A 42,588-nucleotide genomic window follows, 5' to 3' on the forward strand; every position below is an offset into this window, starting at 1 on the left:
CCCCCACCCACGCCTCGGGCCGCTTCCCCTTGCCCACCTCCACCAGCGTCCCCACGAGGTTGCGCACCATGTGCTTCAAGAAGGCCGTGCCCTCGACCACAATCGAGATGGCGCCTCCGGCCTCTCCCTCCACCGTGACGCTGCGCACCTCGCGCACTGCGTGCTTCGCCTGGCAGTCCGCCGCCCGGAACGCGGAGAAGTCATGCCGGCCCACCAGGTGCGCCGCCGCCCTGCGCATCGCCGCGACATCCAGCGGCGCGAAGACCTCCCAGTGCGTCGTGCGGTGCAGCGGAGAGCGCGTGCGGCGATTGTTCAGCCGGTAACGGTAGCGCTTGCCGCGAGACCAGCGGCGCGGGTCGAACCCCTCGGGCGCCTCCACCGCGTCCACCACCGCCACGTCGTGCGGCAGGATGCCGTTGAGCCCCATGACGTACGCCTTCATGGGCAGCACCCGCTCCGTGTCGAAGCAAATCACCTGCCCCGTGGCGTGCACGCCGGAGTCCGTGCGCCCGGCGGAACGGACGGACACCGGCTCACTCAAGAGCCGGGACAGCGCCTCCTCCATCACCGCCTGGAGCGAGCGTCCATTGGGCTGTACCTGCCAGCCCACGTAGCGAGTGCCCTCGTATTCGAGCGTCAGCTTCAGCCGAGGCATGTCAGCGGTACTTGAGCCAGGACTCGAGGAGCTCCGCCACCATGCGTCCCGGGGCAACGTCGTTGCGACGGGCCACCTTCTCCACCGCCTCCAGCACCTCCGCGGAGAGGGGCACGGCCAGCATGCGCGGCTCGGTACGCTCGTCGGGGCCACCCGGCGCCAGCGCGGCGATGCCCGGGGGAATGGTGAGCGGCGCGGTGACGGCGGGAGCGGGCTCGGACACCGGGGTCGGGACAGGAGGCGCCGCCGGAGCTGGAGGCGTCACGGGGTCCAACGTGGCGACGACCTCCGACAGCTCCAGCGCCTCCTCGGAGGTGGGCGCGGCGGCGACGCGGTTGCGCTGCCGGCGCTGCTCCTCCTGGAGCTCCTCCTCGAAGAGCTGCTTGATGAAGTTGGCCAGGTGCAGCGGCGTGGGCGTGAAGTCGTACGCGTCCAGGAACGCGTCCAAGTCCTTCTGCATCTCCGCGGCCGTCTGGTAGCGCCTGTCCCTGTCGCGTTCCAGGGCCTTCATCAGGATGACTTCCACGCGCTCGGGCAGGTCCTCGCGGAAGTACGAGGGCGCGTAGATCTTCCCCTCGGTGATGCTGCGCATCACGGCGACCTCGGACTCGCCCGTGAAGAGCTTGAAGCCCGTGAGCCACTCGTAGAGCACCACGCCGAGCGAGAACACGTCGCTGCGGCAGTCCAGCGCCTTGCCCAGACACTGCTCCGGGCTCATGTAGCTGAGCTTGCCCTTGATTTCGCCCGTGCGCGTCTGGCCCACCTGGTTGGCGGCCTTGGCGATGCCGAAGTCGAGAATCTTCACCGAGCCGTCGAAGGCGACGACGATGTTCTCCGGCGACACGTCCCGGTGGACGATGTTGAGCGGGCTGTCGTACAGGTCCGCCTTCGTGTGCGCGTGGTGCAGGCCCGCGCAGACGCACGAGGCAATCTTCACCGCGTACACCAGCGGGAAGGGAATCCCGAGCGCCTCCGCCTTGGGCACGACGCGGCGCATGTCCCGGCCGGCCACGTACTCCATGGCGATGAAGTAGCTCTCCGCGATTTTGCCCAGGTCGTGAATCTGCACGACGTTGGGGTGGTTCAACTGGGAAGCGAGCCGGGCCTCGTTGAGGAACATCTTCACGAAGGCCGCGTGCTTGGACAGGTGCGGACGGATGCGCTTGATGACGACGGGCGACTCGCGGCCGTCCTCGCCTTCCTGATGCGCGAGGAAGATCTCCGCCATCCCTCCGACGGCGATGCGGTCGATGAGCCGGTACTTTCCAAAGCGACCGGTTTCGCGCTGCTGCGGTGCGACGGGAGACATGGCGTCCCGACCTTACCCGCGCCAGGGGGCTCGGCGCTAACGAAGTTGGACGACGTGGACCTTCAGGGCCGGCTCCTGGCCCGGAGGGCTCGGAAAGTCGAGGGAAGAAGGGCCCGAGGAGTTCACCGCCCTGCCCTGTCGTCCGGCCAGCGAGAGGCCCTCCGACACCATGGCCTCGAAGCGCTTCGCTGGCAGGCCCGCATGGTTGCAGCAGGCGACCAGCCGGCCTCCGGGCGAGACGACGCGCGCGGTGGCCTCGGCCAGGCGGGCGTAGTCGCGAGCGGCGGAGAAGCGGGCCTCCTTCGTATTGGAGAATGACGGCGGGTCCGCGATGACGAGGTCGAACGTCTCGCCCTTCTTCGCCAGGCGCTTGAGCCAGTCGAAGACATCCCCGGCCACGTAGTCATAGCGGTCCACGGGCTGGCCGTTGAGTCTGGCGTTCTCCTCGCCCCACTCCAGCACGCGGCGGCTCGCGTCCAGGTTGAGCGCCCGCTTCGCGCCTCCCGCCATCGCCACCACGCCGAACGCGCAGGTATAGGCGAAGAGGTTGAGCACGGTGAGGCCGCGCGACTCCTTCAACAGCCACGCGCGCGTGTCGCGCATGTCCAGGTACAGCCCCACCGAGAGGCCCTGGCCGGGGCGGATGAGGAAGGACAGGCCGTTCTCCAGGGCCGTGAGGGACTCCACTGGCTCGCCCCGGGTTGCGGTCTCCGGGGCCAGCGTCTCCTTCGCCACGTTGGCGAGGACTCGCGCCTCGCGGGGACGGCGCTTGAGATAGAGGCTCGTCGGCGCCCAGGCCGTCATGGCGGCGTCGAGCAGCGCCTCTTCCTCCGAGGGCGTGAAGTCGCGGTAGAGGCTGAGGACATACAGGCCGCCGAAGCGGTCCACCGTCACGTCGGGGACGCCGTCGGCCTCGCCGTGGAGGACGCGGAAGGCGGTGGTGCGAGCGTCGGTCAACAGGGGGCCGCGCCGGGCTTGCGCGGTCCGAAGCGTGTCCACGAGGGTGGGCATGGGCCCTCCCTGTATCAGCTTCCCAGTCGGGCGCGAGACCAGACGCGCTCGAGCGCCTCGGTCGCGGCGCGGGAGAGGTCCACGTAGTCGGTGCCCAGGAGCTGCCCTTCGCGCACGCGGACGCGTCCGTCGACGATGGTCCAGGCCACGGGCGAGCGGGCGAGCTGCCCGATGAGATACGGCGAGTAGCCCGTCTCGGGGTCGGCCGCGGGGATGGAGTCGTAGACGACGAGGTCCGCGAGGCTGCCTTCCTCCACGGTGCCCGAGGGCAGGCCGAACAGGCGCGTGCACAGCTCCGCGGGGCCGTTGACGAGCAGGTGCGCGAGCGTGCTGTCCACGTCCGGCAGGTGTCCCGCGCGGGAGATGCGCAGCACGCCGACGAGGGCCGCGAGCAGCTCGTCCTGGAGGGTGCCGTGGCCGCCCGTGCCCAGTCCAAGCAGGTGCAGCCGCAGGAGGATGGCCTCCATCGGGTCCGTGCCGCGCTCCAGCGTGCGCACGCCACGCGCCGCGAGCGAGACGAACGTCTCCGTCTGCTCCAGGCGCGCGGCCTCGGAGCTGTCCAACGCGCGCGCGTAGCCAGCGATGGCGCGACGACCGAGCAGGCCGAGCGCGTCGAGCCGGGGCACCACGCGCTGACCGTGGCGGGCGTAGGTGGTGCTGAGGTCGTCCTCGTTCTCCGCGAGGTGGAAGACGGTGGGGACCTCAAGCTCCGCGCTGAGGCGGGAGATGCGCGAGAGGAGCGTGTCCTCGCAGGTGTACGAGGCGTGGAAGCCCAGGGCCCCGCGCACCAGGTGGTGCTTCGCGTAGCGGCGGGCGAAGTCCGCGTTGGCGTCCAGCCACGCATCGGCCTGCGCGGCGCCGTCCATGCTGTGGGTGGCGTGGCTGGTCACCAGTCGGAGGCCCACGCTCTCGGCGGCGCGGGCCTGGGCATCGAGCCCTCCGGCGACGTCGGAACAGGCGAGGTGCTCCACGACGAGGGTGACACCGTCGCGCAGCGCGCGGGCGGCGGCGAAACGCGTGAGGGCCTCGATGTCCTCGGAGGACACGAGGCGGGCCACGCGGCGCATGCGCTCCAGCCGCTCGCGGGGGGGCAGCAGGAGGAACTGGCCATTGGGTGGCAACAGCTGGCCATTGACGAGGTGCGAGTGGCTGTCCACCAGCCCGGGGGCGACGAGGCGGCCTCGGCAGGCCACTTCCCAGTCACCCGGAAGGACAGGCACCTGGGCATCCGGCGCGACACGGCGGATGACCCCGCCTTCGACGACTACGGCCATACCGCGCCGGACCCGGCCATCCGCCCGGAACACAGCGCAGTTTTTCAGCAGCAGGCGACCTTCCATGTCCGGCAACTGTCATAGCACGGGTCCACGAAGACGAGCGCGGGGTAAGTCCCGGAATCCGGGGTCCGAAACGAAGACTTGCCAGAGGAGGCGACTCAGGGCAGGGCGCCGCGCCGCCAGGTCAAGGGGTCCCTGGACCGGACAGCCCACCGCCTCGGAGTCGTCCCCTCTCTGACGAGCGGGGCATGTCACCCGCCAACGAATCAGGAAGGCACTGCGCGCGGGGCCGGGAGGAGGCAGCGGAGCACGGCGAATCAACCGCGGGAGAGGCTCGGGACTGGTGGGCATGGCCAGTGGCTTGAGCAGCCTGGCCCCAGCCTCGGCTCCTTCTGTGATTGCGACGGCGCACCGAACAGTGGTGAGCCTGGGATTCGAATCCGCATTCAAGGCGATAGGAAACCTCAGGCAGGACGCGCGTTACCCACTGTCGCAGCAGGCTCACGTCGGTTCTTTGTCTCGCCCTGGCCCGTCTTTCCTCGCCTTGGCCCGCTCTCATCCCCGCGTGCGGGACTCACCGAGGGGCACCTGCCGCCCCGCAGGGACAGCCCGCTCGCCCCGGCCGGGAGCATCGCTCGGGCAGCCCTCCTCGCTCCCGGCGGCCCCTTCCCTTCAACAGGCGTCCATCTGGCCGATACGCTGTATTGGTGAACAATGAGGCTCAATGAGGCTCATTGTCCGGAGGGACAGGGTCGAGGTCTTTTGGTGCGGAAGAACGGAGGGCGATGTTACGAGTTGAGCCGATATGTCTGGGGGATCCTGAATGAAATTCCGCATCGCGCTGATTGCTCACGACACGAAAAAAGACGAGATGATCGCCCTGGCCGCCGAATACAAGGGCTTCCTCTCGACCTGCACGCTGACCGCCACTGGCACCACCGGCCACCGACTGATCAACGAGCTGGGGCTCGAAGTGGACCGCAAGCACTCTGGCCCCTTTGGCGGAGACCTGCAGATCGGCTCGCTGCTGGTGGAAGGAGAGATCGACTGCGTGATCTTCCTGCGCGACCCGATGACTCCGCAGGGGCACGAACCGGACATCAACGCCCTGCTCCGCGCCTGCGAAGTGCACAATACGCCGTGCGCGACCAACATAGCGTCCGCACATCTGGTGTTGTCTCAACTCCAGCAACGCGCAGCAGGAATGAGCGACGGAGGAAGGGAATCGGCATGAGCCGCGCAGGCGGTCCTGAAGTGATGGAGCTGGTTTGTGTTCCCTGGGCCCTACCCGAGCGGCGGCGGGTCTGGCTATAGTTGCGGCATGAACCGTGCGCCCTGGGACGCGGAGCTTCGAGGGCGAGACTGAGAGGTCGAGGTCGTCTTGCTCGTCCGACATCTCGCCAGTCCCACGGCGCAGCAGGGGGGAGATTGAGCGTGACGAAGAGAGCACTCTTGCTGGCGGCGGTCCTGGCTACGGGTTGCGGCAGTGAGGTCAAGAAGGCAATCGAGCAGCGCCGCATGGCCGTGGCCCCAAAGCTCGCCAAAGTGACGTCGATCGCGGACCAGGCTCGGGCGTTGCCGCCGGTGAAGGAGGGCTCGCTCACGCTCGGCGCGTCACCCCTCGTCATGGCCTTCCTCACGACCACGCCGCTGCGCACCGGCACCGTGGTCTACGCCGAGGACCTCGACGATCTATCGGTCTTCAAGGACGAGCCTCCGCACTACAAGATGCGCGTGCGTCAGGCCAATCTGGTTCAAGCCTGCGGCCAGCTCCTCGCCAAGGGCACCTACGGCCAGCAGACCGCCGCCAACGTGCACGCCAACGTCGCCATCGAGTACCTCGATGCCTGCGCCAACCTCGCCTACGTCTTCGTGCTGCGCACCCGCGAAGTGAAGGGGCGCTCCTTCGAGGGAGACGTCGTCGCCTTCGACCTTGCCGACGGAAAGCCCATCGGTGGCTTTCCGATCTCGTTCACCAGCGAAGGTCGCCGCGACCAGGTGAGCAACACCACGAAGAGCGTGAGCACGCGACGGATGGGCAACCGCAACCGCACCACGGTCACGGAGACGACCACGACCTCCACGGTGGACGCCGATCGCGATCAACTGACCAGCGACCTCGATGGAGAGATCGAGGCCGCTATCGTGAAGCTCGCCCCGGCGGGCAAGTGGCTCGACTGACCGAAATGCCCCGTAGACTGGTAGCGGGCCTGGAGCGTGATGGTCAAGCCGCCCCCTGCCCGCCCCCTGCACTTCCCTGCAGGCATGCCTTCGCAGGGGCCCCAGGAGCGAAGTAGCCTGCGGCCCACATGAGAACGCGGTCCCTCCTCCTTCCCGGTCCAGCGGCCCTGGCGGCACTGGTGCTCACCGTGCGGCTCGGGATGTCGCCGCTCAAGAACTTCGACCTGTTCTTCCACCTCGCCGGTGGACAGTTCGTCTTGAAGAACGGCTTCACTCGCATCGACCCCTTCAGCGTCACCGGCACCGCGGGCTGGGTCCCCCACGAGTGGGGCTTCGGTGTCCTCTGCGTCGCCCTGGTCCGATGGCTGGGTGCCGCCGGGCCCGCCCTGCTGGTCGCGGGCCTCGTCGCCCTCAACCTCATGCTCCTGTGGACCGTCCTGGAGCGCTCGGCCTCGGGGCGACGTGGGTTGCTCGCCGTGGCGACGCTCGCGGCCCTCCTCATCGTCTACGCCCCCACGTGGCCGCAAGAGCGCCCCTACCATCTGGGGCACCTGCTCTTCACCCTCGCGGTGCTCGCCATCCAGTCCTGGCGCGCCGGCAATGACCGCAGCCTCTGGGTGTTCCCCTTGCTCGGCGCCGTCTGGGCCAACGTCCACGGGAGTTGGCTGCTCGGCCCGGCACTGCTCGGCGCCACCGCCGTCGGCCAGGCCCTCGATGAAGGCACTCCGGAGGCGCGCCGTCGCGCGCTGCGCGCCATCGGCTTTAGTGTCGCGGCGTTCCTGATGGCGGGACTGGGGCCGGACGGGCTCAACATCTACCTGTACCCGCTCCACCATTCGCTGCTGCCGTCCACTCAGACCATCGTCGAGTGGCGACCGCTCAACCTGGACCTCGCGTCGAGCTGGGCCTACCTCGCGCTCGGTGGCGCGGCCTGCTTCGCAGTGGGACAGGCCCGCGTGCGCAAGGTCGCCATCCTCCTTCCCGCCTTCGTGCTCGGGCTCGCCGCCATCAAGGTGCAGCGCCACGCGCCCTTCGCCGCCGTGCTGCTGGCGCTCGCTCTCCTGGAGCACGTCGCCTTGAGCCGGGACATCGCCGTGGCAGCGGATGCGCCAGTCGGCGCGTGGAGGCGCTTCTGGGCGCGGTTCGATGCACTGACAGCCGGATGGAGTGACAAGGCCGGAGGCGCGCTCTGGCCGACGCTCGCCCTGGCGGGGCTCGTCCTGATTCATGCGCAGAACCCGATGCCATTCGAGCAGGGCGTGAAGCGCTCCGTCATCCCCATCCCGGTCTTCGAGGCGCTGCGCAAGCACCCTCCGGGCAAGGTGCTCAACCCCTTCGTCATCGGCGGGCCGATCTCATTCTTCGCGGGCGCGGACTACAAGGTGTTCATCGACAGCCGGAACGACCCGTTCCCCATGTCGGTCCACGAGGACTACGACAAGCTCGTCTGGGGCGAGCCCGGCTGGGAAGATGCCCTGACCCGATATGATCCGGACTACCTGCTCTGGGACATCGAGAACCCCGGCAACATCCTGCTCGACAACCTGAAGGTGCTCGGTGGCTGGCGCGAGGAGGCACGGGACGGCAACTACGTGCTGTGGATTCGCGAGCGCGCCACTGCGACGGGCCACCCATGACGGGGCGGCAGAGGGACGCACGGAAGGCGGTGCTCGCCGTCGTGGGCCTCGTGGCGATGCTCGCCTTCGCCTACAGCCCGGTGCTGCGAGGAGAGCTGCTCGCCGGGCGCGACGTGTTCCGCATCTTCTTTCCCGACTCCGCCTTCCTGCTGGAGTCCCTGCGCGCGGGCGAGCTGCCGCTATGGACGCCCTACCTCCGACTGGGGCAACCCTTCGCGGCCACGCTCTACTCGCAGGTGTTCTATCCGCCGCGCTGGGTGGCGGTGCTCATCTCCGGCCCCATCGCCTCGATGACGGTGATGCACGTCGCGCACGCGGCGCTCGCGGCGGTGGGGGTGTTCCTGCTCGTCAGGAAGCTGCGTGCCTCGTGGCCCGCGTCACTCGTCGCGGGAGCCATGTTCGGCCTGTCGCCGATGATGACGGACCTGGGCATCCAGCAGAACGTCGTGGACGCGGCGGCGTGGAGCGGGTTCATCCTCCTCGCCGCGCATGACCTTTCGCACCGGCCTGGTCCCGGTCCGCTGGCGCGCCTCGCCATCTTCTCCGCGCTGTCTCTCTTCGCCGGCTCGCCGGAGACCACGCTGTGGCAGGGAATCGTCGCGGTGCTGGTGGCGCTCCTCACGGATGCATCGGGGCGTCGGGCTCACGAAGCCCCCCCGGCGACGCGTGGACTGACCGACCCTGGTGCCCTTGCCGCGGTTGCAACGAATCGCGGCGAAGTCGCGCAGTCGAGCCTGCCTCCGTTCGGCTCCACCTCGGAGCTGCCGAAGGAGGGCCATCGGCCACTCGGTGGGGACCAGCTGGCTGCCTCCGGCACCGCGAGGCTCCCGAGCACGGGACTTGAGCAAGCGCAGGCCACCGACCTTCTCGAAGAGCACGGTACGGCAGCGGGGCATCCATCGACGAGCAGCGAAGCGCTCTCCCGCGATGCTCAGCTCCACAGCGTCCCCAAGAGGGAAGCCCCTTCCAACTCGCGCGACACACGGACCGGTCTCCGGGCCCGAGGGCTCGCCGTGGCACGTGTCACCGGTGGCTTCGTCCTGTCCGCCGTGCTCGCTTCGGTGGCCTTGTTCCCGACGGCCGAGTTCGCTCGAAACTCCCTGCGCTCCCAGCGCGGCTGGGCCGAGCAGCTCGCCTGGTCCGTGTCCTGGCCCCAGGTGTTGTCCTCGGTGTGGCCGCTCGCGGACTGGCCTCGCGACAGGTACTGGGGCGAGGACCAGTGGTTCATCCTCAACCTCTTTCTCGGCACCCTGCCCTGCGCGCTCGCCATCGTCGGCGGACTGCATGGCCCTCGTCGCGCACGGCCCTTCCTGGTGGGCGCACTCGCGCTGGTGATGCTCAGCCTGGGCCGCCACTTCCCGCCCTCGGCCTGGGTCCTCCAGTCCGTGCCGCCCTTCTCCCTCTTCCGCTATCCAGCGAAGTACTTCGTGGGCGCGGCCTTCTGTCTCTCGGTGCTCTCCGCCTTCGGCCTGGATGCCCTGGGCCGACTCGCACGAAAGCTACCTCCCTCCCGACTGAAGGCCGCCATCGCCTTCGTCGCCATGGGTGCCGCCATCGCCGCCATCGGCCCCGTGGTGCGCATGCTCCCCATGCGCGCCTCCGCCGAGGCCGGTGCGCCCTGGGTGCCCTTCGCACTCGGGCTCGCCACCCTCATCCTGTTCCTGCTGCCGTGGTCCTTCGCGCGCCCCCGTCGCGTCCGCCATGGACTCGCGGCGCTCGCCGTCCTCGAGCTCGCCGCGGCGCACTCACTGCTGGGCATTCCCAAGTACACGTCCTGGGACTCGCTGCGGCAGCCCTTTTCCTTGCGCGCCCTGCTGCCCCAGCCCTTCCAGGGGCGCATCAGCGCGGACATCGAAGGCCCCGAGGACCCCACTCGCGCCGTGGTGACGAACACCATCGAGCGCAGCCTCGACCGCCTCATGCCGAACCGCTTCGTCGAGGAGCGCCTGCCCGCCCTCGAAGGCTACGGCGCCCCCGAGCCCATGCGCTCGGACCGCTTCCACCTCGCAGGAGAGCGCAGCGTCTATGACCTGGCCGGCGTCACCCACTACCTCCGCCAGGGCCCGCCCCCATTCGAGGACCTGGAGCTGCTCCACCGCGCCGAGGACGGCACCACCCTGTCCCGCTCGCGCACCGCCCTGCCCCGAGCGTTCCTCGTCCAGCGCGCCCGCGTCGTCACGGATGACGAGGCCCTGGAGGCGGTGCTGGATGCGGACCAGCCCTTCCGGGAGATTGCCTTCCTCGCCTCGGGCGAACCCATCGAACGTCCCGAATGCGAAGGCACCGTGCGCACTTCCAGCACCGGAGCCCAGCACCTGGCGCTGGACGTGAGGGCCTGCGACGACAGCTACCTCATCGTCTCCGACAGCTACTACCCGGGCTGGCGCGCGACGGTCGACGGCAAGGACACCCCCATCCACCGCGCGGACCACTCGCTGCGAGCCGTGCGCCTCTCCCCCGGCGAGCACCACGTCCGCTTCGACTACACCCCGCTCAGCTTCCGCGCGGGACTCCTGCTGTCCCTGCTCGGCTGGGCGGGGCTCGGCTTCGTATGGCTCAAGGCGAGACGGCGTCCGCTCGCCCGTGCGTGACGGACCTCACGACTCCACGTCGTTGCGTTCGGCGTTCGCCACGAACGCATCTCGCAGGTACCTCGAGAGCCCGGGCCTCACGCTGTCGATGTTCTCCGTGAAGCGCGAGTCACTCACGTACATCTCCCCGAGCCCCCGGTGGATGACGTACGAGCACGGGTAGAACCACTTCGAGATGTACTGGCGATGCGCCTCCGCGAGCGCCAGCACCTCGGGCTCCGTCGGCGCATGTCCGGCGCCCAGGTGCTCCGCGAGCGTCTTCATGAGCTGGTCCCCCTCCGCCTTGAGCGTGCTCCAGTCCTCCTTCTTGTAGCGCGAGGTCCGCCGGGCGGATTCCTTGTAGGCCTCCGTGTCGCCCCAGCGCTCCTTCACCTCGGCCTCGTACTTCGAGGGGTCGAAGTCCCCAAACGCCTCGAACATCGCCTCACGGTCCATCGTCGTCCCCTGGTCCAGTGCGTCCAACGCCGCGTCCACGGCGCGGCGGAGTGCGTCCAGCCGCGAGGCCCGCTCGGTCAGCAACTGCCGCTGCATGAGCAAGGCCGCGCGAAGGTCGAAGCGAGAGTCCGTCAGGATGCGGCGGATCTCCTCCAGCGGGAAGGCCAGCTCCCGGAAGAAGAGCACCTGTTGCAACCGCTCCAGGTCCGCCTGCGTGTACAGCCGATAGCCCGCATCGCTGCGCCCGGAAGGACACAGCAGGCCGAGCTCGTCGTAGTGATGCAGCGCCCGAACGCTGACCTTCGCCAATCGGGCCACCTGGCTGACCGTCAGAGCCATCTCTCTTCACCTCGGAGGAGATGTCTAAGGCCTCACGTCGCGTGAGGGTCAACCCCTCCCGACATCGAGACGCCGCGCGGGAGCGGGCGGCCTGTCACGGGCTCACTCGCCTCGTGCCACGTCCGGAGGAGCGTCCACGGGAGGGCGGAAGACATACAGCATCAACGAGGCCCCCTCCGCCACGCGCACTGTCGCATCGCGCCGCAGCACCCAGAGCTGGCCCGGCTTCACCGGCCGCTCCTCCGCGGCAGTCAGCGAGCCCGCGCCCTCCGCCACATAGGCGATGACGGGCTCCGCGCGCGTGGCCGTCAGGACATGCTCCCCCTTGGCGAGCACCACGCTCGACATCTTCCCCTCCAGCGCTGGCAACGTCTCCACCGCCACGCCACCGGCCTGCTCCGCCAACAGCACCAGCGCGCGGGTGGGCGCATAGGTGAAGGGCTCCGGCCCTTGAGCAAGGCGCGCATCCGTCGGCTCGACGTACAGGTTGCCGTCGAAGCGCGGCGTCGCGAACACGAGGTTGCCCAACATCCGGTCCTCGGCGCGGTTGAACCACGCGTGGCCGGTGAAGGGCTCGGAGGCAATCAGCGCGCCGGGATGATGCGTCCCGCGACGCTCCGCCAGCACACCGTCCCTCCCCCAGATTTGATGCACCTCCGCCTGCCCCGCGACGATGACGGTGGCCTCATGCGTGCGGCGGTGGATGTGCAGCGGACACGCCTGCCCGCGCCCCATGACGTGCAGGTGCACCGTGGCGGTGTCCGAGAAGAAGAAGGTGTCGGAGACATCGGCGGCGTCGGGGTTCTTCTTCGCCAGCGACTCGAAGACGGCGGGCACGTCGAAGACCTCCACCTCCGGGTCCTCGGGCACCGTCATCGCGCGCTTCACGGCGAACAGCACCGCCAGCAGGAACACCGTCAGCACCAGCGACAGCGTCCGGTACAGCACCACCCGGCGACGCAGCATGGCGGAGTCCGCGGAGGTGGAGTCACTCAAGGGGGCCATCCTGGACTTCGCGTCGCGCTCCCGGCCACCTGCAGGGCCGCCAAGCACGAGCGCACAAAGAAACATGGCGGGGCCCTCGATGAAGAGGACTCCCGCCACGTGAGCAGAGGCACCGCCGAGAGGCGACGCCTCCGAGACATGAAAGCTTAGTAGGCGTTGTTCTCGCCGAAGCTCTTCATGGTCTTCTTGTTCAGGGCGACGTTGGAGCTCTGGCCGTCGTTGGCGACGTTGGAGTTACCCGCCAGGGCCGCCGCGGAGGCGCCGAACAGCTTGCGAATGTTGTCGCCGAACAGCGTCACGACGCCGATGGCGGCGATCGCGATGAGGGCAACGATGATGATGTACTCGGTCATGCCCTGACCACGAGCCTTGCGGAGCTGGTTCTTCTTCGAGATCGCCTTCATGGAAGTCTCCTGGGGGTTCAGAACGGGAAAGACACCCTGTTACTCGGGGTTGAAAAGCACAGTACGGGAGATCCCACCTGCACCTCCATCCGTCATCGGGAGGATGGGGCTAATCCCCTGTAATTCCCGGCGGATAGGCCTTTTTCTCACCGTTTGGAAGGCCGCTCAGGGGCCAACCGGGGCCGCGACGGGCGTTTTCGGGGGGGCGCACGCCGAGGCGGGGAGAGCATCGCACAGGTTGCGCACGGCGCGTGCGAGCTCCGCGTCGGCCGGGAACTCCGCGGCCACCTGCCGGCCCAGGGCCAGCGCGGGCATGGCGTCCACCGGGGTCCACACCGTCCGCGTCGCCCACGCCCGCTCGGCGACGAGCTTCAGGTACGCGGCGACGAGCCCTGGCTCGCGGCCGCCCTTGGCCACCTCCGGCTCCAGGAGCTGCGCGGCCAGCGTCAAATCCTTCTGGGCCAGTGCGGCCTTGCCCACCGCCACCGTCGCCTCGCGGTTGTCCGGGTCCACCGAGCGCCACAGCGTGGCCACGCCGCGCACCAGTGGATCATTCGCCGCGTGGTAGCGCTCCATGTTGCGGTACAGCCGGGCGGCTTCCTCGGCCGTGGGCGGGTGCTTGCGCAGGTAGTCCTCCAGGAACAGGCGCGAGCCCCCTTCCGGAGAGCGGCGCTCGTCCTTCACGCGCACGTCGATGTTCGCCACGAAGAAGGCGATGGGGGACGCGTACTCCAGCAGGTTGTGGTCGTCCGTGTTGATGGGGCCCGGGCCCGCGAAGGCGAGCTGCCCGTCCTCGCTGTGCACCTGCTTGGACAGGAGCGCGAAGACATCCGTCAGGCCCACGCGCGCCATGTCCGCGCGCACGTCCGGCACCGCCATCCGCCGGGCCAGGCGCTCCGCGTCGAAGGCCAGCGGCTTGCGACTGGCCACCAGCACCAGGTCATGCGGCCCCAGCCACGTCGTCGCATGCGGGAAGGTGTCGCGCAGCGTGCGCACCACCAGCCGGATGAGCTCGTCGTTGCTCTCGTAGGTGTGGATCCACTGCACCAGCACGCCGTCGTCCGCGAGGTGCCGGTCCACCGTCTGGAAGAAGTCCCGCGTGAAGAGGCCGGACACGCCCGCCACCCACGGGTTGGAGGGCACGCTCACCACCAGGTCGTACTTGCGGTCGGCCAGCGCCATGAACGTCTTCGCGTCGTCGATGTGCACCCGCGTGCGGGGGTCGTCCACCGCGTTGCGGTTGTCATCCTTGAACAGGCGCGCCGCGTCGATGACCGCCGGGGCGATCTCCACCATGTCCAGGCGCTCCACCGGGTGCGCCAGCACGCTGCCCGCGGTAATCGCCGCGCCCGCGCCGACGAGGAGCACGTTCTTCGGCTCGCGCGGATGCAGCAGCGCGCCCAGGTGTCCCGCAATCACCTGCGTCTCCACGTCACTGCCGTTGGAGGCGTCAATCTTCCCGTTGAGCTTCATGAAGCGCAGGTGGTCCTGCGGGTAGTCGGCCACCATCACCGTGGCGAAGGTGTCGTCCCGGTAGAAGATGGGGTGGATGTTCTTCTCCGTCTCCTCCACCAGCTTCGCGTAGCTCTCCGGCGGCTTCTGGTGCGAGCGGATGGAGGCGATGCCCGACAACCGGACGGACCAGCCGCTCATCCCACCCAGGACCACCGCCGCCAGGAGGGCCGCGGCACCCACCGGCCACAGCGCGCGCACGGGGCTCGCGGGGCGATTCGGCAGCGCGTGGAAGGCCAGCGCCGCGGCGGCGAGGTTCGCCACCACTCCCGCCACGAAGTTGCCCTCCATGCCCCACCACGGCATCAGCACCAGCCCGCCCAGCGCGGAGCCGGTAATCGTGCCGACCGTGTTCCAGAGATAGACGCCGCCCAGCTCCCGGCCGACCTCGGACACCTTCGCCGTGGCCACGCGCGCCGCCGCCGGGAAGGCCGCGCCCATGAAGAAGGTGGGCACCAGCAGCACGAGGCAGCAGAAGCCAAACGTCAACAACTGGAACAAAGGCCAGGTATCCACCGAGCGCGTCATCATCCACTGCGCCGAGCGGAACAGGTGCGGCAGCCGCACGTAGAGCGGCAGGGCCACGCAGAGGCTGGCCACCAGCGCCACCTGCATCTGCGCGTACAGCTTCAGCGAGTCTGACTTCCGCGCGCGCGTCATCAGCCAGAAGCTGCCCAGGCCGATGCCCAGGATGAACGCGGTGAGGATGAGCGTGAAGGCGTACGTGGACGCGCCCAGGACGATGGACAGGAGGCGAATCCAGGTCACCTGGTACAGCATGGACGTGAAGCCCGACAGCGCCACGCCCACCAGCGCCGCGCGCACCGCCACCCGGGGATAGGCCAGGTTCGCCGCGCTCTCCGACACCGGCGCGGCCTGCCCTGGCGCCAACGCGGGAGGATGCCTGCGCGCGAGCAGGAGCGCCGCCACCGCCAGGAGCAGGTTCAGCCCCGCCGCCAGCTTCGCCGAGGCCGACAGCCCCAGCACCGGCACCAGCTTCGTGCCCGCGATGAAGACGCCCAGCGCCGCGCCCAGGCTGTTGACGGCATACAGCCGCGCCAGCTCCCGTTGCACTCCGGACAGGCTGTCCGCGAAGTGCCGCACCAGCGCCGGCAGCGTGCCGCCCATCAAGAGCGTGGGCACCACCAGCGACACCGCGGCCACCAGGAGCCGGGGCCCCACGCGCCACCCGTCCGGCACGCCAGGCGCCACCGCCAGCCACAGGGCGCCCAGGGCGTCCAGGACGTACGGGAAGGCCAGCGCGTACAGCGCCACGCCCAGCTCCAGCAGGCCGTACAAGGCCAACGGGCTCTTCACCCGGTCCGCTGTCCGCCCGAAGACAGATGCGCCGAGCGCCAGGCCGCCCATGAAGGTGGCGAGCACCACGGCATGCGCCTGACCACTGTTGCCCAGGACGTTCCCGAGATACTTGGACCAAACCAACTCGTAGACCAGCGCCGTACCTCCTGAAAGGAAGAGGAGGACGGACACAAGGTTCTTCGGGAAACGCGCGATGAGGGACATAAGGGGACAGCGCGGAACCTTACTCGTTATGTTCGGGACCCACCAATGAACGCCCATCTCCTGCAAGCCGCATTGCTCGCCTGGTCTCCTGGCCTGCGGGTGACCCGCGCGCAGGGAGACTGCGCCGCCGTGCTCCACCGCCCCGCGGAGGAGCTGCTCGACAGACCTCTCCACCTGGCCCTTGGCATCTCCCCCGAGCGGACCCGTGAGCTGGACGCACGGGCTCGTGAGGACCGCCGCGCCGTGGAGTTCATCTCCTCGGAGCTGGGGAGCGAGGACGCCACACCGCTGCGACTGGCGCTCGGCATGGACGAGGGCGAGGCCAGCGCCTGCGTCCAGAACCTCAACGTCCTCCTGGAAGGCGCCCCTCCGGTACAGATTTCCCGGCTGTCCAGCTCGCTCAGCCACGAGATTCGCAACCCCTTGTCCTCCGTGAAGATGGCGGTGCAGACGCTGGCCCGGAACACCGGCCTGTCGGACCGGGACAGGCGGCGGCTGACCATCGCCAACCGCGAGATTCGGACCATGGAGCGCATGTTGTGGCTCCTGTCCGAGTACGGCCGCGACACCACGCCCAACATCGACGCGCACGTGCTGCGCTCGGTGATTCAGGAGGCCACGGGCATGGTGGCGCCGGAACTGGCCGAGCGGCGAATCGAGGTGCGCGTGGACGAGGAGGCCGAGCTGCCGCGCGTGCGCGTGGACCCCAACCGGCTGCGCCCCGTGCTCGCCCAGGTGTTGCTTAACGTGGCCATGGGTCGGCCCGAGGACAGTCCGGTGGAGGTGACCCTCCGCCGGGGCTCGCCGGGCCGCGTGCTGATGGTACTCAAGGACCCGGCCGCCGCCCTTCCTCCGGAAGAGAACGGCACCCTCTTCGAGCCCTTCGGCTCGAGGCTGGCGCGCGGCGCGGGGCTGTCACTCGCGGCGCTGCGGCGGGTGATGATGGGACAAGGAGGGGACGTCGCCGCCGAAGGCAGCGCCGAGCCCGGAATGGTCTTCACGCTCACATTCGCCACCTGAGAAGGAAGCCATGATGGAGACCCTTCTCATCGTCGATGACGACGTGTCTCTCCTCGAGACGCTGAAGATGCACTTCGAGGAGATTGAGCACGACGGCCAGCCGCGCTACCAGGTGGCCACGGCCACCAGCGCCGCCGCGGGTCTGCGCGCCGCGCAGGACTCCATGCCCAGCGTGGTCATCCTCGACATGATGCTGCCGGACCGCACCGGTCTGGAGATCATCGAGGAGATGAAGGGCCTGTGCGGCGACGCGCGCATCATCCTCGTCACCGCCTACCACGACATGGAGACCACCATCCGGGCGATGAAGGCGGGGGCCTTCGACTACATCCACAAGCCCTTCGCCGACCCGGCCGCGTTGGACCTCGTCGTCGAGCGCGCGCTGGAGTACCGCCAGCTGTCGCGCCGCGCGGACGAGGTGAACCGCGAGAACGCCGCGGTGCGCCTGGGCGACATCGTCGGCACCAGCCCCTCCATGCAGCAGTTGGTGAAGGAGATTGGCAAGGTGACGGGCAGCCACGCCACCGTGCTGATTACCGGCGAGAGCGGCACCGGCAAGGAGCTCATCGCCCGCGTCATCCACAACTACTCGTACGACGAGCCCCGGCCCTTCATCGGCATCAACTGCTCGGCCATCGTCGACACGCTGCTGGAGAGCGAGCTGTTCGGCCACGAGAAGGGCGCCTTCACCGGCGCGACGGCGGGCAAGCCCGGCAAGTTCGAGCTGGCCGAGGACGGCACCGTCTTCCTCGACGAGATTGGCGACATGTCGATGATGCTCCAGGCGAAGCTCCTGCGCGTGCTCCAGGAGCGCGAGTTCGAGCGCGTGGGCGGCGTCAAGCGAATCAAACTGCGCGCCCGCGTCATCGCCGCCACCCACCGCAACCTCTCCGAGGAGGTGGAGCACACCCGCTTCCGCGAGGACCTCTACCAGCGCCTCAAGGTGATCACCCTCCTGATTCCCCCGCTGCGAGAGCGGCGCGAGGATATCCAGCTGCTCGTCAAACACCTGCTCGAGCGCATCAACGAGAAGGTGCACAAGCGCGTCACCCGCGTGCCCACCGAAATCATGGAGCGCCTGACGCGCCTGCCCTGGCGGGGCAACGTGCGCGAACTGGAGAACGTGCTCACCCGCGCCGTGGTGCTTGCGCCGGGCGATGTGTTGCGCGGGGACGACCTGCCCACACTGGACGTCCCGCCCTCCCCGGAGTCGGGCCGCGCCGCCAACAACACCCTCATGTTCACCGCCCCCTCGGTGGATGACGCCAGCCTCATCCCCACGCTCGATGAGGCCGAACGGATGCTGATCGCCCGTGCCATGGCCGTCACAAAGGGGCACAAGGGTCGCACCTGCCAGATTCTTGGAATCAGTCGCCCCACCCTTGAGCGCAAACTGCAGAAGTACAATCTTTCACAGGGACAGAACCCTTTAGGGCACGGGTTCACCGTGAAGGACGACCCGTGAACATTGTCCGGGTCGCGACAATGGGCCCTGCCCTTTGAACGTTTCGTTCAACATGATCAGACTGTTTGAACGTTTTGTTTCAGGTTTCGGACACAGACAGGTGGGTGCTACGGGCCTCTAGCGCTAAGTACCCGGCATTCCTGGATGTGTTCCTTCCGGAGCACTTCATTCCCGGCTGGCACGTTCCTTGGAAAAGGTAAGTCCCGTTGCCGCTGAAGCAGGCGGCCGGTCCTACCCCCGATTGCTTTCCACGGAGTGAATGCCATGCACGGTTTCAATCGCCCCCTCGGCCCTATCGGTTCCAACGTCGTGGCGCCGCTCCAGGCAACCAGCTCCGGGATGATGGTCACCGCGAACAAGCTGGTTCCGGGCCAGGAAGCGATCGACTTCAAGGGCTACTTCAAGGTCGAGTCCTTCCCGCACAACTCGACCATCTACCGCCCTGGCGACAGCACGGACCGCGTCTATCTGCTCAAGTCCGGCCGCGTGCGGCTGATGCGCATTGGCAAGAACGGCACCCGCTCGGTGGTGTCCATCCTCCGCCCGGGTGACCTGTTCGGCGAGCTGTTCCGCCCCGAGGGGACGCCGATTGAAGAGATGGCCATCGCCGCGGGCGAGGCCGAGGTGTGGAGCATCGAGGGCCGCGACTTCCGCGCGCAGCTCGAGGCCCGGCCCGCGCTGGCGGTGGACGTGGTGCGCGCCTACGCCGAGCGCGTGCGTGCCCTGCGCAAGCGCGTGCTGGGGCTGACCTTCAAGGAAGTGCCCGCGCGGCTGGCGGATACCCTGCTGACGCTGGTGGAGGCGCACGGTGAGCGCTGCCCCCACGGCGGTGAGACGGACCTGCGCGGAATCACGCAGCAGGACCTGGCGGACCTGGTGGGCGCGTCGCGCTCGTTCGTGTCCACGCTCATCAACGAGATGAAGCGCGAGGGCGTGCTCGGCAATGTCGGCCGCATCCTCTGCGTGAGGGACCAGAAGGCGTTGCGGAAGATTGCCTCCAAGGAGAAGTGAGCACCGACAGTCCTCCGCGCGCATCGCGGGAGACCTGACGTCAACGACGGGCCTGACCACGGGATGTCCACGTGGCCGGGCCCGCGTCGTTTGCGGGGGACGGCACACCCTGAGCGAGGCACGCGCCCGCGCGCCCCAGGTGCCGGGCGCCTGCCTCCGCGACATGGAGGCATGACGCTCGACAGCGCTCACGCCCGGCGGCCGGAAGCTGGAACGCCTCCCGACGTGACATTCGACGGAACGTACACCCGCCGAGCAGCGACTTCAGGCCCGGACCTTCAGCTCCTCGACCTCGGTGCGCAAGAGCCAGTCGTCCTGGAAGTCCGTCGCGGCGGCGGCGATCTGCGAGAGCCGCTCCTGCTTCGCCTGCCCGGAGTCGCGCAAGGTGCGCACCTCCCGGTAGAGCGCCGCGAGCGACGGGTGCAGGGCCAGCGCCTTGCGCTCCCGGGCCTTCGACTCGCCGTCACCTTCCGCGAAGGCCTCCAGCTCACCGAACCACTTGTCCCACGTCGCCGGGTCGGCCGGCCCACCCGCCACCGAGGGCAGGTGCGTGGTGACGAAGAGCTTCGTCACCGCGGGCACGTCGAGCGCGCGGCCCGCGAGTCGAGCCCGCAGCGCCAGCACCTCGCCTCCGCCCGCCGCGAAGCCCTCCAACTCCAGTCCGCTGGCCAACGACAACTTGAACGTTCCGCGCTCCGGGAGCTGGCCCGCACCGAAGGCCACCAGCGCCGGACCGTTCCATGGCCGACTCCCGTCCCCCTTGCCACCGCGCGAGGTGAGGACCGGACCCTCCATCCGAACCAGCGCGGTGGTGAGCCCCGGGGCCACCTCGGCGGGCGCGGCCACCGTGTCCAGCACGAGACCCGTCACCTCACGGCCATCCGCCAGCACCAGGTGATTCACCGTGCGCGCCTGACGGGCCACCTCCAGCCCGAAGTCGCCGCCGCGCTTCCACGCCAGCGTGGACTCGAACTCGGACAGCACCTCGAACAGGTGCTCGAAGTCCCGCGCCACGAAGAGCTGCGGCTGCATCCGGGTGATATCGAAGTCCGTGTCCACGCACGCCACGCCGAGCGGCAGCTTGCGCACGGCCGGCGTCAGACACTGTGCCGCCTCGCCGATGCTCGACAGCAACCCCGCGCCGTAGATGCGAGGCGACTCCAGGCCCCCGACGAGGCCGTACTCCGCCGTCCACCAGTACAGCCGCGTCGCCCGCGTGCTCTCACTCACATACCGACGACTGGCGCTCGCCGCCTCCAGCCGCGCCTCGGCGTGGGAGACTTCGTCCGCGCTCGCGTCCGGGTCCTCCTTCACCACCGACAGGTTGCGGATGGCGTTGAAGACGGCCTGGTCCTCCGCGCTCGCGATGGACTTGAAGCCCACCAGGCCGCACGCCTTCAGGTACTCCGAGTACCGCCGGTTGGCGATGATGGGCGCGTGGCCCGCGCTCTCATGGACGATGTCCGGCGCGGGCGTGTACTCGATGTGCTCGTGCGTGCGGATGTCCGAGGCGATGGCCAGCACGCCCAGGGACTGGAGCTCCGTGAAGACGGCCGGCGGGATGAAGCCGCGCACGCCCACGCACGCCCAGCCCAGTCGCGACAGCCGCTCGTTCATCTCGTCCAGGCTGGGGATGGACTCCAGGTTGATGCCCGTCGCCGCCAGCCCCTCCAGATAGACGGAGTGCGCCCGCTGCGAGAGATGACCGCGCAGCTTGCCCAGGATGTGGCGCCAGACGGCGTGGTCTCTCGGCGTATACGCGTCGTAGTCCTGGCTCACCACGTAGCGCCGCAGATGCGGCGGCAGGCGCGATATCGTCAGTTCCGTTGGCGTCATATCCGGGCACTCCTGGTGAAAACTTTCAGTCAGGAGAGGATACAGACGGGCTCTGCTCCGGAAAACCGGCAGAATTCGACATCTTCGTCGATTTAACGACGAGCATTCACACGCGCTGACGCAGTCCGTCCAAGACGGTGGCGGCGCCCGGGCTGAGGGAGCCGGAGGGCCAGAGGGCCACGACTTCCACGGCCTGGGGCTCGTCTTCCTTCAAGGGCCAGGCGTGGATGTCGGGGGGAAACGGGTGCATGGGGCGCAGGTCCGGCGTAATCGCGCAGGCCTTGAAGGCGCGCAGCAGTTCGTAGAGGAGAAGGAAGCTCTCCACGCGGGCCACCTCCGCCACCTTGACGCCGTGCGCGGTGAAGCGCGCGCTGTTCGCGCCGCCATAGGGGTCGTCCCGCAGCCAGTCCACGAAGGGCTGTCCGTTCAAATCCCTCACGTGCAGCGCCCGTCGGGACGAGGCCGCGCTCGCCAGGGCGCTGTCCGGGCCGGCGAGCACGACGAAGGACATGCGCAGCAGGGACTCGGACTCCACGCCCTCGTGCGGCGGCAGCGGGGTGAAGTCCAACGCCAGGTCCAACTGGCGCGTCTGCACCTGTCGTGTCAGCTCGTGCGGTCCGCCGAAGCTGAGCACCAGTTTGAGGCCGGTGGCCGCCGCGTCGCGCGCGACCTTGCCCAGCAGTGAGAGCGACAGGGTGGGGTTGAGGCCCAGGCGCACCACGGGCTCCGCGCTGGCCAAATCACGCAGCCGCTTCATGTCGAGCTGGTGCAGGGGCGTCTGCGTGCCGGCGAAGAGGCGCTCACCCCGGGCGGTGAGCTGGAGGCGTCGGCCGGGGCCACGCTCCAGCAGCGTGGCGCCTTCGGCCAGCGCCATCTCCAGCGCGCGGATGTGCTCGCTCACCACGGAGCGCGCCACGCCCAGGTGCTCCGCGGCGGATTCGATGCTGCCCGCCTCCACGGCCGCGGTGAAGGACTCCAGCCAGACGAGGTGTCGCACCAGCTTGCGTGGCGGCATGCGCCCCATCCTGGCACCGGCGAGCCGCCGGACACGAGGCATGAGAAAAGACCCACCCGAGGACTCGCGTCGCCCCGGCGCGCCTCCACTGCGAGGGGGCGGCCGGGCGGCCCTGTCTTCCTTGAACATCCGCCCCTGGCGGGCTAGCAGGGTGCGCGATGTCTCGGATGCCTCCCGCCACCGTCACTCCCGCAGAGAGGCTCCGCCAGCGGTGGGCCGGGGCCCTGCCCCTGTTGGGCCCCGCGCTGCTCTGGTGCACGTTGCACGGGTTGCTCGCGCTGCTGTTCTTCGGGGCTCCCCTGCTCGACTCCGTGGGGCGGTTGGCCAGCACCTTGCGGCCCGTGCTGCTGGTGGGCGGCGTCATCCAGGCGCTGTTCCTGGGACTGCTCACCTTCGTGGCCACCCTGCCCCTGGTGTTGCTCGGGCGGCGTTATGCGCTGGCCCTGCCCATCGTCGTGGCGCTGGGCGTGGCGCTGCTCGGGGTAGACGCGCTGGTGCTGTCGTCGCTGGGATTCCACATCAACGGGCTGGTGCTCGCCGTTGCGCTACAGCCGCGCGCGCTCGCGGAGACGGGGCTCGCGCCGCATGAACTGGCGCTCCTGGGCGCGGCGACGCTGGGCGTGCTCGCGCTGGATGCCTGGGCGGGCGTGCACTTCCTTCGGCGAATCCCCGGTCCACGTCACCTGGGTCGGCTCATCGCCATCCTCGTCGTGGTCGCCGGGGTGGAGCGCCTGACGAGCGCGTGGCTCGTCTTCGCCCACGGGGGCGCCGTGCTGCACGCGGCCACCACCCTGCCCCTGCAGCCCCCCGTGAGGATGAACACGCTGCTCATGCGGCTGACGAACCGGCCTCCCGCGTCCGGGCTGCGGCTGGGCGTGAGCCCCGAAGCCGGCATCCCCGCGTCGACCATCGACCCCGCTTCAGTGCGCTTCACCCGCCGGCCCGACATCGTCCTCATCCTGGTGGAGAGCCTGCGCGACGACTTCTTCCGCGCGGACGTCATGCCCCACCTCTGGCGCAGGGCGGAGCACGGCACGCGCTTCCTGCACCACCACAGCGCGGCCAGCTCCACGGACTACTCCCTCTTCAGCCTCTTCTTCGGACTGGAGGCGCAGCGTCGCGACGCGGTGGTGGGCGCGGGGCGCGCGCCGCTGCTCTTCCCCGCGCTCCGGGAGAATGGCTACCGCCAGGCCTTCTTCGCCGCGTCCTCGGTGGACTGGATGGGCCTGAAGGACACCGTGTTCCGCGACGTGCAGGGCGGCCTGCGCACGGACTACGAGGGCCGCAGCCACCTGCGGGACACCGCCATGGTGAAGGACGCGCTGGACCTGGCGCGCAAGACGCCCAGGGACACGCCGCTGTTCACCTTCGTGTTCTTCGCGGGCACGCACTTCGACTACGACTACCCGGAGCGCTCCGCGGTGTTCACCCCCGCCTGGGACGGCAAGGGAGGCCTTGCCACCGCGCGTGTCCCCGCCGAGCACCTCAAGGCCCGCGCCTGGAACTCCGCCTACGAGGTGGACACCAAGGTGGAGGAGCTCCTGAGCCAGTGGGAGGCCGTGCGAGGAGTTCGCCCCCTGGTCGTCTTCACTGGAGACCATGGTGAGGAGTTCCGCGAGCACGGCCGCGTCGGCCACGCCAGCGACGTCACCGAGCTGCAGCTCCATGTCCCCATGCTCGTGTTCGACGAGCAGCTCCCGACGGGTCAGATTGACGCCGTCACCGGCCACATCGACCTGGTGCCCACCCTGTTCGATTTGCTGGGCGATACCCACACACCCGAGCAACTGGGTGACGGGATTCCGATGAGCCGACCGGACCCTCGGCGCTACCTGCTCACCACCATCGGCTGGGAGGCTCGCTATGCGCTCATCGGTCGGGACTTGAAGGTGCGCTTCGGAGCGGGGCTCCCCGGCACGGAGCTCAGCGACTTGTGGGACCGCCCGCTGACAGACGCGCGGGAGCGCTTCGCCGCCGAGGCCCCTCGCATCCTCCGTCGACTCCGGGGCGGCGGCGCGCAGGGTGAGGCCGAGCCTCGCACCAGCCCCGCGACGGCGACCGAGCCTCCGCGCTGAACGCCGCTCAGAAGCGGACCCGCGCTCCGAGCGCGAGCGTGAACAGGCCCGTCTTCACGGTGCTCGGGTTCTGGAGGAACTGGACGATGCGGTAGTCCGTGGCCACCAGTTCGTAGTAGCCCTCCAGGTGCCGCAGGCCGAGCGATGGCACGGACCGGCCCGCGCTCCCGCCTAGCAGCAGCGCGGGCCTCAACGCCGTCTTGAACCAGTAGTAGCCGGAGACGTAGCGGTCCGGCAGCGTCAGGTAGTAGTCATCGCCGAAGGTGTAGCTGAAGGCCGCGCCCACGGTGAACGGACGGAAGCTCCACTCGCGATGGGTGAGGTGGAACGGGTGCCACTGGCCCTTGAGCGTGAGGGTGACGAAGTCCGCGCCCACCACCGCCTTGGGCGCCCAGCCCACGAGCACCTCCAGCTCCAGTTGCTCATCCAGGAAGGCCCACCCCGGCCCCGCCGCCAGCATGCCGATGGAGCCGGCGAACTGGAGCGCCGCGTGGTCCGGCACGTACCACGGTGCCGCCGCCTGCTCCGGTGACTCCGCTCGCGCCGAGCGCCCCGTGAGCAGCAGCGATGCCAGCAATCCTCCCACGAGCCAGGGGCGCGCCATCAGAAGGAGACCTGCTCGACGTTCACCGAGTCGCCCTCGACGGTGACCACCAGGTAGCTGTGGATCTCGAGCGCATCGGTGCAGAAGTAGCGCACGCCCCGCCGCGCGTCGGTGCTGAAGCGGTGGGAGTGACCATGGAAGGAGATGGAGACTCCGCGCTCCGCCTGGAGCTGCTCGATGGGCTCCGTCAGTGACGCGTCGAAGTCCGCGTGCCCGGGCGGCACATGCGAGAAGGTGAACAGATGCCCGCCGCCGGGCACCTCACCGAGCGCCGAGCGCAGTTGCTCCAGGTCCGGCACGTTGCCTGGGAATCCGTACTCGCGGGAGTTGGAGTCGAAGAGGATGAACCGGCTCCCTCCGTGCTCGAAGCTCAGGAACGTCGGGCCGAAGTGGTGAAGGAAGAGCTCCTTCCCCTGGCCGAGCAGGTCATGGTTGCCGATGACGGCCAGCGTCGGCACCGCCGACTCACCGAGCAGGTCCGCCACCCAGTGGTACTCCTGGGCCGAGCTGAACTCCGTCAGGTCCCCCATCTGCACGACGAAGTCGACGTCCCGCCGCGCGATGTCCCTCACCGCGTCGACGGTGTCGTCCTGGTAGACGCCGATGTCCCCCAGCACCGCGAAGCGGAACGCCCCGCCACTGACGTTGCGCTCGAGTCGTTCGACCGCCCGCGCATTCGTGTCACGCACACCCCCTCGGACTTCATAGGGGTGCAGTTCGAAGACGTCACAGCCGGCGCAGAGCACCAGCAGCCATGGGACCCAGGACCTCACCGTCGTCCCAGGTAACGATGGGCTGCTCCCTCTTCAACCCTTGGCGCAGGGCCGCCCCAGTGGATGAAACATCCACTCATGAGAAACATCACGTGCTCGACAGTCACCGCTCACGCAGCAAGCACTCCCGTGCGTTGACGCTGTTCTCTGCTTCATCCCTGATGCCCGTGGCGCGTGGGAGTCACACACGTGTCATGAGGCCACGACCTGTCCGGGATATGCTCCAGGCGGGAGGTCATGCCCGGAGGGACGCGACGAAGCCCGGGTGGTGAAGCCGTGGGACGACTGCTCTCCTTCGCCCTGGTGGCGGCAAGCCCGGTGGGTGGCGTCCTCGCGGCCGTGCCGCTGGGCATCTTCGGCCTGGGCTATCCAGCGTGGGCGGTGGTCCTCGCTTGCGTGCCCCTGGGCTACCTCCAGGTCCTCGTCGTGGACCTGGGCTGGGATGGACTGGAGCGACTGGCGGCGTGGCGACGCCTGATGTCCCGCCCCCGGAGTCCTTTGGTGCAAAGGTTGCTGTCGCACTGCGGCGGCTTCTGGTCCACCGCCGCCCTCGTCCCCTTGATGGGACCGTGGGCGGTCATGGGCCTGATGAGGACCGCGGGCGTGTCCCAGCGGCGCGTGGTCGCGCCCATCCTGTTCGCGCTGGCCGTGATATCGGCCGGCCTCGGCCTGCTGTGCGTCGTGGTCCCCGAGTGGGTGCGCTGAACCAGAGGCCCACTCAGGCCGCGAGCGCCTTCGCGCCGTCCCAGTCCTCCACTTCGTAGAGGAACTTGGAGCCCTTCACGAGCTTGCGGTTGGCCGAGGTGCTCTGCACGAACACGACGTACTTCTCCAGGCTGGCGGGGCGGATGCGCACCGTCTCTCCCGGCGGCAACCCGAGCATCTCCCGCGCCCGGTCTCCGCTGTAGAAGTCGCCCGTCTTGCGGTCCATCAGCACCACTTCCTTGTGGCCCTGGATGGTCTCCGTCTTGGTGAACTCGTAGAAGCCCCGGCCCGTCTTGAAGCTCAGCCCGTTCTCCTGGACGAAGGCCTTGATGGGCATGTCGCCGTCCACCTCCAGCGACTGGAAGCGGCCGGGCGGCACGGCGCGCAGGTCCGTCTCTCCGTAGAGCGACTCCGTCTTGCGCTGGAGCATGGTGCTGAACATGGCGTTCAGCCCGCGGCTCATGCGCCCCTCCTTCGCAACCTCCGTCTCGTAGGCCTGGAGCCGCGCGTCGGACGACTGCTTGTAACAGACGGCCAGCAGCATGTCGGTGACGTGCGCGAACTGGTCCAGGCTCAGGTGGAAGCCGCCCGACTTCTCCGCCAGCTCCTTGTAGAACGGCGTCGCATGGCGCCGCGCCAGCGCCTGCACCCCGTACACCGGGACGCCCATCCTACCCAGCGCGTCCACTTCCTTGCGCCAGTCCAGCCGCTTCGGGTTGTCCGACGGCCCGTGCGGCACGTCATCGCCAATCAGCACGAAGGCCCGCTGGTAGCCCGTCGTCCACGACAGGGATTGCGCTTCGCGCAGCACCAGCTCGTAGCACTCCGGCGCGTCACCACCGCCCGTCTGCCCCACCTTGTCCACGAAGCGCACCACGGCGTTCGCATCGTCCGTGAGGTCCAGAATCTTGGTGACGTACGTCGAGCCCGCGTCGCAGTAGTCGCCGTGCGCGATGACTCCGATGCGGATGCCGGGAATCTCCTTCATCAGCCGGGACACGGTGCCATGCAGCTTCTTTCGCACCTGCGCGAGGCACGGGTACATGCTGCCGGTGGTGTCGAAGCTGAAGACAATCTCGACGCGATTATCAATGACTGACGCGGCCATTTTTCGCTCCCCTCGTGTGCTGCGATGGGATGAAGAATACGCGGTGGGTCTGACATTTCCGGGCCTCCGGGCGGGCCTACGCGTGGGGTGGTTCCGGGGGCGAAACGGGCCCCTCCTGACAGGGGGCCGAGATGACCTTGCGGGCCTGTCGGGGGCGTGCTGAATAGCCTCGCCACTGCCCCAGACCGGGGCGCGGGGAGGACCTTGGTGGAGATCCAGAAGCCCTACCTGTTGTTCCTGGGGGACGTACCCGACCAGCTCGCGGCGAAGACGGCGCACGGCATCGTCGACTGGCGCCCCGAGTGGTGCGTGGGCCAGCTCCGGCTCCCCGGCTGTCAGGCGGACTGTGGCCTGACGGACCTGGACATCGCCCAGGCGAAGGCGAAGGGCGCCCAGACGCTCATCGTCGGCGTGGCCAACGCGGGGGGCGTGCTCCCCGAGCATTGGGTGAGCAAGCTGGTGGAGGCCCTGGACGCGGGGATGGACGTGGCCACGGGGCTGCACAAGCGGCTGGCCTCCTTCCCCGCCATCGCCGAGGCCGCGGCGCGCAATGGCCGGAAGCTGCACGACGTGCGCATCCCCGACATGGACTTCGCCACGGGCAAGGGCACGAAGCGGCAGGGCCTGCGGCTGCTGACAGTGGGCACGGATTGCTCGGTGGGAAAGAAGTACACGGCGCTCGCGCTGGAGAAGGCGATGCGCGCCCGGGGCCTCAAGGCGGACTTCCGCGCCACGGGCCAGACGGGCATCTTCATCTCCGGCCGGGGCGTGGCGATTGACGCGGTGGTGTCCGACTTCGTCGCGGGCGCGGCGGAGTGGCTGTCACCCGCCAACGACGAGGACCACTGGGACCTGGTGGAAGGCCAGGGCTCGCTGTTCCATCCCTCGTTCGCGGGCGTGACGCTGGGGCTGATGCACGGCGCTCAACCCGATGCATTCATCGTCTGCCACGAGCCCACGCGGACGAAGATGCGCGGCGTCCAGCACGCCCTGCCCTCCATCCAGGCCGTCATCGACCGCACGGTGCTGGAGGGGCAGCTCACCAACCCGGCCATCCAGTGCACGGGGCTCGCCATCAACACCGAGCACCTGTCCGAGCAGGATGCCCTGGCGCTGCTGGAGCGGACCGGACGCGAGTACGGCCTGCCCTGCGTGGACCCCATCCGCACCGGAGTCGGCCCGCTGGTCGACGAGCTGGTGCGCCGCTACCCCGCGAAGGGCTGACCCGAGCCATGCGCAAGCTCACCATCAGGCACGAGAGCTGGCCCATCGCGGGCAGCTTCACCATCTCCCGGGGCTCGAAGACGACGGCCGAGGTGGTGGTCGTCACGCTCGAAGAGGACGGCGCGGTGGGGCGCGGCGAGTGCGTCCCCTACGGGCGTTATGGAGAGACGGTGGACGGCGTGCTGCGCGCGCTGGAGATCGCCCGGCCGAGCATCGAGGGCGGCGTGGGCCGCGACGGTGTCCCGGAGGTGCTGGAGCCCCGGGCCGCGCGCAACGCGCTGGACTGCGCGCTGTGGGATTTGGAGGCGAAGAAGTGCGGCAAGCCCATCTGGGAGCTGCTCGGAATGTCGAAGCCCCAGCCGCTCGTCACCGCGTACACACTGAGCCTGGACACAGCCGAGGCCATGGGGCGGGCCGCCGAGAAGTCCGCGCACCGTCCGCTGTTGAAGGTGAAGCTGGGCCGCGGGGGCGAAGGGGACATCGAGCGACTGCGCGCCATCCGTCTCGGTGCTCCCGCAAGTCGCCTCATCGTGGATGCCAACGAGGGCTGGGCGCCCCGCGAACTCCCCACGTTGCTCGCCGCCTGCGCCGAGATGGGCGTGGTGATGGTGGAGCAACCGCTGCCCGCGTCCGACGACGAGGGCCTGCGAGGACTGCGACGTCCCGTGGCCGTCTGCGCCGACGAGTCCGCGCATGACCGGCACGGACTGGCCACGCTCGTGGGCAAGTACGACGCGGTGAATATCAAGCTCGACAAGACGGGAGGGCTCACCGAGGCCCTGGCCATGGCGAGCGAGGCACGCGGGCACGGACTCCAGCTCATGGTGGGTTGCATGGTGGCGACTTCGCTGTCCATGGCTCCCGCCGTCCTGGTGGCCCAGGGCGCCGAGGTGGTGGACCTGGACGGCCCGCTGCTGCTCGCGAAGGACCGCGAGCCGGGCATCCGCTTCGAGGGCAACACCCTCTTCTGGCCGCCCCGGGAGCTGTGGGGCTGAGCCAACCGAGCCCCGGGCCTCCTCGCGAAGGGCCATCTCCGTCGTCCCGACACCATCCGGGGAAAGCCAGCCCTTGCCCCGCGCGGGCTGGAAGCACAGCATGCGCGGCCACAGTGTCCCCGAACGCCCCGAGCCCGAGCCCCCACCACACGTACACCGAGCGCCGTGCCGCCGCGGAGGCGGAGCTGGCCGCCCTGGACCGCGTCAGTGCCCGCTACGCGAACCTGCGCACCCTGGCCTTCCTCGTCGCGGCCATCATCTCGGGCCTCATCGTCACCGGGCGGCTGCCCAAGACGTGGTGGTGGGGCACGGTGAGCGCCGTCGTCGTCTACGGCCTCCTCGCGGTCCTCCACCATCAAATCTTCCGCCGCGAGGCCCGCCAACGGCTGTACGTCACCCTCAACGAGCGGGGCCTCGCGCGCCTGGGCCACGGCTGGCACGAGTTCACCGAGCGCGGTGAGCGCTTCGCCTCCCCTGCCCACCTCTACACGCCGGACCTGGACGTCTTCGGGCAGGGCAGCCTCTTCCAGCTCCTGAACGAGACGGCCACGCGCGCGGGCGAAGAGCGACTCGCGGCCTGGCTGTCGGCCCCTGCTCCGGTGGACGTGGTGCAAGCGCGTCAGGGCGCGGCTCGGGAGCTTTCGCCGCTCGTGGACTTCCGACAGGACCTCTGCGTGGAGGCACGCACGGTGGCGAAGGAGAAGGCCGACCCGAGCCTCTTCATCCAGTGGTCCGAGGCCGGGCCCTCGCTGGACTCCATCCGCTGGTCCCGCCCGCTCGCCATCCTCCTGCCGCCAGTGACGCTGACGCTCTTCATCCTGGGCGAAGTCGGCGTGCTTCCCGGCTCCTCCGTGTGGGCGGGGCTCGCCGCGCAGCTCGCGGTCGCCGTGGCCACCCGCCGCACCCTGCGGAAGATGGACGAAGGCGTGGAGAAGGGCGAACAGGGCTTCGTCCGCTACGCCCCCATCTTCGAGCGCGTCGAAGGTCAGCGCTTCGAGCATCCCCTCCTGCGCCAGCTCCAGTCCGGACTCCAGCAGCAGGGCGAGCCGCCCGTCTCCAAGCACTTCCAGCGCTTCAGCCGGCTGTTCTCGCTCATCGAATTCAAGCGGCACCAGTTCCACCCCATCATCCACTGGCTCACGCTCTGGGACATCCACGCGCTGTTCGCCCTGGAGAGCTGGCGCACGAAGCACGGCGCGCGGGTGCGGCACTGGTTCGAGGCGCTCGCGGAGCTGGAGGCGCTCTCCTGCGTGGCGGGACTCGCGCATGACCGGCCCGCCTTCGCGTGGCCCACGCTGGAAGCCGCCGGGCCGCTCGTCGAGGCGAAGGTCATGGGCCATCCGCTGCTGGATGCCCCCGTGCCCAATGACGTGTCCCTGCCGGGCCCCCGGCAGGCCCTGCTCATCACCGGCTCCAACATGAGCGGCAAGACGACGCTGATGCGGGCCCTGGGCACCAACACGGTGCTGGCGCTCGCTGGAGCACCGGTGTCCGCCGCGTCGTTCCGACTGTCGCCGCTCCACGTGCTCACCAGCATGCGGGTGAAGGACTCGCTGGAGCGCGGCGTGTCGTACTTCTACGCGGAGGTGCAGCGCATCAAGGCCGTGCTGGACGCGGCGCGCGCGGCGAACGGGCAGGCGCTGTTCCTGCTCGACGAAATCCTCCTGGGCACCAACACCCGGGAGCGACAGCTCGCCTCACGCGAGGTGCTCCGGCTGCTCTTGTCCACCGGGGCATCGGGCGCGGTGACGACGCACGATTTGTCGCTGACGTCGCTGGCCGAAGAGACGCGTGACGCCCACGTCCGCAACGTCCACTTCAGGGACCACCTGGAGGAAGGGGAGATGGTGTTCGACTACCTGCTGCGCGATGGCGTGGTGGACACCACCAACGCGCTGCGAGTCCTCCGCCTCGCCGGCGTCCCCGTGGACGACCCCGAGGCCCCCGTCTCCTGACTTCGAGCATGGAGAGGCGTCACCAGCCTCCGAGCCCCGCAACGACACGGGCCCCGGGAAGCACTTCCCCGGGGCCCGCGAACTTTCAGTCGGCGAAGCGGGCGACTACTTCGCCAGCTCGATGAGCGCCGCGGCGCCCATGCCGCCACCGATGCACATGGTGACGACGCCGTAGCGGCCGTTGCGGCGCTTCAGCTCGCGCAGAATCGTCGCGACCAGCCGCGCACCGGACACGCCCAGCGGGTGGCCCAGGGCGATGGCGCCGCCGTTCGGGTTCACCTTGTCCATGGGGATGCCCAGCTCACGGATGCAGTACAGCGCCTGAGGAGCGAAGGCCTCGTTCAGCTCGAAGACGTCGATGTCCTTCACCTCGAGCTTGTTCTTCGCCAGCAGCTTGCGCACCGCCGGCACCGGGCCGATGCCCATGACTTCCGGAGGCACACCGGCGACGGCGAAGTCCACGAAGTAGCCCAGCGGCTTGACGCCCAGCTCCTTCGCCTTCTCCTCGCTCATCACCACCGCCGCCGCCGCGCCGTCCGTCAGCGGCGACGCGTTGCCGGCCGTCACCACGCCCTTGGCGTTGAACGCCGGGCGCAGCTTGCCCAGGCCCTCGGCCGTCGTCTCCGGACGCAGGATGGTGTCCACGGACACCGTCACCGTCTGCGCCTTGCCCTCCTCGTCGTAGACGGTGGTGGTGACGGGGACGATCTCCTCGGCGAACTTGCCCGTCTCCCGCGCGGAAGCAGCGCGGCGCTGGCTCTCCGCGGCGAACTTGTCGGAGTCCTCACGCGACACGTTGTGACGGGAGGCGATGTTCTCCGCCGTCACACCCATGGACGAGTAGATCTCCGGGTGGTTCGCCATGATGTCCGGGTTGGCGCTGACCTTGTTGCCGCCCATGGGCACCATCGTCATCGACTCGGTACCACCGCCGATTCCGATTTGGATGTGCCCCGCCTGGATGGCCGCGGCAATCTGGGCAATCGCCTGCGTCCCCGAGGAACAGAAGCGGTTGATGGTCATCGCCGGTACTTCCACCGGCAGCCCCGCCAGGAGCGTGGCCTGACGGGCCACGTTCATCCCCTGCTCGGCCTCCGGCATGGCACAGCCCAGGACGACGTCCTCCACGTCCGACGGCTTGAGGCCGGGGACCTGGGCAACGGCTTCCTTGATGGCGATGGCGGCCAGCGTATCCGGCCGGGTGTCCTTGAACTCTCCCTTGTGCGCGCGGGTGAACGGCGTGCGGACCGCGCTGGCAATCACGACTCGACCAGGCATCTTGATGTCTCCTTGCCCGGGGAGTACCCGGGCATGCAGCGAAATTTATGTCGTAGCCAATGGATACCGGCCGGCCGTCAATTCCGCAGCGGCTTGCCCTTCTCGATCATGAACGTCAGGCGGTCCTGGGTCTTCTCCTCGCCGCACAGGCTCAGGAAGGCCTCGGCCTCCAGCTCCAGCAGCTTCTCCTCGGTGACGAGCGCCGAGGTGCTGGTGTCGCCGCCGGTGAGCACGCGAGCGAGCTTCTGACCAATCTTGCGGTCGTGCGCGCTGACCTGCCCGTTCATCTCCATGTCGTACAGCATCATGTCGATGGTGGCGTAGCCGCTGGGGCCGCCCAGCCGGAAGCGCGTGGGACGCGGCGCGCGGAAGCCCGCGTCCGCCATGCCCAGCACCCGAGCCTTCGCATCCGACAAGAGGAAGTCCCGGTTGGCGCTGATGCCGTCCGTCAGGGACAGGAAGCCCAGCTCCCGCGCCTCTTCCGCGCTGGTGGCGACCTTCGCGGTGCCAATGGCCAGGAACACCTTCTTGAGGAAGGGCAGCGGATCGAAGTCCTTGTCCGTGGAGTACGCGCCGTAGACGTTGCGGAGCAGCTGCATGTTGCCGCCACCGCCGGGGATGAGGCCCACGCCGACCTCGACGAGGCCCATGTACAGCTCCGCGCTCGCCTGCACCGCGTTGCCGCCCATCGTCACCTCGGAGCCGCCGCCCAGGGTGAGGTTGAAGGGCGCCGTCACCACCGGCACCGGGCTGTAGCGCATGCGCTGGTTCACCGCCTGGAAGCCGGTGACGAGCTTGCGGATGTCCTCGTACTGGCCGCTCTTCGCCGCCCACACCAGCGCGACGATGTTGGCGCCCGCGGAGAAGTTGGAGCCGTCGTTGCCGATGACGAGGCCCTTGAAGTTCTTCTCCGTCTCGTCCAGCGCCGTGTTCATCATCTCGATGATCTGGTCATCGATGGAGTTCATCTTCGTGTGGAACTCCAGCAGCGTGGCGCCGTCGCCCAAGTCCCACAGGGTGGCGGAGTCGTTGCCGGCCACCTTCTTGTTGCCGCGCTTGAGGTACTCCACGCGCTGCGTGCGGGCGTTCTCCGGCACCACCTTCACGGACTTCGTGGGGATGTCCCAGTACGTGTCCTTGCCGCCCTCCACGCCATAGAAGGACTCGCGGCCCGTGGCCACCATGTCCTCCACCCACTTCGCCGGCTTGAGGCCCAGCTCCTTCATCCGCGCCAGGCCCTTCTTCACGCCGTACGCGTCCCAGACCTCGAAGGGGCCCAGGTCCCAACCGAAGCCCCAGCGCACGCCACGGTCCACGTTGACCACGTCGTCGGCGATCTCCGGGATGCGGCGGCTGGTGTACGCCAGCACGTCCAGCGTCACCTGCTCGGCGAACTTCGCGGCCTTGTCCGTGCCGTTCATGACGACGGCGACGCGCTCCTTGACGTTTTCGACTTCGCGGGCGGCGCCCAGCGACTCGAAGCGCACCTTGCCCTGCGGCCGGTACTCCAGCGTCTTCAGGTCCAGCGCGAGGATTTCCTTCCCGCCGCTGCTCTTGTCCTTCTTGTAGAAGCCGCCGCCGCTCTTGTCGCCGAGCATGCCCTTCTCCACCATCTTCTGGAGGAAGCCGGGGATGGCGAAGACCTCACGCTCCTCGTCCTGCGTCAGCGTGTCGTAACAGTTCTTCGACACGTGGACGAAGGTGTCCAGACCGACGATGTCCGCGGTGCGGAACACGGCGGACTTGGGACGGCCCATGGCCGGGCCGAAAATCTTGTCCACCTCTTCGATGGACAGCTCCGCGGGGCCCATGGCGGCGATGGTCCGCATCATCCCGTACACGCCGATGCGGTTCGCGATGAAGTTGGTGGTGTCCTTGCCGTAGACGATGCCCTTGCCGAGCACCTCTTCACCAAAGCGGTGGATGGTCTTCATCACCGCCGGGTCCGTCTCCGTGCCGGCGACCAACTCCAGCAGCTTCATGTAGCGGACGGGGTTGAAGAAGTGCGTGACGAGGAAGTTCTTCTTGAACGCCGCGCCACGGCCCTGCGTCATCCCGACAATCGACATGCCGGAGGTGTTGGAGGAGATGATGGCGTCCTTGCGGGCGTGCTTCTCCACCTTCTCGAAGAGGGCCTGCTTGACGGCCAGGTCCTCCTTCACCACCTCGATGACCCAGTCGCAGTCGGCGATTTTCGCCATGTCGTCATCGAAGTTGCCCACCTCGATGGCGGTGAACACCTGCTCGGACATGATGGGGCTGGGCTTCTGCTTGCGCATGTTGGCCAGCGCCCCGAGGGCGAACTTGTTGCGGAAGGCCTTGGTCGAAGTGTCTTCGCCCGGTGCGGCCTTCGGCGGAACGATGTCCAGGAGGAGCGCGCGCACGCCCGAGTTGGCCAGATGGGCGGCGATGCCGCTGCCCATCACTCCGGCGCCCAGCACAGCTACCTTGCGGATCCGCGTCGTCATTGGAAGAGGCTCCCTTGAGGGAAGAAGGGACTGCACAAATGTAGGCGATTGACCCGAAAGTCAATCTGTTCGGAAGGTGGGAGCACTCGCCATGCGTCGTCCCAAGGACTACAAACCGGACCTCCATGGCTCGCCCCGACCCGCACTCGTACAACGACAGCACGCAGCCTGAGACGGAAACCCTGGACTGGAAGGCTCGCGTCGACTTCCGGACCCGCCGCCTGCACGCGGAGGCAACACTGACGCTGAAGGAGGCCTCGGCCGGGCCCCTGGATTTGGACACCCGGGAGCTGGAAATTCTCAGAGTCGTAGACGGCAATGGTCGCCCCTTGCCCTACATGCTCGCCCCACCGGAGCCGATTCTGGGGAGCCGGTTGAGGGTGGAGCTGCCCTCGGGGGTGCGACAGCTCACGGTGCACTACCGCACCTCGCCCACGGCGAGCGCGCTGCAGTGGTTGACGCCCTCGCAGACGGCGGGCGGGCAGCACCCGTTCCTGTACAGCCAATGCCAGGCCATCCACGCGCGCAGCGTGGTGCCGCTGCAGGACACGCCGCGCATCCGCATCCGCTACCGCGCGTCGCTGCGAGTGCCCAAGGCGCTCAAGGCCGTCATGGCCGCCAGCTTCCTGCGGCGCGAGGAGCACGGCGTGGAGGCGGAGGAGCACTACGAGATGCCGCAGCCGGTGCCTCCGTATCTCCTGGCCTTCGCGGTGGGCAGCCTGGCGCCCAAGGAGCTGGGCCCTCGCTCGCGCGTATGGGCGGAGCCGGAGCTGCTGGAGGACGCGGCCGAGGAGTTCTCCGGCGTGGACGACATGCTGCGCGCCGCCGAGTCGCTCTTCGGCCCGTACGACTGGGAGCGCTTTGACTTGCTCACCATGCCTCCGTCCTTCCCGTACGGCGGCATGGAGAACCCGAGGCTGACGTTCCTCACGCCCACGCTGATTGCCGGGGACAAGAGCCTGGTCAACGTGGTGGCGCACGAGCTGGCGCACTCGTGGACGGGAAATCTCGTGACGAATGCCTCCGCGGAGCACTTCTGGCTCAACGAGGGCTTCACCGTCTTCGCCGAGCGCCGCATCCTGGAGGCGCTGGCGGGGCCGGAAGTCGCCGCGCTCAACGCCGCGCTGGGGCGCCGCGCGCTGGAGGAGGCGATGCACCACTTCCGCGAGCACCCGCACCTGACGGCCCTGCGCACGCACCTGACGGGCGTGGACCCGGACGAGGCCTTCTCCCAGATTCCGTACGAGAAGGGGTACCTGTTCCTCCGGGCCATGGAGGACGCCGTGGGGCGCGACGCCTTCGACGGCTTCCTGCGCCGCTACCTGGCCACGTACCGCTTCCGCGCCCTCACCACCGAGGAGTTCATCGCCTTCACCGAGCGCGAGCTGCCCGGCGTGCTGGCGAAGGTCGACGCGGACGCCTATCTGCAACGCCCTGGCATTCCCGCGGGCGCGCCCTCACCACGCTCCAGCCGCCTGGAGGAGCTGCTCCGCTTGCGCGGCACCGTGCCTTCGAAGGACGCGGTGAAGGACTGGACGCCCGCGGAGTGGCAGCTCTTCCTGGAGTGGCTGCCCTCGGACACGCCGCGAGACATGTTCCGCCAGCTCGACGAGCGCTTCGAGCTGACCAAGAGCCGCAACGCGGAGGTGCTGGTGGCGTGGCTGGTAGCGGCCTTGCGCGTGGGTTGGGAGCCGGCCGTGGGCCGCACCGAGGCCTTCCTGGGCGAGGTGGGCCGCATGAAGTACCTCAAGCCCCTGTACGGCGTGCTCTGCTCGTCACGCGAGTTCAAGGGCCTGGCGCGCTCGCTCTTCAAGAAGTACTCGGAGCGCTACCACCCCATCGCCCGTCAGGGCGTGGAGCTCATCCTGTCCCGCGCCTGAAGAGGCGCGAGGACCGTTGGGGAGCGTGGACTACTTCGCCGCCTGCGCCACGAGGCGCTTCTCGGCGAGGTCCAGGTACTGGGCATCCATGTCGATGCCCACGTAGCGGCGGCCCAGCTTGAGGGCGGCGACGCCCGTGGTGCCGCTGCCGTTGAAGGGGTCCAGAATCAGCGCGTCCTCGGGGGTGCTCGCCTCGATGATGCGCTCCAGCAGCGCCACGGGCTTCTGCGTGGGGTGGCTGCCGAAGGCCTTCTCCTCGCCGCCGCGCGGGACGGTGAGCGTCCACAGGCGGCCCTCGCCGTCGGCCGTCACTTCCGCGTCGCCGGAGGGAGGAAGCGCCCAGGCGTCACGCATCTGCTTGCCGCCGTTGTCCGCCTTCATCTTCGAGTAGTTGAAGACGTGCTGGAGCTTGCCGCCCGACTTCGGGGAGGCCCAGATGAGCAGCTCCGTCGAGTGGGTGAAGTAGCGGCACGCCAGGTTGGGGCTGGCGTTGGGCTTGAACCAGGTGACGGTGTTGAGCAGCTTGTAGCCGAGCTTCTGCATGGCGAAGCCGGCGTTGAAGATGACGTGCTGCGTGCCGCTCACCCAGAGGGTGCCGGTGGGCTTGAGCAGGCGCTGGCAGGCGGCGAGCCACGCGGTGGTGAAGGCGTGGTCCTCCTCCACCCCGCGCGACACGTCCCAGCCGCCCTTCTGCACCGACACGCGCTTGCCACCCTTGCAGGTGGTGCCACCGTTGGAGAGGAAATACGGCGGGTCCGCGAAAATCATGTCGAACGTCTGGGGCTCGAACTGCTGCAGGAGCTCCAGGCTGTCCCCCCGCAAGAGCGTCCAGGCGTCGCCCTTCGCGTGCACGCTCTCGTTGAGGGAGCGCCGGACAACCTTCAGGTTTGGGGCAGCAGCTTCCGCGAACATCACGCCTCCGTCGGACTCTTCGTCGTGGGACGCGGCGGAATGTGCCTCAACAGGCTGCTACAGCAATTTTCTGACCTGTAGCACCCTGAAACTTGACGAGGTGCTCAAGCCGTAGAAACACCACGAGCAGGGCGGGAGCGCCTCTCGTGGAGGCGCTCCGACACCCTGCTCGCGGTGCTGCTTCAGTGGCTACGAAGCGCGACGGCCCGACTCAGGCCTTGGCCTTCTTGGCCTTGGCGACGGGGACCGCGATGTTGCCCTCGACAGGAGCAGCGTCCGCGCCCTTCGTGGGGTTCGCGGCGTACTTCTTCTTGAAGCGGTCGATGCGGCCGGCCGTGTCCATGAGCTTGAACTTGCCCGTGAAGAAGGGGTGGCAGTTCGCGCAGGTTTCCACCGCGAACGAGCCGCGGGTGGAGTGGGTCTCGAAAACGTTGCCACAGGCACAGGTGATGCGGGACGGCGGATAGACAGGGTGCAGGTCCGGCTTCATGACGCTCTCCAGGGTGCCTTGCCCCCAACCGCCAACGGCTGGGAGGTCCGACACTGTAATGGCCGGCGCTTATAACGGCGCGCCGACCGGGGCACAAGATCCGCCCGGGTCAGTGGGATGCCGAGCCAGGAGGCTCGATGCGTTCCACCGCTTTTTGAACGGCCGGATCCGCCGGCACGTCGCTCCCAAGCTGGATGTACGACAATAGATGCGTCCGGGCCGCGGGCGTTGCGCCCCCCGCCACCGTCTTTTCCAGGGCCGTGCGCCGGGCTTCCAGGCTGGCGACCGCTGCCTCGAGCGAGCGCTTCTGCGTCTCGTCGGTGGATTTGGCGAGCCGCTCCCTGGCCTTGGCCAGGTTGGTTTCGACGATGCGCAGGCCGTCGCGGGTGCGCGCCACCTCGGAGTTGTCCACGAACCGGCCAGGGCCGTTGATGGCCAGCTCCAGCTTCGCCAGCTGGCGCCCCCGGTCTCCCGGCGGGACGATGGTGGTCATCGCCATGCGCTGGGGGATGCCGGAGCCCCGGCCTTCGTGGGACGGCATCACGAAGTCCACGCCCTCCACCTCGTTGGCCAGCTTGAGCACCTCGTCGTAGGGCACGGCGGCGAGCAGCACCACCAGGTCCACGTGCTCCTGCTGGCGCAGCCGCTTCGCCTCGGCGGCCACGGCGGGACCCACCGGCAGGCCCTGCCGCATCACTCCGGCCGCCTTGCCCTGGGCCAACGGCTCCATGGGCTCGGGCTGGGTCGTCGCCGGGGAGGCGCCCACCACGCCGACCTTGAGGCCGCCGACGTCCACCACCGTGGAGGCGGGGAACAGCGGCTTGCCCTTGGCGTCCACGAGGTTCGCCGACAACAGCTTCAGCTTCGACTTGCGCGTCTGCTTGCGCAGGAAGTCCACGCCGAGGTTGAGGTCTCTCGTGCCCACGGCCATGGCGGTGGTGCCCTGCGCGTCCATCTGCGCGAGCAACAGCTCCGCGCGCGGCCGTGCATCCGGAGCGCCGCCGCTGTCCCGGCTCCTGAAGAGCGCGTTGCCCGCGTCCAATACGAGGACCGGTACGCCCTTGGCGCGCTCCTGCTCTATCGTGACTTTTCTTCTGGCCAGACCGCCAGACGGGTTGTGTCGTCAACCACAGGGGGCGATTTCGCCCCCGTTGTCTCCGGTGAAGAGCAGCACCAACTGCTTGGGCGCCGCACCCGCCACGAGGGGCAGGAGCAGGAGCGCCAGCGCGGCGAGCCGCAGGGGACGGAAGCTCACTTCTTGCCGCCCTTCTTGGCGGGGGCCTTCGCCTTGTCCAGCTCGGCGATGCGCTCCTTGGCCGTCTTCGCTGCGGCGGCCTTGGGGTAGCTCTTCACCAGCTCCTCGAGCGCCATCCGCGACTCGTCCTTCATCTTGAGCTGGGCGAAGCACTCGGAGGAGCGCAGGAAGGCGTCCGGCGCGGAGGGCGTCTTCGGGTGGTCCTGCACCACCTTGCCGTACTCGAAGAGGGCCTCGCGGCACTTGGACTCGGAGAAGTACGTCTCACCCAGGCCGTAGTGGGCTTCGCCCACCAGCGGGTCCTTGGCCCACTTCTTCATCAGCTCGGTGAAGAGCTGACGGGCCACGAGCACCTCGCCGGCCTTGGCCCGCTCCTGGGCGAGCGCGAGGAAGTCCTTGGGGTTGGTGGGACGCTGGAGCTCCTCGGCCTTCTTCTTGGCCTCGGCCTCCTTCACGGCGGCCGTGCCCTGCATCGCGAGGAGCTTCTGGTCCTGGGCGCCGAGCGCCGTCTCCAGCTCGGTGATTTTGTGGAGGTAGGTCTCCACCTGGCCGCGCAGCTGGGACAGGTCCTCCATCGTCTTCTGGAGCTGGACGCCGATGTCCGCGTCCTTGCGGCGCGCGGCGGTGTCCAGGCCATCCAGGGCCTTGGTGACCTCGGCGACCTTCTCGTCGATTTTCGGCAGGGTGGCGGCGAGTTGATCGCGCGCCTCCTTCAGCTCCGTCTGCATCTGCGCGGAGTCGGCGCCGAGCCGGTCGACCTTCGCCTCAAGGGCGCGGCCGCGATCAGCGGGATAGAAGCAACCAGGGAGCGCCACCAGCAGCGCGAACAGGACGAGCCTTCGCATGGGTCGGGCATCTTACGGCCAAATCGCCGGGCCGTCCGGACTTCTCGCAAGGCCCCTGGCGCCGAGCCCGCCCGCCTGCTTCGTCAGCGGCTGCGGCTGCTCGGGGGAGACAGGCGTCCGGCGGCGTGAGCACAGGCCACGCGGAGCCGGGCGGGGTTGAGGAAGAAGGGAACCGGGCGGGCCCTCCCCTCCTCCAGGGACACCAGGGCCCGGCGGTACTCAGCGGCGGCCTCAAGGGGGCGACGGCACTGCTCCAGCAGCAGCCCGAGCAGGTAGCGCGCGGCGGCATGGTCCGGGTCCAGCGAGAGGCAGCGGCGCAAATCGCGCTCCGCCACCGCGTCGGAGGCTCCCGAGGCGGCGCCGTCGAGGACGCAGGCGAAGAGCAGGTCGGCTTCGGCGGAGGACGGTGAGGGCAGCGCCGAGCCCTGGTCCGCGTTGGTGGGAATCGACGGCGAGCGGCCCGTTCCCGGCACGGACGCCCGGCCCGCGCCGAGGGGAGTCGGCGATTCGCGGCTCGCGCCCGACAGCGTGCGCCTCCCCGTGCTGGTGGGCGTCCGCGACTCCCGGCTCGTTCCCGATGTGAGCGCCCGGTCCGCGCTATTGGGTGTCGCCGCGTCGCGGCCCGCCCCGACGCCCACTCCAACGATGCTCGCCGGGGCCTCCTTGCCTGGATGCGGTGTCCCCTCGGACACGTCGACCCGGACGTGGAAGAACGCGGCCTCCGTGCGTGCCACCCGCAGCGTTGGAGGCACCTGGAGCAGCGGCTCCGCCGCGGACAGCACCAGCGTTCCCCCGGGCACGAGGCTGTCGGCCAGCGTCGCCACCGTCCGGTGGAAGGACTCCACCGTGAAGTAGATGAGGACGTTGCGGCAGAAGATGACGTCGAAGCACCCCTCTCCCACGGGCCGGGGATAGGGCACGTCCATCAGGTTGTGGACCTGGAAGCTGGCGCGCTCACGCAGCGCCGACACCAGCGACAGCTTCGAGCCCCTGGTCACGAAGTAGCGCTCACGCGGCCCCGAGGGCACCCGGCGCAGTTGCTCCGTCGTGAAAGAGAGCGCGGACGCCCGTCGCAGCGCCGCTTCCGAGATGTCCGTGCCCAGCACCGTGCTGCCAGGACTCGCGCCCGACTCGGCCAGGAGGATGAGCAGCGTGGCCACCTCCTCGCCCGTGGAACAGCCCGCGCTCCAGATTCGCAGCGGCCGTCCCCCCGCGCGCGCAACCAGCGGCGACAGCACCCGCTCCCGGAAGTCGGTGAGCTGGACCTCGTCGCGAAAGAGGTCCGTCTTGTTCACCACCACCGCGGAGATGAGCCCCTCCAGCTCCGCCGCGCCCGACGGCGACTTGAGGAAGGCCAGGTATTGGTGCGGCGTCAGCCCGCGACACCGCTCCGCCAGCCGATCATCCAGGCGACGAATCTGCGGCCCGCTCAAGGCCATGCCCGTGCGCGCCGTGAGGAAGGCGCGCACGGAAGACCATGGCGCACCCGGGGCGCGCACCGGCGGCTCAGCGCCCCACTGCGAGCGACTCACCCCGGGCCAGTCGCGCCAGCGTGGCGGCGACTTCGTCTCCGTGGATGAGGTGGTCCACCGCCTTGCGCTCCACCGCCGTGCCGGGCATGCCGAACACCACGCAGGACTCCTCGTTCTGCGCGAGCGTCAGCCCACCCGCCTGACGGATGGCCAGCAGCCCCTCCGCGCCATCTCCGCCCATGCCCGTCAGCACCAGCCCCACCGCCCGGCGGCCATACGTCCTGGCCGCGCTCTCCAGCAGCGTCGTCCCGGACGGCATGTG

35 protein-coding genes are annotated in these 42,588 nt (G+C 69.0%); 13 read left to right on the forward strand and 22 right to left on the reverse strand.

Going from position 1 to position 42,588, the window contains the following annotated elements; translation table 11 throughout:
• The 4 genes from truA to HUW62_RS15295 all read right to left on the reverse strand — a co-directional run.
• A partial coding sequence (gene truA / locus HUW62_RS15280; RefSeq protein ID WP_176434886.1) for a tRNA pseudouridine(38-40) synthase TruA occupies positions 1 to 655 on the reverse strand: 655 nt, incomplete at its 3' end.
• A 1-nt stretch (position 656) separates the two neighbouring features.
• Positions 657 to 1,964, reverse strand: coding sequence for a serine/threonine-protein kinase (locus HUW62_RS15285; RefSeq protein WP_176434887.1), 1,308 nt, complete (start codon positions 1,962 to 1,964; stop codon positions 657 to 659).
• A 36-nt stretch (positions 1,965 to 2,000) separates the two neighbouring features.
• The gene (locus HUW62_RS15290) at positions 2,001 to 2,975 is read right to left on the reverse strand and encodes a class I SAM-dependent rRNA methyltransferase (protein ID WP_176434888.1); all 975 of its coding nucleotides are present in this window, start codon (positions 2,973 to 2,975) and stop codon (positions 2,001 to 2,003) included.
• A 14-nt stretch (positions 2,976 to 2,989) separates the two neighbouring features.
• Entirely contained in the window at positions 2,990 to 4,315 is a 1,326-nt protein-coding gene (locus HUW62_RS15295; protein WP_176434889.1) for an amidohydrolase family protein, read from the reverse strand.
• Between the two features lie 760 nt (positions 4,316 to 5,075).
• On the opposite strand from HUW62_RS15295, the gene HUW62_RS15300 reads away from it, so the two are divergent.
• From HUW62_RS15300 to HUW62_RS15315, 4 genes are all read left to right on the forward strand, one after another.
• Positions 5,076 to 5,486: a methylglyoxal synthase gene (locus tag HUW62_RS15300; protein WP_176434890.1), complete on the forward strand. Its 411-nt coding sequence runs from the start codon at positions 5,076 to 5,078 to the stop codon at positions 5,484 to 5,486.
• A 218-nt stretch (positions 5,487 to 5,704) separates the two neighbouring features.
• Entirely contained in the window at positions 5,705 to 6,433 is a 729-nt protein-coding gene (locus HUW62_RS15305; protein ID WP_176434891.1) for a hypothetical protein, read from the forward strand.
• A 128-nt stretch (positions 6,434 to 6,561) separates the two neighbouring features.
• Positions 6,562 to 8,070: a hypothetical protein gene (locus HUW62_RS15310; RefSeq protein WP_176434892.1), complete on the forward strand. Its 1,509-nt coding sequence runs from the start codon at positions 6,562 to 6,564 to the stop codon at positions 8,068 to 8,070.
• The gene (locus tag HUW62_RS15315; RefSeq protein ID WP_176434893.1) at positions 8,067 to 10,661 is read left to right on the forward strand and encodes a YfhO family protein; all 2,595 of its coding nucleotides are present in this window, start codon (positions 8,067 to 8,069) and stop codon (positions 10,659 to 10,661) included. The genes HUW62_RS15310 and HUW62_RS15315 overlap by 4 nt, the downstream gene beginning before the upstream one ends.
• Before the next feature lie 6 nt (positions 10,662 to 10,667).
• On the opposite strand, the gene HUW62_RS15320 is transcribed toward HUW62_RS15315, so the two are convergent.
• The 4 genes from HUW62_RS15320 to HUW62_RS15335 form a co-directional block, all read right to left on the reverse strand.
• Positions 10,668 to 11,435 carry a MerR family transcriptional regulator gene (locus tag HUW62_RS15320; RefSeq protein ID WP_176434894.1) on the reverse strand — a complete coding sequence of 256 codons (768 nt, stop codon included), beginning with the start codon at positions 11,433 to 11,435 and terminating at the stop codon, positions 10,668 to 10,670.
• A gap of 102 nt (positions 11,436 to 11,537) precedes the next feature.
• On the reverse strand, positions 11,538 to 12,431 hold the full coding sequence (locus HUW62_RS15325; RefSeq protein WP_176434895.1) for a hypothetical protein: 894 nt from the start codon (positions 12,429 to 12,431) through the stop codon (positions 11,538 to 11,540).
• Between the two features lie 155 nt (positions 12,432 to 12,586).
• The gene (locus HUW62_RS15330) at positions 12,587 to 12,844 is read right to left on the reverse strand and encodes a hypothetical protein (RefSeq protein ID WP_141643904.1); all 258 of its coding nucleotides are present in this window, start codon (positions 12,842 to 12,844) and stop codon (positions 12,587 to 12,589) included.
• Between the two features lie 165 nt (positions 12,845 to 13,009).
• Positions 13,010 to 15,880: a fused MFS/spermidine synthase gene (locus tag HUW62_RS15335; RefSeq protein WP_176434896.1), complete on the reverse strand. Its 2,871-nt coding sequence runs from the start codon at positions 15,878 to 15,880 to the stop codon at positions 13,010 to 13,012.
• A 45-nt stretch (positions 15,881 to 15,925) separates the two neighbouring features.
• Here HUW62_RS15335 and HUW62_RS15340 point away from each other — a divergent pair, with 45 nt between their 5' ends.
• From HUW62_RS15340 to mrpC, 3 genes are all read left to right on the forward strand, one after another.
• Positions 15,926 to 16,900: a sensor histidine kinase KdpD gene (locus tag HUW62_RS15340; protein ID WP_176434897.1), complete on the forward strand. Its 975-nt coding sequence runs from the start codon at positions 15,926 to 15,928 to the stop codon at positions 16,898 to 16,900.
• A 13-nt stretch (positions 16,901 to 16,913) separates the two neighbouring features.
• Positions 16,914 to 18,365 (forward strand): sigma-54 dependent transcriptional regulator, encoded by a 1,452-nt coding sequence (locus tag HUW62_RS15345; protein WP_176434902.1) that lies wholly within the window; start codon positions 16,914 to 16,916, stop codon positions 18,363 to 18,365.
• A gap of 264 nt (positions 18,366 to 18,629) precedes the next feature.
• A complete protein-coding gene (mrpC, locus tag HUW62_RS15350; RefSeq protein ID WP_163861913.1) occupies positions 18,630 to 19,376 on the forward strand; it encodes a Crp/Fnr family transcriptional regulator MrpC in 747 nt (248 codons plus the stop codon).
• 264 nt (positions 19,377 to 19,640) lie between these two features.
• On the opposite strand, the gene HUW62_RS15355 is transcribed toward mrpC, so the two are convergent.
• Complete coding sequence (locus HUW62_RS15355; RefSeq protein ID WP_163861911.1) at positions 19,641 to 21,212, reverse strand: aromatic amino acid hydroxylase; 1,572 nt, start codon at positions 21,210 to 21,212, stop codon at positions 19,641 to 19,643.
• Between the two features lie 106 nt (positions 21,213 to 21,318).
• Complete coding sequence (locus HUW62_RS15360) at positions 21,319 to 22,227, reverse strand: LysR family transcriptional regulator (RefSeq protein ID WP_240356095.1); 909 nt, start codon at positions 22,225 to 22,227, stop codon at positions 21,319 to 21,321.
• A 158-nt stretch (positions 22,228 to 22,385) separates the two neighbouring features.
• On the opposite strand from HUW62_RS15360, the gene HUW62_RS15365 reads away from it, so the two are divergent.
• The gene (locus HUW62_RS15365; protein ID WP_163861908.1) at positions 22,386 to 24,302 is read left to right on the forward strand and encodes a sulfatase-like hydrolase/transferase; all 1,917 of its coding nucleotides are present in this window, start codon (positions 22,386 to 22,388) and stop codon (positions 24,300 to 24,302) included.
• A 7-nt stretch (positions 24,303 to 24,309) separates the two neighbouring features.
• Here the strand turns inward: HUW62_RS15365 and HUW62_RS15370 are convergent, their stop codons facing one another.
• The gene (locus tag HUW62_RS15370) at positions 24,310 to 24,906 is read right to left on the reverse strand and encodes a hypothetical protein (protein ID WP_163861906.1); all 597 of its coding nucleotides are present in this window, start codon (positions 24,904 to 24,906) and stop codon (positions 24,310 to 24,312) included.
• Positions 24,906 to 25,595 (reverse strand): metallophosphoesterase, encoded by a 690-nt coding sequence (locus tag HUW62_RS15375; RefSeq protein ID WP_368670419.1) that lies wholly within the window; start codon positions 25,593 to 25,595, stop codon positions 24,906 to 24,908. Before HUW62_RS15375 ends, HUW62_RS15370 begins: the two co-directional genes overlap by 1 nt.
• Before the next feature lie 360 nt (positions 25,596 to 25,955).
• On the opposite strand from HUW62_RS15375, the gene HUW62_RS15380 reads away from it, so the two are divergent.
• The gene (locus HUW62_RS15380) at positions 25,956 to 26,384 is read left to right on the forward strand and encodes a hypothetical protein (protein WP_163861901.1); all 429 of its coding nucleotides are present in this window, start codon (positions 25,956 to 25,958) and stop codon (positions 26,382 to 26,384) included.
• Positions 26,385 to 26,397: 13 nt separating this feature from the next.
• On the opposite strand, the gene HUW62_RS15385 is transcribed toward HUW62_RS15380, so the two are convergent.
• Complete coding sequence (locus HUW62_RS15385) at positions 26,398 to 27,492, reverse strand: vWA domain-containing protein (protein WP_176434899.1); 1,095 nt, start codon at positions 27,490 to 27,492, stop codon at positions 26,398 to 26,400.
• A 207-nt stretch (positions 27,493 to 27,699) separates the two neighbouring features.
• Between HUW62_RS15385 and dgcN the strand changes: the two genes are divergently transcribed.
• From dgcN to HUW62_RS15400, 3 genes are all read left to right on the forward strand, one after another.
• Positions 27,700 to 28,716 carry an N-acetyltransferase DgcN gene (dgcN, locus tag HUW62_RS15390; RefSeq protein WP_163861896.1) on the forward strand — a complete coding sequence of 339 codons (1,017 nt, stop codon included), beginning with the start codon at positions 27,700 to 27,702 and terminating at the stop codon, positions 28,714 to 28,716.
• Positions 28,717 to 28,724: 8 nt separating this feature from the next.
• Complete coding sequence (gene dgcA / locus HUW62_RS15395; RefSeq protein WP_163861893.1) at positions 28,725 to 29,711, forward strand: N-acetyl-D-Glu racemase DgcA; 987 nt, start codon at positions 28,725 to 28,727, stop codon at positions 29,709 to 29,711.
• A 113-nt stretch (positions 29,712 to 29,824) separates the two neighbouring features.
• The gene (locus HUW62_RS15400) at positions 29,825 to 31,666 is read left to right on the forward strand and encodes a DNA mismatch repair protein MutS (RefSeq protein WP_163861890.1); all 1,842 of its coding nucleotides are present in this window, start codon (positions 29,825 to 29,827) and stop codon (positions 31,664 to 31,666) included.
• Between the two features lie 105 nt (positions 31,667 to 31,771).
• Here HUW62_RS15400 and HUW62_RS15405 read toward each other — a convergent pair whose 3' ends face one another.
• Both HUW62_RS15405 and HUW62_RS15410 read right to left on the reverse strand, forming a co-directional pair.
• Positions 31,772 to 32,944, reverse strand: a complete 1,173-nt coding sequence (locus HUW62_RS15405; RefSeq protein WP_176434900.1) for a thiolase family protein — start codon at positions 32,942 to 32,944, stop codon at positions 31,772 to 31,774.
• A 77-nt stretch (positions 32,945 to 33,021) separates the two neighbouring features.
• Positions 33,022 to 35,412 carry a 3-hydroxyacyl-CoA dehydrogenase/enoyl-CoA hydratase family protein gene (locus HUW62_RS15410; RefSeq protein ID WP_176434901.1) on the reverse strand — a complete coding sequence of 797 codons (2,391 nt, stop codon included), beginning with the start codon at positions 35,410 to 35,412 and terminating at the stop codon, positions 33,022 to 33,024.
• 125 nt (positions 35,413 to 35,537) lie between these two features.
• On the opposite strand from HUW62_RS15410, the gene HUW62_RS15415 reads away from it, so the two are divergent.
• Entirely contained in the window at positions 35,538 to 37,292 is a 1,755-nt protein-coding gene (locus tag HUW62_RS15415; RefSeq protein ID WP_163861882.1) for a M1 family metallopeptidase, read from the forward strand.
• A gap of 30 nt (positions 37,293 to 37,322) precedes the next feature.
• On the opposite strand, the gene HUW62_RS15420 is transcribed toward HUW62_RS15415, so the two are convergent.
• From HUW62_RS15420 to HUW62_RS15445, 7 genes are all read right to left on the reverse strand, one after another.
• The gene (locus HUW62_RS15420; RefSeq protein WP_176434904.1) at positions 37,323 to 38,204 is read right to left on the reverse strand and encodes a site-specific DNA-methyltransferase; all 882 of its coding nucleotides are present in this window, start codon (positions 38,202 to 38,204) and stop codon (positions 37,323 to 37,325) included.
• Between the two features lie 211 nt (positions 38,205 to 38,415).
• On the reverse strand, positions 38,416 to 38,694 hold the full coding sequence (gene rpmE / locus HUW62_RS15425) for a 50S ribosomal protein L31 (protein ID WP_163861876.1): 279 nt from the start codon (positions 38,692 to 38,694) through the stop codon (positions 38,416 to 38,418).
• Between the two features lie 109 nt (positions 38,695 to 38,803).
• Positions 38,804 to 39,736, reverse strand: a complete 933-nt coding sequence (locus tag HUW62_RS15430) for a 5'-nucleotidase (protein WP_240356094.1) — start codon at positions 39,734 to 39,736, stop codon at positions 38,804 to 38,806.
• 81 nt (positions 39,737 to 39,817) lie between these two features.
• Positions 39,818 to 39,949 (reverse strand): hypothetical protein, encoded by a 132-nt coding sequence (locus HUW62_RS48745; protein WP_255203447.1) that lies wholly within the window; start codon positions 39,947 to 39,949, stop codon positions 39,818 to 39,820.
• Complete coding sequence (locus HUW62_RS15435; protein ID WP_163861873.1) at positions 39,946 to 40,794, reverse strand: tetratricopeptide repeat protein; 849 nt, start codon at positions 40,792 to 40,794, stop codon at positions 39,946 to 39,948. The genes HUW62_RS48745 and HUW62_RS15435 overlap by 4 nt, the downstream gene beginning before the upstream one ends.
• Before the next feature lie 83 nt (positions 40,795 to 40,877).
• Positions 40,878 to 42,233, reverse strand: a complete 1,356-nt coding sequence (locus tag HUW62_RS15440; protein WP_176434905.1) for a protein-glutamate O-methyltransferase CheR — start codon at positions 42,231 to 42,233, stop codon at positions 40,878 to 40,880.
• Between the two features lie 67 nt (positions 42,234 to 42,300).
• Positions 42,301 to 42,588 (reverse strand): chemotaxis protein CheB (locus tag HUW62_RS15445; protein WP_303626839.1); only part of this gene is annotated, 288 nt, incomplete at its 5' end.

The sequence above is a fragment of the Myxococcus sp. AM011 genome, from assembly GCF_013372595.1.
Classification (GTDB): Bacteria; Myxococcota; Myxococcia; order Myxococcales; family Myxococcaceae; genus Myxococcus; species Myxococcus eversor.

Coding starts and splice junctions, on each gene's coding strand:
- HUW62_RS15360 (WP_240356095.1), bottom strand. CDS start 22,227: ATGCCGCCACGCAAGCTGGTGCGACACCTCGTCTGGCTGGAGTCCTTC.
- HUW62_RS15295 (WP_176434889.1), bottom strand. CDS start 4,315: ATGGAAGGTCGCCTGCTGCTGAAAAACTGCGCTGTGTTCCGGGCGGAT.
- dgcA (WP_163861893.1), top strand. CDS start 28,725: ATGCGCAAGCTCACCATCAGGCACGAGAGCTGGCCCATCGCGGGCAGC.
- HUW62_RS15405 (WP_176434900.1), bottom strand. CDS start 32,944: ATGCCTGGTCGAGTCGTGATTGCCAGCGCGGTCCGCACGCCGTTCACC.
- HUW62_RS15420 (WP_176434904.1), bottom strand. CDS start 38,204: ATGTTCGCGGAAGCTGCTGCCCCAAACCTGAAGGTTGTCCGGCGCTCC.
- rpmE (WP_163861876.1), bottom strand. CDS start 38,694: ATGAAGCCGGACCTGCACCCTGTCTATCCGCCGTCCCGCATCACCTGT.
- HUW62_RS15385 (WP_176434899.1), bottom strand. CDS start 27,492: ATGGCCGCGTCAGTCATTGATAATCGCGTCGAGATTGTCTTCAGCTTC.
- HUW62_RS15330 (WP_141643904.1), bottom strand. CDS start 12,844: ATGAAGGCGATCTCGAAGAAGAACCAGCTCCGCAAGGCTCGTGGTCAG.
- HUW62_RS15355 (WP_163861911.1), bottom strand. CDS start 21,212: ATGACGCCAACGGAACTGACGATATCGCGCCTGCCGCCGCATCTGCGG.
- HUW62_RS15310 (WP_176434892.1), top strand. CDS start 6,562: ATGAGAACGCGGTCCCTCCTCCTTCCCGGTCCAGCGGCCCTGGCGGCA.
- HUW62_RS15300 (WP_176434890.1), top strand. CDS start 5,076: ATGAAATTCCGCATCGCGCTGATTGCTCACGACACGAAAAAAGACGAG.
- HUW62_RS15410 (WP_176434901.1), bottom strand. CDS start 35,412: ATGACGACGCGGATCCGCAAGGTAGCTGTGCTGGGCGCCGGAGTGATG.
- HUW62_RS15345 (WP_176434902.1), top strand. CDS start 16,914: ATGGAGACCCTTCTCATCGTCGATGACGACGTGTCTCTCCTCGAGACG.
- mrpC (WP_163861913.1), top strand. CDS start 18,630: ATGCACGGTTTCAATCGCCCCCTCGGCCCTATCGGTTCCAACGTCGTG.
- HUW62_RS15435 (WP_163861873.1), bottom strand. CDS start 40,794: ATGCGAAGGCTCGTCCTGTTCGCGCTGCTGGTGGCGCTCCCTGGTTGC.
- HUW62_RS15285 (WP_176434887.1), bottom strand. CDS start 1,964: ATGTCTCCCGTCGCACCGCAGCAGCGCGAAACCGGTCGCTTTGGAAAG.
- HUW62_RS15370 (WP_163861906.1), bottom strand. CDS start 24,906: ATGGCGCGCCCCTGGCTCGTGGGAGGATTGCTGGCATCGCTGCTGCTC.
- HUW62_RS15365 (WP_163861908.1), top strand. CDS start 22,386: ATGTCTCGGATGCCTCCCGCCACCGTCACTCCCGCAGAGAGGCTCCGC.
- HUW62_RS15335 (WP_176434896.1), bottom strand. CDS start 15,880: ATGTCCCTCATCGCGCGTTTCCCGAAGAACCTTGTGTCCGTCCTCCTC.
- HUW62_RS15320 (WP_176434894.1), bottom strand. CDS start 11,435: ATGGCTCTGACGGTCAGCCAGGTGGCCCGATTGGCGAAGGTCAGCGTT.
- HUW62_RS15340 (WP_176434897.1), top strand. CDS start 15,926: ATGAACGCCCATCTCCTGCAAGCCGCATTGCTCGCCTGGTCTCCTGGC.
- HUW62_RS15290 (WP_176434888.1), bottom strand. CDS start 2,975: ATGCCCACCCTCGTGGACACGCTTCGGACCGCGCAAGCCCGGCGCGGC.
- HUW62_RS15315 (WP_176434893.1), top strand. CDS start 8,067: ATGACGGGGCGGCAGAGGGACGCACGGAAGGCGGTGCTCGCCGTCGTG.
- HUW62_RS15440 (WP_176434905.1), bottom strand. CDS start 42,233: ATGGCCTTGAGCGGGCCGCAGATTCGTCGCCTGGATGATCGGCTGGCG.
- HUW62_RS15415 (WP_163861882.1), top strand. CDS start 35,538: ATGGCTCGCCCCGACCCGCACTCGTACAACGACAGCACGCAGCCTGAG.